At 45.3% G+C, this 57,671-nt stretch carries 48 protein-coding genes (2 of these 48 cut by a window edge); 22 read left to right on the top strand and 26 right to left on the bottom strand.

The features are described from left to right. Positions 1 to 1,460, top strand: partial view of a molecular chaperone HtpG gene (gene htpG, locus F891_RS01175; protein ID WP_004647318.1) — the 3' portion only. 460 nt of this gene lie to the left of the window's left edge; only the last 1,460 of its 1,920 coding nucleotides appear in the window; the start codon falls outside the window, past its left edge; it ends in the stop codon at positions 1,458 to 1,460. A gap of 194 nt (positions 1,461 to 1,654) precedes the next feature. Next, positions 1,655 to 1,918, top strand: a complete 264-nt coding sequence (locus tag F891_RS01180; RefSeq protein ID WP_004278599.1) for a hypothetical protein — start codon at positions 1,655 to 1,657, stop codon at positions 1,916 to 1,918. A gap of 82 nt (positions 1,919 to 2,000) precedes the next feature. Here the strand turns inward: F891_RS01180 and F891_RS01185 are convergent, their stop codons facing one another. The 4 genes from F891_RS01185 to F891_RS17990 all read right to left on the bottom strand — a co-directional run bounded on the left by F891_RS01185 (position 2,001) and on the right by F891_RS17990 (position 5,210). Beyond that, positions 2,001 to 3,110, bottom strand: a complete 1,110-nt coding sequence (locus F891_RS01185; protein WP_004647319.1) for a hypothetical protein — start codon at positions 3,108 to 3,110, stop codon at positions 2,001 to 2,003. Positions 3,111 to 3,202: 92 nt separating this feature from the next. After that, a complete protein-coding gene (locus F891_RS01190; RefSeq protein WP_004647320.1) occupies positions 3,203 to 4,600 on the bottom strand; it encodes a hypothetical protein in 1,398 nt (465 codons plus the stop codon). A gap of 10 nt (positions 4,601 to 4,610) precedes the next feature. Then, complete coding sequence (locus F891_RS01195) at positions 4,611 to 4,790, bottom strand: hypothetical protein (protein WP_004647321.1); 180 nt, start codon at positions 4,788 to 4,790, stop codon at positions 4,611 to 4,613. Between the two features lie 252 nt (positions 4,791 to 5,042). After that, positions 5,043 to 5,210 (bottom strand): hypothetical protein, encoded by a 168-nt coding sequence (locus F891_RS17990; RefSeq protein WP_004647322.1) that lies wholly within the window; start codon positions 5,208 to 5,210, stop codon positions 5,043 to 5,045. Positions 5,211 to 5,620: 410 nt separating this feature from the next. Here F891_RS17990 and F891_RS01200 point away from each other — a divergent pair, with 410 nt between their 5' ends. Next, positions 5,621 to 5,821 carry a dodecin family protein gene (locus F891_RS01200; protein WP_004278594.1) on the top strand — a complete coding sequence of 67 codons (201 nt, stop codon included), beginning with the start codon at positions 5,621 to 5,623 and terminating at the stop codon, positions 5,819 to 5,821. A 68-nt stretch (positions 5,822 to 5,889) separates the two neighbouring features. On the opposite strand, the gene F891_RS01205 is transcribed toward F891_RS01200, so the two are convergent. From F891_RS01205 to ompR, 4 genes are all read right to left on the bottom strand, one after another. Continuing rightward, positions 5,890 to 6,582 (bottom strand): DsbA family oxidoreductase, encoded by a 693-nt coding sequence (locus F891_RS01205; RefSeq protein WP_004647323.1) that lies wholly within the window; start codon positions 6,580 to 6,582, stop codon positions 5,890 to 5,892. A gap of 232 nt (positions 6,583 to 6,814) precedes the next feature. Then, entirely contained in the window at positions 6,815 to 8,332 is a 1,518-nt protein-coding gene (locus tag F891_RS01210) for an acetyl-CoA hydrolase/transferase family protein (RefSeq protein WP_004647324.1), read from the bottom strand. 205 nt (positions 8,333 to 8,537) lie between these two features. Then, complete coding sequence (locus F891_RS01215) at positions 8,538 to 9,998, bottom strand: ATP-binding protein (RefSeq protein WP_026055758.1); 1,461 nt, start codon at positions 9,996 to 9,998, stop codon at positions 8,538 to 8,540. A gap of 248 nt (positions 9,999 to 10,246) precedes the next feature. Continuing rightward, positions 10,247 to 11,011, bottom strand: a complete 765-nt coding sequence (gene ompR, locus F891_RS01220) for an osmolarity response regulator transcription factor OmpR (RefSeq protein ID WP_004278590.1) — start codon at positions 11,009 to 11,011, stop codon at positions 10,247 to 10,249. Positions 11,012 to 11,346: 335 nt separating this feature from the next. Here ompR and F891_RS01225 point away from each other — a divergent pair, with 335 nt between their 5' ends. Beyond that, positions 11,347 to 13,701 carry a Tex family protein gene (locus tag F891_RS01225; RefSeq protein ID WP_004647327.1) on the top strand — a complete coding sequence of 785 codons (2,355 nt, stop codon included), beginning with the start codon at positions 11,347 to 11,349 and terminating at the stop codon, positions 13,699 to 13,701. A 58-nt stretch (positions 13,702 to 13,759) separates the two neighbouring features. On the opposite strand, the gene F891_RS01230 is transcribed toward F891_RS01225, so the two are convergent. The 6 genes from F891_RS01230 to F891_RS01255 form a co-directional block, all read right to left on the bottom strand. After that, on the bottom strand, positions 13,760 to 14,077 hold the full coding sequence (locus tag F891_RS01230) for a hypothetical protein (protein ID WP_004647328.1): 318 nt from the start codon (positions 14,075 to 14,077) through the stop codon (positions 13,760 to 13,762). A gap of 60 nt (positions 14,078 to 14,137) precedes the next feature. Beyond that, positions 14,138 to 15,217, bottom strand: coding sequence for a patatin-like phospholipase family protein (locus F891_RS01235; RefSeq protein WP_004647329.1), 1,080 nt, complete (start codon positions 15,215 to 15,217; stop codon positions 14,138 to 14,140). A 153-nt stretch (positions 15,218 to 15,370) separates the two neighbouring features. Further along, on the bottom strand, positions 15,371 to 16,990 hold the full coding sequence (locus F891_RS01240) for an ABC1 kinase family protein (protein ID WP_004647330.1): 1,620 nt from the start codon (positions 16,988 to 16,990) through the stop codon (positions 15,371 to 15,373). 12 nt (positions 16,991 to 17,002) lie between these two features. Next, the gene (locus F891_RS01245; protein ID WP_004647331.1) at positions 17,003 to 17,680 is read right to left on the bottom strand and encodes a ubiquinone biosynthesis accessory factor UbiJ; all 678 of its coding nucleotides are present in this window, start codon (positions 17,678 to 17,680) and stop codon (positions 17,003 to 17,005) included. Positions 17,681 to 17,692: 12 nt separating this feature from the next. Continuing rightward, the gene (ubiE, locus tag F891_RS01250) at positions 17,693 to 18,637 is read right to left on the bottom strand and encodes a bifunctional demethylmenaquinone methyltransferase/2-methoxy-6-polyprenyl-1,4-benzoquinol methylase UbiE (protein ID WP_004647333.1); all 945 of its coding nucleotides are present in this window, start codon (positions 18,635 to 18,637) and stop codon (positions 17,693 to 17,695) included. A 146-nt stretch (positions 18,638 to 18,783) separates the two neighbouring features. Next, positions 18,784 to 19,488 carry a DUF8198 family protein gene (locus F891_RS01255; RefSeq protein WP_004647334.1) on the bottom strand — a complete coding sequence of 235 codons (705 nt, stop codon included), beginning with the start codon at positions 19,486 to 19,488 and terminating at the stop codon, positions 18,784 to 18,786. A gap of 205 nt (positions 19,489 to 19,693) precedes the next feature. On the opposite strand from F891_RS01255, the gene F891_RS01260 reads away from it, so the two are divergent. Further along, a complete protein-coding gene (locus F891_RS01260; RefSeq protein WP_005261620.1) occupies positions 19,694 to 21,112 on the top strand; it encodes a polyphosphate:AMP phosphotransferase in 1,419 nt (472 codons plus the stop codon). A 54-nt stretch (positions 21,113 to 21,166) separates the two neighbouring features. Here the strand turns inward: F891_RS01260 and F891_RS01265 are convergent, their stop codons facing one another. Further along, positions 21,167 to 21,667 (bottom strand): hypothetical protein, encoded by a 501-nt coding sequence (locus F891_RS01265; protein WP_004278581.1) that lies wholly within the window; start codon positions 21,665 to 21,667, stop codon positions 21,167 to 21,169. Between the two features lie 177 nt (positions 21,668 to 21,844). On the opposite strand from F891_RS01265, the gene F891_RS01270 reads away from it, so the two are divergent. From F891_RS01270 to F891_RS01305, 7 genes are all read left to right on the top strand, one after another. Then, on the top strand, positions 21,845 to 25,555 hold the full coding sequence (locus F891_RS01270; RefSeq protein ID WP_005261622.1) for an exodeoxyribonuclease V subunit gamma: 3,711 nt from the start codon (positions 21,845 to 21,847) through the stop codon (positions 25,553 to 25,555). A 4-nt stretch (positions 25,556 to 25,559) separates the two neighbouring features. Then, on the top strand, positions 25,560 to 29,684 hold the full coding sequence (locus tag F891_RS01275) for a UvrD-helicase domain-containing protein (protein ID WP_005261624.1): 4,125 nt from the start codon (positions 25,560 to 25,562) through the stop codon (positions 29,682 to 29,684). Positions 29,685 to 29,778: 94 nt separating this feature from the next. Further along, a protein-coding gene (locus tag F891_RS17120) for an IS4-like element ISAba1 family transposase (RefSeq protein ID WP_085940413.1) occupies positions 29,779 to 30,869 on the top strand; the annotation gives its coding sequence in 2 pieces (ribosomal slippage) (positions 29,779 to 30,319 and positions 30,319 to 30,869; 1,092 coding nt in all). A gap of 75 nt (positions 30,870 to 30,944) precedes the next feature. Next, positions 30,945 to 32,726 carry an exodeoxyribonuclease V subunit alpha gene (gene recD / locus F891_RS01290; protein WP_005261626.1) on the top strand — a complete coding sequence of 594 codons (1,782 nt, stop codon included), beginning with the start codon at positions 30,945 to 30,947 and terminating at the stop codon, positions 32,724 to 32,726. A gap of 894 nt (positions 32,727 to 33,620) precedes the next feature. Next, positions 33,621 to 33,890, top strand: coding sequence for a 30S ribosomal protein S15 (rpsO, locus tag F891_RS01295; RefSeq protein WP_004278577.1), 270 nt, complete (start codon positions 33,621 to 33,623; stop codon positions 33,888 to 33,890). 260 nt (positions 33,891 to 34,150) lie between these two features. Beyond that, positions 34,151 to 36,238 (top strand): polyribonucleotide nucleotidyltransferase, encoded by a 2,088-nt coding sequence (gene pnp, locus F891_RS01300; RefSeq protein ID WP_171066330.1) that lies wholly within the window; start codon positions 34,151 to 34,153, stop codon positions 36,236 to 36,238. 249 nt (positions 36,239 to 36,487) lie between these two features. Continuing rightward, the gene (locus tag F891_RS01305; RefSeq protein ID WP_004647341.1) at positions 36,488 to 37,723 is read left to right on the top strand and encodes a magnesium transporter CorA family protein; all 1,236 of its coding nucleotides are present in this window, start codon (positions 36,488 to 36,490) and stop codon (positions 37,721 to 37,723) included. Between the two features lie 114 nt (positions 37,724 to 37,837). Here F891_RS01305 and F891_RS01310 read toward each other — a convergent pair whose 3' ends face one another. The 6 genes from F891_RS01310 to F891_RS01335 form a co-directional block, all read right to left on the bottom strand. Further along, complete coding sequence (locus F891_RS01310) at positions 37,838 to 38,095, bottom strand: HP1242/YdcH family protein (RefSeq protein ID WP_005261630.1); 258 nt, start codon at positions 38,093 to 38,095, stop codon at positions 37,838 to 37,840. A gap of 89 nt (positions 38,096 to 38,184) precedes the next feature. Next, positions 38,185 to 38,514, bottom strand: a complete 330-nt coding sequence (locus F891_RS01315) for a chaperone modulator CbpM (protein ID WP_004278573.1) — start codon at positions 38,512 to 38,514, stop codon at positions 38,185 to 38,187. A gap of 484 nt (positions 38,515 to 38,998) precedes the next feature. After that, a complete protein-coding gene (locus tag F891_RS01320) occupies positions 38,999 to 39,460 on the bottom strand; it encodes a DUF2147 domain-containing protein (protein WP_004647343.1) in 462 nt (153 codons plus the stop codon). Positions 39,461 to 39,781: 321 nt separating this feature from the next. Continuing rightward, positions 39,782 to 40,657: an Hsp33 family molecular chaperone HslO gene (locus F891_RS01325; RefSeq protein ID WP_004278571.1), complete on the bottom strand. Its 876-nt coding sequence runs from the start codon at positions 40,655 to 40,657 to the stop codon at positions 39,782 to 39,784. Between the two features lie 50 nt (positions 40,658 to 40,707). Continuing rightward, entirely contained in the window at positions 40,708 to 42,561 is a 1,854-nt protein-coding gene (locus F891_RS01330) for a cation:proton antiporter domain-containing protein (RefSeq protein ID WP_005261632.1), read from the bottom strand. 75 nt (positions 42,562 to 42,636) lie between these two features. Continuing rightward, positions 42,637 to 44,859 (bottom strand): primosomal protein N', encoded by a 2,223-nt coding sequence (locus tag F891_RS01335; protein ID WP_005261634.1) that lies wholly within the window; start codon positions 44,857 to 44,859, stop codon positions 42,637 to 42,639. 150 nt (positions 44,860 to 45,009) lie between these two features. Here F891_RS01335 and gspF point away from each other — a divergent pair, with 150 nt between their 5' ends. The 3 genes from gspF to F891_RS01350 all read left to right on the top strand — a co-directional run bounded on the left by gspF (position 45,010) and on the right by F891_RS01350 (position 47,349). Then, on the top strand, positions 45,010 to 46,215 hold the full coding sequence (gene gspF, locus F891_RS01340) for a type II secretion system inner membrane protein GspF (protein ID WP_005261636.1): 1,206 nt from the start codon (positions 45,010 to 45,012) through the stop codon (positions 46,213 to 46,215). Positions 46,216 to 46,294: 79 nt separating this feature from the next. Further along, on the top strand, positions 46,295 to 46,729 hold the full coding sequence (gene gspG / locus F891_RS01345; protein ID WP_004278567.1) for a type II secretion system major pseudopilin GspG: 435 nt from the start codon (positions 46,295 to 46,297) through the stop codon (positions 46,727 to 46,729). Between the two features lie 284 nt (positions 46,730 to 47,013). Further along, positions 47,014 to 47,349: a hypothetical protein gene (locus tag F891_RS01350; protein WP_004278566.1), complete on the top strand. Its 336-nt coding sequence runs from the start codon at positions 47,014 to 47,016 to the stop codon at positions 47,347 to 47,349. Positions 47,350 to 47,502: 153 nt separating this feature from the next. Here the strand turns inward: F891_RS01350 and lnt are convergent, their stop codons facing one another. Together lnt and F891_RS01360 are read right to left on the bottom strand one after the other, a co-directional pair. Next, positions 47,503 to 49,062, bottom strand: coding sequence for an apolipoprotein N-acyltransferase (gene lnt / locus F891_RS01355; protein WP_005261637.1), 1,560 nt, complete (start codon positions 49,060 to 49,062; stop codon positions 47,503 to 47,505). Then, a complete protein-coding gene (locus F891_RS01360) occupies positions 49,059 to 49,898 on the bottom strand; it encodes an HlyC/CorC family transporter (protein ID WP_005261638.1) in 840 nt (279 codons plus the stop codon). Before F891_RS01360 ends, lnt begins: the two co-directional genes overlap by 4 nt. A 201-nt stretch (positions 49,899 to 50,099) precedes the next feature. Between F891_RS01360 and tusA the strand changes: the two genes are divergently transcribed. Further along, complete coding sequence (gene tusA, locus F891_RS01365) at positions 50,100 to 50,360, top strand: sulfurtransferase TusA (protein ID WP_004729361.1); 261 nt, start codon at positions 50,100 to 50,102, stop codon at positions 50,358 to 50,360. Positions 50,361 to 50,563: 203 nt separating this feature from the next. On the opposite strand, the gene F891_RS01370 is transcribed toward tusA, so the two are convergent. Beyond that, positions 50,564 to 52,276, bottom strand: a complete 1,713-nt coding sequence (locus F891_RS01370; protein ID WP_005261639.1) for an electron transfer flavoprotein-ubiquinone oxidoreductase — start codon at positions 52,274 to 52,276, stop codon at positions 50,564 to 50,566. A gap of 186 nt (positions 52,277 to 52,462) precedes the next feature. On the opposite strand from F891_RS01370, the gene F891_RS01375 reads away from it, so the two are divergent. The 5 genes from F891_RS01375 to F891_RS01395 all read left to right on the top strand — a co-directional run bounded on the left by F891_RS01375 (position 52,463) and on the right by F891_RS01395 (position 56,885). Further along, complete coding sequence (locus F891_RS01375; protein ID WP_005261640.1) at positions 52,463 to 53,074, top strand: DUF1285 domain-containing protein; 612 nt, start codon at positions 52,463 to 52,465, stop codon at positions 53,072 to 53,074. Positions 53,075 to 53,122: 48 nt separating this feature from the next. Next, entirely contained in the window at positions 53,123 to 53,995 is an 873-nt protein-coding gene (gene murI, locus F891_RS01380; protein WP_004729363.1) for a glutamate racemase, read from the top strand. A gap of 115 nt (positions 53,996 to 54,110) precedes the next feature. Beyond that, positions 54,111 to 55,139, top strand: coding sequence for a DUF4062 domain-containing protein (locus F891_RS01385; protein WP_005261641.1), 1,029 nt, complete (start codon positions 54,111 to 54,113; stop codon positions 55,137 to 55,139). Between the two features lie 65 nt (positions 55,140 to 55,204). Next, positions 55,205 to 56,218, top strand: a complete 1,014-nt coding sequence (gene hemH / locus F891_RS01390; protein ID WP_005261642.1) for a ferrochelatase — start codon at positions 55,205 to 55,207, stop codon at positions 56,216 to 56,218. A 22-nt stretch (positions 56,219 to 56,240) separates the two neighbouring features. Next, the gene (locus tag F891_RS01395) at positions 56,241 to 56,885 is read left to right on the top strand and encodes an MBL fold metallo-hydrolase (RefSeq protein WP_005245863.1); all 645 of its coding nucleotides are present in this window, start codon (positions 56,241 to 56,243) and stop codon (positions 56,883 to 56,885) included. A gap of 40 nt (positions 56,886 to 56,925) precedes the next feature. On the opposite strand, the gene F891_RS01400 is transcribed toward F891_RS01395, so the two are convergent. Both F891_RS01400 and F891_RS01405 read right to left on the bottom strand, forming a co-directional pair. Further along, complete coding sequence (locus F891_RS01400; protein ID WP_004278555.1) at positions 56,926 to 57,108, bottom strand: hypothetical protein; 183 nt, start codon at positions 57,106 to 57,108, stop codon at positions 56,926 to 56,928. Positions 57,109 to 57,283: 175 nt separating this feature from the next. After that, complete coding sequence (locus F891_RS01405) at positions 57,284 to 57,457, bottom strand: DNA gyrase inhibitor YacG (RefSeq protein ID WP_004278554.1); 174 nt, start codon at positions 57,455 to 57,457, stop codon at positions 57,284 to 57,286. An 84-nt stretch (positions 57,458 to 57,541) separates the two neighbouring features. Here F891_RS01405 and F891_RS01410 point away from each other — a divergent pair, with 84 nt between their 5' ends. Then, on the top strand, positions 57,542 to 57,671 hold the start of the coding sequence (locus F891_RS01410; RefSeq protein ID WP_171066332.1) for a class I SAM-dependent methyltransferase. Its footprint extends 515 nt past the window's final position; 130 of the gene's 645 nt are visible here — the first part of the coding sequence; it begins with the start codon at positions 57,542 to 57,544; its stop codon lies beyond the right edge, outside the window.

Here is a 57,671-nt window from a genome sequence, read left to right on the forward strand (position 1 = left end):
TGCGCTGGATCAGTGGCGGAACCGGTGAGTTCGAAGTTGAACAGATCACGAAACAAGGACGTGGTACCGATATTATTCTGCACTTACGTGACGATGCGCTGGATTATCTGCAAAGCTATAAAGTGAAGCAGATTATCAATAAATATTCAGACCACATCAGCCTGCCAATCCAGATGCAAAAAGAAGTCTGGCAGGAAGAAGAAGCGGCTGAAGGTGAAACATCTAAAGGTGGCCAGTATGTCAAAACCGATGAGTGGGAAGCCATTAACTCGGCCAGCGCATTATGGACTCGTAACAAGTCTGAAATCACTGAAGAGCAGTATGTCGAGTTCTACAAGAACTTAAGCCATGATTTCGCAGCGCCATTGGCCTGGGCGCATAACCGGGTTGAGGGCAGCACTGAATATACCCAGTTGTTATATATTCCAAGCAAAGCGCCACATGATATTTTCACCCGTGAATCCAAAGCGGGTATCAAACTGTATGTGAAACGTGTGTTCATTATGGATGATGCAGATAACCTGATTCCAAACTACCTGCGCTTTGTGCAAGGTGTGGTGGACAGTGCCGATCTGCCATTGAACGTCAGTCGCGAGTTATTACAAGAAAGCCGTGATGTAAAAACCATCCGTGAAGGCAATACCCGCCGTATCCTGACCATTTTGGATAATCTGGCTAAATCTGAAGATGAAAAAGATCAGGCAAACTTCAAAACCTTCTATCAGGAATTTGCTTCAGTATTGAAAGAAGGTCTGGGTGAAGATTTCAGTAACCGTGAACGTATCTTGAAACTGCTGCGTTATGCAACATCAAACAATGACGAGGTCAGCACGTCATTGGCAGACTATAAAGCACGCATGAAAGACGGCCAGAAAGCCATTTATTATGTGACTGCAGATAGTCTGAATGCTGCGAAAAATTCACCGCAACTGGAACTGTTCAAGAAAAAAGGCATTGAAGTTCTGTTGATGACTGAACGCGTGGATGAATGGGCGATGAACTTCGTGAATGAGTTCGATGGTACGCCTTTGCAAAACGTGTCTAAGGGTGCAGTTGACTTAGGTGACCTTCAGGATGCCGAAGAGAAGAAAGCCCTTGAAGAAGCCGCAGCCCAGTTTAAACCGGTGGTGGATAAGCTGACGGATTCATTAAAAGACAAAACCAAAGAAGTGCGGGTGACGACGCGTCTGGTCGATTCTCCGGCTTGTCTGGTAACTGGAGAAGGTGAGTTGTCTCCACAACTGATTCGTATGCTGAAAGATGCAGGTCAGCCTGTGCCGGATATCAAGCCGATTCTGGAAATTAACCCAGAACATCCGTTGGTGAAAAAACTGGATGGCTCGGCGCAGTTTGATGATCTGGCCAATGTGATCTTCGACCAAGCGGTGATTGCAGAAGGTGGATTACCAGAAAATCCTGCTGAATATGTCAAGCGAATTAATAGCTTGTTGCTTGCTTAACTGCTGATGTGTTGAATGAGAAAATCCCTCTTCGGAGGGATTTTTTATGCCTGCTTCATTTTTCATTTCTAGAAATGATCTGGAAAAACGATAGAGAGAATAAAAAAATACCTTCGAATCATAAATCTATATTTTAGATTATTAATTAATTTTTAATTTATAATTGCGATCATTAAGCAAAGAGAGAGAATGTTATGAAATCTAAGCTGATGATCAGTATGGGCGCTGTAATCCTGATGTCTATGAGCCAGTTTAGTCTAGCGGCACCTGCTGCAGAAAAAGTGGTACGCACAGATCGCATCAGTTTTTATAAAGTTGCGAAAGTAGAGGCAGCAAAACCACAACGTGTGCAACGTAGCGATCGTATTCGCTTCAATATGCCAGTGATGGAGCAACCCTCATTGCAGCAAAAACGTGTGCTACGCAGTGATCGTATTATCCTGAATAAAACCAGCTAATACTTACCGCGCTGATTGCCTCAGTAATATTGAAAAAAGCCCATGAATGATGGGCTTTTATTATTTTCTAGTATCAGTCAGTTTAAAACAACGCTTCTAAACGTACCAAAGCCCCGACATAGTGGTCACGATCCTCGCGATGATCATTCAGATAGTTCAGGTCGGTCTGGACAAAAAACCATTCACGTAAAAAAGGTTGTCTCCACGACACATAGGGGCCCCAGCGGTTGAGACGCAGATCCTTGTCATTTAGATAACCACCGGTATAAATGCCGTAACTGAAACGGTTGTCCTGAAAAAACTGATGTTGCCTGAAGGTGTAGTTGTCCCAGGTCAGATCATCGTCTTGATCATCTGCATAAGTCAGACTAAGCTGATTGGAGAAAAAGGCCTGATTGGGACGGGCATGGATTAGCTCCAGATTGGTCCGTAAATAGTTTTCGCTTTGAATGCCGTAGCGATAAATCTGTTCGGCATGAAAAGAGTAGTCATTTTCCAGCGTCCAATCTTTACTGGCTTTGACACGCAGGTAAATATCATCTCCAGAACGCAAGCCCAGATCCAGATCGGTTTCGAAAGGAATGCGATCTGACCATTCAGACCAACGTAAGGCAAAAGAGCTGTTATCTTCACGTGCACGTTTAGTATCCAGACGTTTATCTCCGGAAGTGGCAGGATTTTCATTGGTAATCGCGACATTACTGTCTAATTCATTGTCCAGACTGTCATCACCAAAAACCACACTCAGCTTTTGTTCCAAGGTCGGAAGCTTGATCTTGCCGCGGATTCGGGGCTTAATCTCATAGCCTTCATATTCATCCCAGCGATTATCTAGAATGATCCGTAATGTGGCTGCAGCTGGCTGATCCGGATCGGTTTCACCAAACCAGTTATCAATTTTATGTGCAGTACGATCAGCCCATTCGCGGATGCCTTTCTGTTTTTGATCCGCCCATGAATAATTTTCTGTCTCTAGCGTGGATGGAACGATGGCGACACTTGATTGCTCTGGCAGAACCGTTGGTGTTGCATCGATCAAACGTGGAATCTGATCCAGTAAGCCTGATCGGCTGGGCTCTGTATTTGTTGAACTGGCAGGAGCAGCTGTGACTGAATTTGCCCAGGACATGCTACCGCTCATTCCTAGGCCCAGAGAGAGCAGTAAAGTTTGAGTAATCCTGTTTATTTGCATGAGATATTTGTTGCTCTTGTATGCTTATATTTAGCTGTAGTTTTCTAAAAAATCGCCTTAAAAAGCAAGTTAAAGCTACAAAATAACAGCAATTATTCAGTCATTTGAGCCTGAATTTCCCGATAAAGTTCCAGCACATGAATCGGTTGCGGCATTGTTAAAATAATATTGTGAATATTCTGCCAATTTAGCCGTTTGTCGCGTTGCAGCAAGATGTGTGGATAGGCCAGCTCCTTCTCTGCCATAGACATGCGTTTTTCACCATGAATCACTCGGATTTTTTGATGTTCCTGCAGTAAGAGTACAGGAGTAGAAAAATTCGCAGCAGCTTCTTGAAACGAGATAAATTTTTGCTTCTGAATAAACTGGGCGGGTATAAAAGGATGGTAATCTGGCTTTGTCCAGACTGTTTCAGCCTGCTGCAAGTAAGCCGTTGAAAAAAGCTCGAGTTGCATGAACCTGATGCTTATAACAGACCAGGCCAGTGATTTAATCGCAGCAGCCTGGCGTTGATGGTGGGTAAGCCAATGTTGAATACAATAGTGAGCCTGCAACTGACTCGGTACCCCTAAGAGCATCAGATATTTAACAAACTGGCCTTGCAGATTCAGTTGTTCAACCAAATAAACCTGACGTGCCTGCCAATTATCTTCTGCTGCATAATACAGTGCGATATCCAAATAGGCAGGATGTTCGATCTTCTCAGTCATTTCTAAAGCACAGAGCCGCTGGATATTGGTTTCTTCTAAGCCTAAAGGGTGTACATGGGCGTTTAGTTCGCCTAGTTGAATCTGTGCAGGGAATTGAATCAATTCGGAGGCTGTGATCTGTTCTTGCGGAATGGTCGTTTCAGTTTTTAACTGAGGATTTAACGCCTCGCGTTCAATTTGTATCTGATTGGTTGACTCATCTGAGCGATTTAATTCTAGTGCATGAATTCTTACGCGCGGCCGTCCCCGATGATATTTGGTTGTTTCCATAGAATTGCAGCTGGTTTCAGCTTCGTGTAAGGATAAGGCTGGAACGATCAAGGGTGGATCCTGTTTCAGGCAAGAAAATCGTTGCTGTTGTTGCAACAGCCAGATATAGCAGTGTTGCAATTCAGCCCATTGGCTGTGCAGGGCAGGAGATTGGGGAGCCGGAATCAGCCAAATTTGCCAGCCACGTTCAGGATGATGTAAAACTGCCCAGCCTGAATCCGGATGGGCAGACAGTGCTTGTTCCAGTGCTAAGATTTCGGTGAAATAGCCACGAAAGCTTAGATGATAAGACGTATTAGCAGAAAATTGGTAAGCAACAAGTTCAGGTTGAGTGCGGGCCTTAAATGCTGAAATCTGGGTCTTGAAAATAGGCTCATCACACAGATTAAAAATATCGCGTATCCTTTTTTTAGAACGGGCAATTTCATAGAAAGGCAGGACTTTATGCTCCAGTTGCTGCGCCAGTCCATGTAGTTCTTTAATTAAGTGTGCTTTTTCTAAAGCATTCATTTTTTGATCTCTAGAGATGTTTCAGTGCTTTATCCAGGGTTTGTGCCAGTACAATGTTAACCGCCAGCTCGACCAGTCTGTATTCAGCAGAATTCGAGTCTGTATAGCTTTCTGCCATTTCAATTAAATAATCAATAGAAACTGACTGAGGCGGAATTTTGCCCTGTACCAATGCCTGAAGTTCATGCATAAAAAATTTTCTTATCATTAATCTATTTATATTGCTGCAATTATAAGCAGAGATCACATAAAATAGTGATCTATTTTGAGTGTTTTATAAACAAATTTTTTAATTAAAAGTGATAAAAATCAATAGAAAAAATGAGAGTAGGAAATAGTCGATATTTTTGAGAGTTGTGCATCTTTTACACAGAATGTGTTCAATATGATAAAAAAAGCAGGCTGAATCAATCAGCCTGTTTTAATGCAAAACAGTTTTGCATTAAGCCGTTTTTTCAGTTGCTACAGTCGCAGCATCTGTATTTACTGTTTCAGCAGGTGCTTTAGTCGCTGGAAAGTCTGGCAGATGAACCACTTGCGCCATTTGTGCAGACGCTTGAACGGAAAAAGCCATAACGGTTGCAGCGAAAGCAAATTTAAGAGCATTCATAGGATGACCTTTAATATCAGAGTGTTCAATGACTTGAACAGAGGAGAATATTTAAACTTAATTCGGGTGAAATAATAGCAAATAAGACTTAATATAAAATGATAGATTCGGCAAATTCAGGCAGTAAATTTTAGATAAATTACTCTATAAAACAATAAATTAGTGTATTTACTCTAGTTTGATTTTTATGATTTTACAGGACTTTATGCTTTGTTTTGGCGATGAGAATCTGGACTTGATCGAGTGCCAAAACAAACGGCGATGTGTTTTTGATCTGCCAATTTAAGATTGAATTTCGAGCTTTGTTCAATCCATGTAAGTTTTTGCTATCGCTTGTTTACGGGCTGCTGCAATCTTCTGAGAATGGACTAAGATGGAATTCCATTCATTTTCATGCTGAGAGTTTTATTATGGCAATTGCAAAAGTGGTAGAAGTCAATTCAAGCAGCAATAAAAGCTTTGAAGATGCGATTCAAACGGGCATTCAAAAAGTCACAGAAACGGTCAAAAATGTACAAGGTGCTTGGATCAATGAACAGAAGGTTGTCATTAAAGAAAATAAAATCACGGAATATCGTGTCAATTTAAAAATTAGTTTTCTGGTTGATTAAGCGAATGCCATTCAATAACAAATAAAAAAAACCCCATTTAAAATGGGGTTTTTTTATTGAACGTTGTTTTATTTAGCTTGGTCTGGCGTGTCACACGTTTCTGGTGAGCACTGTGCTGCCTGACTGTTGGTTGATGTATCGAGCGCTTTTTCAAATACTTGCAGGAAAACTTCTTTAGGCTGCGCGCCTGCCAATGCCACACGTTGATCAAAAACAAAGAAAGGTACACCGGTCACTTTGAGTTGTTCATGTGCGACTTCCTGATCGAATTTGACAAAATCAGCATATTCTTCCGAATCCAACAGGTCATCGACTTCGACCGGATTCAGGCCAATACGCGCTGCGACATCTTCCAGTGTTTCACGTTCTCCAATCGCCAGACCTTGGGTCATATAGCTATAGAAGAACGCTTCCTGTGCTTCATTGCCCAAACCTTTGCTTTGCGCCAGGTGAATCAGGCGATGCGCATTAAAGGTATTGCCTGAATTGGCACCTTCCCAGTTAAATTCAATACCTTCGGCTTTGGCCATTTCAGCAATATTGCGCTGCATCTCTTCGACTTCTGCCACGGTGCGGCCATATTTTTGCGCCAGACGCTCAGAGTTGGAGACTTCCTGACGTACCGGTGCTTCAGGATCGAGCTGGAAACTGTGCCAATGTACTTCTAGCTCAATACCTGCTTCTTGTGCAGCAGCTTCTAAACGTTTTTTACCAATATAGCAGAAGGGGCAAACCACATCTGACCAGATATCTACGCGCATGTCATGTCTCTAATTTTGCTCTTGTGTTCAAGTATGAGGGTGAAGAATCAGAATTTAAAGCCCTTGAGCATCAGAAGTGTATTTCTACAGCAGATCGGCAGGATAAATAAAAGAAGAAAGAGTAGGTGATAGCCAGATGGCTTCCTTAATATAATCAGGTTCTGACTATTCAAAAAAAATATAAAAATGCCATAAAAAAACGCCCCGTAGGGCGTTTTGTGAATGCAGTCAATTATGCAGTTTTTACTGCAGCTTCAACAGCAAGCATGTGACCATTTTCTTCGAAGTTTGAGTGCCAAGAAAGCGCTTCACGAAGAAGATGAGGGGTATGGCCGCCTTTTGCACATGCACGGTCAAAGTAATCATTCAACGCATCGCGGTACATTGGGTGCGCACAGTTATCAATTACTGCACGTGCACGCTCACGCGGAGCCAAACCACGAAGATCCGCAAGACCTTGTTCAGTCACTAGGATATCAACATCATGTTCTGCGTGGTCGATATGTGAAGCAAATGGCACTACAGAAGAGATGTCTCCACCTTTCGCGATTGATTTGGTTACGAAGATCGCCAAGTGGGCATTACGTGCGAAGTCACCTGAGCCACCAATACCGTTCATCATCTTGGTACCACATACGTGAGTTGAGTTCACGTTACCGTAAATATCAAACTCAAGTGCAGTGTTGATGCCGATAATACCTAAACGACGTACCAGTTCAGGATGGTTTGAAATTTCCTGTGGACGTAATACCAGTTTGTCTTTGTATTGTTCTAGGTTGTTAAATACTTTCTCGCCGTACTTAGCAGAAAGCGTAATAGAAGAACCTGAAGCAAACTTCATTTTACCGGCATCGATCAATTCAAACGTACAGTCTTGTAGTACTTCTGAGTACATGATCAAGTCTTCGAAGTTTGAATCTTTCAGACCCGTCAATACGGCGTTTGCAATTGAACCGATCCCTGCTTGAAGAGGTCCGAGGTTTTTCGGTAGACGGTCTTCAGCTACTTCTTTTTCAAAGAAAGCGATCAAATGGTTGGCAATGCTTTGAGTCTCATCATCTGGTGCGGTTACAGTAGATGGAGAGTCGTGCAATTCGCTGTTAAATACGATACCAACAATTTTAGATGGATCGATATTGATCGCATGCGTACCAATACGCTCATCAACTTGAGTCAATGGAATCGCTTGACGCGTTGGACGATACGTCGGGATGTAGATATCGTGCAAGCCTTCAAATGCCGGGCTTAAATTCGTATTGATTTCTACAATCACTTTTTCAGCAAAAATCGCAAAGCTTGCAGAGTTACCAACAGATGTTGTTGGAATGATGCCGCCATCTTCAGTAATTGCTACGGCTTCGATGATCGCAACGTCTGGTTTTTTCAACTGCAGGTTACGCATTTGCTCAACAGTTTCAGACAAGTGCTGGTCAATGAACATCACTTCGCCGTTGTTGATCGCTTTACGTAAAGTATTGTCTACCTGGAACGGTAAACGACGTGCCAATACACCAGCTTCAGTCAGTTGTTTGTCTAGATCGTTCCCTAGTGATGCACCAGTAATTAACGTGATCTTTAATGGATTTGCTTTTGCCTGTTGAACCAAAGCTAAAGGAACCGCCTTCGCTTCACCAGCGCGAGTAAAGCCACTCATACCCACAGTCATGCCATCTTGGATGAATTCAGCCGCTTGTTCAGGGCTGATGACTTTGTTGTGTAGGGAGGCTAAACGGATACGATCTAAAGACATTTTAACTCTCATTAATTCTTAAACTATGATACGGATTGTACCGCTCAAAAAATGTATTGTGCATAGGTGTTAGGCTAAGGTCTAATTTTTTAGCTAAATGTAAGTATAATAAAAAATGATGATTTTTAAATGATTGAATTCGTGAACTATAAAATGAATTGTATAGAAAAACTAAAAAGTCATTTGTTGAATTAATGATCACTTATTAAAAGTGATCAGTCAAAGTTTGGCGAATTTTATCGAGTGTAGTGGCTGGGGGAAGTGTCTCTGGGTTCTCTTGATTCACGGGTAGTGAAATGATAGCTTCAAGCCCACCTTCAGGACGATTATGGATACGCAATTGACCATGGTGAATATCGACAATCCGTTTCACAATGGCCAGTCCTAAGCCGCTGCCTTGTACCGTTCTTGCCGAATTGCCCCGAACAAAAGGCTGCATCAAGGCTTCGATCTGATCTTCCGGGATGCCTTCGCCATGGTCTGCCACACAAATCAACAGTTGATCTTCTTCAACATGGGCAGAAAGCTCAATTGGTTCGGAACCATAACGTTTCGAGTTATTGATCAGATTACCAATCAGTCTTTTCAGCGACATGCTGCGCGCCTGAATGGTCGGTATTTCTTGCGGAGTGAAACGGATATCTAGCGGTTTAAACTGCTTGACCAGTTCCTGTAATAGCACATTGACATTGGTGTCCTGCGGTTCTTCATCGGAACCGTCGCGCATATAGGAAATGAACTGATCCAGAATCGCGTCCATATCTTCGACATCATAAATCAGACCTTCTTTGAGAAAATCTTCATCTGGCATCATTTCGGCACTGAGGCGGATTCGGGTTAAGGGCGTGCGCAAGTCATGTGAAATGCCGGCCAGCATGATTCGGCGTTCCCGCTCGGTCTGGTCCAGCGTATAAATCATCTGATTAAAGGCATGATTGACCTGACGGATTTCCAGTGGACCATGATTGGTATCTAGATAGGGTGCTGAGCCGATTCGGCTATAACTGTTGGCGGCATTCTGCAAACGGCGTAAAGGACGGTTGAGCTGACGCACCAAGGTCAAAATAATGATGCCGACAATAATCGGCGTGCCAAGCAACCAGCCCAAAATCAGTTCATTGCTATAATTGGCATAAGTCTTTAAAGGTTCCTGTACCCAGTGACCATTCATTTCAGGAGTCTGGATCCAGATACGTGGACTCGGCTTAAACTGGAAATAGACTGTGGCTTGTTCGATGCGTAACTCTTTGGCGAGTTTGGTTTCGATCTGTCGGGTAAAAAATTCGGCAATCAGCTTTTCACGGACAGTGGGATATTCTGCCGGATTAGTAACGTATTCAATGCCGACCCGGTTTTTTAGCCAGTCATCGATATCGACTTCCTGCTGTTTATGATACAGGCGCAGATCGGGATTATTAAGAATTTCCAGTTCCATGGCCAGATAACGCGCATGTTGCTGGATTTCAGGTAAAAACAGGGTACGCCAAAAGAACCACAAGGACATGAACAGGCTAAAACAGACCACAAAAACCACCAGTACCGTGGTACGCATGGCAGCAGAACGCGGCTTGATCTTGTCGAGAAAGCGTTCCCCGCGGGTACGCTTTTTTTCCGAGTAGCTGACAAAATCGGTAAATTTTTGTGGATCGATGGGGTCGAGTTTCACACCAGCTCCCTGTTGGCATTTTCCAAATTGAGCAGTAATAATAATTTGTAATGGAATCTTACTGCTTGAACCTTCGATGGAAGGAGCTTGTTGTGTTACTTTTTTTGAAAAAGTAACCAAAAAACTTTGCCATTCGCTGAACTCGCGCATTTGTATACGAGCCTTTAAAGAAGGGGAGGCTCAGACAGCAGCGAATGGCTTTTAGGGACAATAAATTGGGGTAATCTTTTATCCTAATAAGTTTTTCTTTATTCAGCACCATCTGGAACAAAGACATAACCCACACCCCATACAGTCTGGATATAACGTGCACGCGCTGGGTTTTCTTCCACTAAACGGCGTAAACGTGACACCTGAACATCAATTGAACGTTCCATGGCACCCCATTCACGGCCACGCGCCAGATTCATCAGCTTGTCGCGGGTTAATGGTTCGCGTGGATGTTGAACCAGTGCTTTCAGTACCGCAAACTCACCAGTAGTGAGCGTTACCACTTGGCCTTCACGGGTCAGAGTGCGGGTAGAGAGATCTAGCGACCATGGGCCAAAAGAAACCACTTCCATCTGTTGGCTTGGTGCACCCGGCACTTCACGTACCTGACGGCGCAATACCGCACGAATACGTGCCAGCAGCTCATTCGGGTTAAACGGTTTAGGCAAGTAATCATCGGCACCTGCTTCTAAACCGGCAATACGATCCGAGTCGCTACCACGAGCGGTGAGCATAATGATAGGCGTATCGATATTGGATTGGCGTAAACGACGACAGATACTCAAGCCATCTTCGACCGGAAGCATAAAGTCGAGCACGATCAGAGAAAACAGTTCCCGCTGTAAAAGTCGATCCATCTGCGTGGCATCATGTGCAGTTTTAACCACAAAGCCTTTATCTTCGAGAAAACGCTGTAATAAGGTACGCAGACGAACATCATCATCAACCACCAGGATCCGTTCGACCCGGTCCGTTTCGGTATGTACGGCATCGGCTTTTTCAGCAGGTACAACTAAACTCATGAGATGCTCCTTTATTCTTTATTGTCGTCATAAACAAAAATCAAATAGGCTTTGAGTATACGATTCATTGATATTAATTGACTATGCTCTAAAGCACCAAATATTGCAGTTAAAATCAAGACATAGATACTAAATATATACATCTAAATGAGCAAAAAATACGATTTTAAGCTGGATAAAAAGCAAAGTTCATACAAACTTTATCGGGAAAAGCTGAAAACTGTGGCACTTCATAATATAAAGATGAGGTAAATTAATAAAAACAATGGTGGATTTTATAGACCCGGTCTTTATAATCATGCCATTTAGTACTTATCCTTGTGGGATCAAACACGATGACTGACTTAGTTCAGCAGTTGGCAAAAGAACTTGCCGTACGTCCAAATCAAGTTGAGGCTGCCATCAAGCTTATTGATGAAGGTGCCAGTGTTCCTTTTATTGCACGTTACCGTAAAGAAGTAACGCAAGGCTTAGACGATACGCAACTACGTCAACTCGATACGCGTTTATCATACTTGCGTGATTTGTATGAGCGCCGTGAAAAGGTGATTGAATCACTCAAAGAACAAGATAAATTATCTGATGATTTATTGGCGCGTGTGAATGCGGCCGAAACCAAAAATGCATTAGAAGAAATTTACGCGCCGTACCGCCCAAAACGTACCAGTAAATCATTCAAGGCCAAAGAAGCCGGTTTAGGCCCGATTGCCGAAAAAATCTTTAATGAAGCCGTTGATCCAGCTGAAGCTTTGGCGGGCTTTAGCCATGAAGATTATCCAGATACTGAAAGCCAGCTTGATGCGATCCAGCACATCCTGATTGATGACTGGGCACAAAATATCGCACTGACCACTGAACTTAAAGCGACATTTGCAAAAACTGCCGTGCTGAAAAGTTTAGTTGCAAGTGATGAGAAAAAAGAAGTCGGTAAAAAATTCCGTGATTATTTCGATTTCTCTGAAAACTTGAATAAAGTGCCTTCACATCGTTTATTGGCGATGCTGCGTGGCCGTCAGGAAAACGTTTTAGGCCTGAAAGTTGATGGCGAAGATGATGCTCCATTGGCGCGTATTGAAACTGAATACAATCTTGAAACTGTTCAGCCACAAGCTCGTCAGGATTTCTTGAAGCAAACTGCAAAATTGTTCTGGCTCGGTAAAGTTCGTCCAACGATTGAACATTCATTGCTGACTGAAAAACGTCTGGCTGCTGAAACAGAAGCGATGAACGTCTTTGCTGAAAACCTGCGTCATTTACTGCTGTCTGCACCTGCAGGCGCACGTACCACTTTGGGCGTGGACCCAGGTATCCGTACTGGTGTGAAACTGGCGGTGGTGAACGAGTCTGGTGATGTACTGGCACATAGTACGATTTATCCATTTGCGCCAAAAGATGATAAAGATGGTTCATTAACTGAACTTGCACGTTTATGCCGCGAGTTCAATGTTGACCTGATCGCGATTGGTAATGGTACTGCAAGCCGTGAAACTGAAGCTTTAGTTGCTGAAATGATGGCTGCGAACAGTGATCTGAAAATGACGCGTGTTTCTGTATCTGAAGGAGGTGCATCGGTGTATTCAGCATCTGAACTAGCTTCACAGGAACTGCCTGAACTAGATGTATCTATTCGTGGTGCGGTATCGATTGCACGCCGTTTACAAGATCCACTAGCAGAACTGGTGAAAATCGATCCGAAATCGATTGGTGTGGGTCAGTATCAACATGACGTGAACCAGACCGGTCTGGCGAAAACCTTGGAAGCGGTCGTTGAAGACTGTGTGAACTCAGTGGGTGTGGATGTAAATACTGCATCAGCAGCAATTCTGGGTTATATCGCGGGTCTGAATAAATCGATCGCACAGCAAATTGTGGAATTCCGTAAGGAAAATGGTCGTTTTGACAATCGTCAGTCTTTGAAAAAAGTACCACGTTTAGGCGAGCGTACTTTTGAGCAGGCTGCGGGCTTCTTGCGTATTCAAGATGGTACAGAACCACTGGATGCGTCTGCAGTTCACCCTGAGTCATATGCTTTGGTGAGCAAAATTGTTGAAGCAAAAGCAACGACTGTAAAAGACATCATTGGCAATACTGAAATCATTCGCCAAGTGAATGCAGAAGAATTTGCAGACGAGAAATTTGGTCTGCCGACGATTCAAGACGTATTGGCTGAACTGGAAAAACCGGGCCGTGACCCGCGTCCAGAATTCCGCACTGCTAAATTCCGTGATGACATTACTGAAGTTGCGCAATTGTCTGAAGGCATGCAGCTGGAAGGTGTAGTCACTAACGTGACTAACTTCGGTGCATTTGTCGATGTGGGTGTGCATCAAGACGGTTTGGTACATATTTCTGAACTTGCCAATGAATTTGTCGCTGATCCGCATAAAGTGGTGAAACCGGGTCAAATCGTACAAGTCCGTGTTTTGAATGTGGATGCTGAACGTAACCGCGTGAATCTGTCGATGCGTCCTGAAGGTTCTGAAGCGCCGGCGAAAGCACCACGTCAGCCACGTCGCGAGAACAATGAGCCACGTGGTGAACGTAAGCCTCAGGGTAAACGTCCACAGCAAGGACGTCCGCAAGGTGATCGCCCTGAGGGTAAGAAACCTCAAGCGGCTAAACCACAAGAGCAAAAAATTGGTGGTTTGGGTGCATTGCTATTGCAAGCAGGGATTAAAGGTTCTAAATAATTTTTAGATATCTTTAATTTAAAAAAACCTCCCGATCGGGAGGTTTTTTATTGGATCATTATGAGTTAATCATCGGAACAATCCAGCTAGTAACAATTAATAAAATACCGAGATGCCCCAGTTTTCGTGTCACATAGACCAGCTTAGACGGTGGCTGTTCCAGTCTTTTTGCATATTCTTCCATGCTAATGCCGGGCTTGCCTTTACTGGTAAATAAAAACACCGCCAGGTCGATACAGATCAGAATCGTACCGATATCAGCGACCAGTTCCATCAGGACAAAATCCTGGCTATACAGCGACATGCTGACGCTATAAATCAGATAAATGGCAAAGGCCAGACACAGGTATTGCAGGACAACTAAAAACTTCTGCATAAATCTCAACAGTTCACAAAATTAAAGCAATTATACAAATAATCGGGCAGCTACGGCCAATTACAAGGTCTGCATTACCTCAGCAAAATTCTGCTTCTCGACCAGTTCCAGAAATTCATCGCCCAGACGCTGACTTTCCGCAATACATTGCTTCCAGAGCTGAATGCGTTGGGCCTGGTCCAAACCTTTTAAGTTAAAGTCTTTACGGTCAGGCAAACGACCCAAAGGCAAACTTTGCAGATATTGCTGCGAGGGAGAAAGCAGCAAAGTTCGTGCCTGATTTTCCGGATTTGAGGTACGTTTAAATAACTTGTCAAACCAGCCGGGGGTAATGCTATCGGTAAAATGTGGATACAGCACAATACCTTTGCTCTGAAAGGGCAGGTCAATGTGATAGTCAATCAGGCCACCATCGCGATAATAACCCTGCGGCGCATCCGGAATATTGTTCACCGCTGCCATCACCCCGGGAATAGACGCTGAAGCCATCAACCAGGACAACACACTCTGTTCGGTTAGTGCATGATAATGCGTGGTAAATCCATCTTCAGCGATTTTAAACTGTTCACCGATATTGGGCTGGCTGATCACACGTTGCATGAAATAACGGCTGTGCCGGCGCGCGACTGCGGTCGTTCCAAGAATTCCAGCCACAGAAGCCAGCAACGGCAATGCCTTGTCACTCTGGAAAATATGTTGGGCTTTAATTGAAATGACTGCGAGATGATAATCTGGATGATTGACTAGATCGTTTTCTTTGCCTTGTACCAGATCCAGCAGCATGCCACGGCAAACTTCGCTGACATCCTGACGGGTCATTTTTTTATGAAAATAGAGGTTGGTATAGAGTTCAGCCAAGCGTTCGGTTCCCTGTTGAGCACCATGTGCAGCCATACTGGCAAAGCGCCAACTACCAATCGAAGAACCCACCAAAGTTCTACGCTGAGGTGCACGTGGAAAAAACTCACCAAAAATCGCCTGATCCAGTCCCTGGATACCGATACCTTTGGGGCCACCTGCAGCACCAGGTACAATATCGACTTGTTCGGGTTGCAAACCTTGTTGCAGAATCAGCTCACGTGCCAGATGGCCGGCACGAATCGTCAGAGCAGGCGCACGTTTTTGTAAAATCTGTACCATGGTTGAACCTATACTAGCCAAATGTGTGCTTATTTTAAGCGATAGGTCTTAGGACCCAATGGCAAGATATGTCCTAAGGTGACTTTGGAGTCATGCGATGCCCAGAAAATAAAAAACCTGAACAGTGTCAGGTTTTTTTAAAAGCTCATTTAGTTATTTCGCAATCCGCCAGACGGCCAGTACACTCGCCAGTACAATCAGAATCACCGACACAAACCACGGTGAAATAATCGCAATTGCCAGCAGAATGGCCATGACGCTGCCAAACATCCAGCTACGCTTCTGTTGATGTTCCATTTGCAGGCGCATGCTTTGTAATTCATTGAGCTGTTTGGCATGCCAGGCCGACTGATTTTTTAAACCGTTTAAGCTGTCGATCATCAGGGTCGGTAAATCCTGTGCCCCTAAAAGTAGATCCGGGATTTTCTGTCCTAGTTCTTTCAGGTTCTTTTGCGGATTCATCTGGGCCTTGATCCAGTCCGTCAGAATTGGTTTGGCCAGACTCCAGATATCCAGTTCCGGATAAAGATCGGTTCCCAGACCTTCGACATGGACTAATGTTTTTAGTAACAACATTAATTGAGGTGGAATTTCCAGATGGAAACGACGCGCGATATCCATGACTTCAATCAGAATGCCGGCAAAGTCCAGTTCATGCATCGGTTTTGAGACCATTGGCCCCACACTGCGGCGCATTTCACGAGCCAACGCATCCTGATCAGTTCCCGGTGGAATCCAGCCGGCCTGATGCACCACCTGAATCAGCTGCATAAAGTCGCTGTTCATGACCGCCAGTAGCATGCGTGCTACGGTCATCTGGTCATGCTTGGACAGCTCGCCCATAATCGCGCAGTCCAGCGCAATAAAACGCGGATTGGCCGGATTGATGGTTTCTACAAAGACGTTGCCCGGATGCATATCGGCATGGAAAAAATTATCGCGGAACACTTGAGTAAAGAAGATGGTCAGGCCTTTACGCGCCAGATCGGCACGATCCATGCCCAACCGGTCAAAGGTCGCGATATCTGAAATTGGTACCCCGGTAATACGCTCGGCCACCAGAACATCTTTGCTGTCCATGTAAATTTCCGGCACATACATCATGCTCGAGCCGGTAAAATGATGGCGCATGCGGCGGGTATTATCGGCTTCCAGCGTCAGATCCAGCTCATTCAGAATGATCTGTCGATAATCCTGAATGATTTCCGATAAATGTAGGGCACGTGCTGCTTCCAGACGTTTTTCCAGAAATTGACCGAGCCATTCCAGAATTTCAAAATCCTGCAAAATCTGCTGGCGAATATTCGGACGGGTGACTTTGACCACGACTTCACGGCCATCATGCAGGGCAGCCGTATGTACCTGTGCAATCGAAGCCGCTGCCAGTGGCTGGGTATCGAAACGCGCGAACAGGGTATTTACATCAGCTTTCAGGGATTCCTGAATGCGCATCTTGGCCACGTCATTATCAAATGGCTTGACCTGGTCTTGCAGCAACACCAGTTGCTGTAAAACTTCAGGTGGAATCAGGTCACGACGGGTCGAGAGTAGCTGGCCAAGCTTGATCGCTAACGGCCCCATTTCTTCTAAAGCCAGTTTCAGCTTGAGCGGATTTTTACGTTCACGACTGGACCAGGCGGCCGGATGCATCCGGATGAGGGACAGCACATGCCGGGATTTTTCTGGTAATTCTTCCGCAGGAAACAACGTGTCGAGTCGATAGTGCGCGGCGATGCGCCAAAGTTCGAGTAAACGTGAAACATGCGGAATCATAAAGTTGTGTACCTAGTCTTGAGTAGAATTGTTTGAGGCATCGATTTGAGCCTGAAGCTGCTGGATTTTTGCTTCAACCCGATCTAAATTTTGATTCAGGATACGGGTGTCCTGATTCAGGTCATCCATTTGCCAGCGGGGGGCAAACAGACCGCTGTCTTCTTTTAAGGCATCTTCGGCAAAAAATAATTGACTTTGCAGGGTGCGTTTTAGCTGCTTGGGCAGCAGTTGCAATTTACCAATTTCATGCGCCAGTGTCGGGCCAACCCAGGGGCTTAAATGCGCCGCCAGATCCAGTTCCGCCTGTTGCATGATGCGCTGGATTTCCTGCAATAATTTGTAGTCGCCTTGCAATGGAATATTGCCGACTTCATCGGAAAGCAGCAGCTTGAGTAATTCCACCACATTGCTGACCTGCAAGGTTGCTGTCGCTTCGGTGATTGTCGCGGAACTTGCGTCAAATGGACGTTGTTCAAAGACCGAAGGTGTTTCGGTATGACCGGTTGCCGTTGGTTCCAGACGAACTTTGCCTTCATCAAAAAACACATCAACCGAAAGCTGCGGCGAGGCAATCACCACCCGCAGCATTTTACCGGACAGGGCATTCAGCTGGATGCGAGTAATGGCGTCCAGATCAAGAACATGATGAATCACGCGTTCAACAGCACCGAGTGCCAGAATTGACCACATAGGCAAGGAACCTTAAAGTTTGAAACCGCGGTGAACCGCAACAATCCCGCCAGTCAGGTTGTGATAGTCACAATTCTGGAAGCCGGCATTTTCCATCATGCCTTTCAGGGTGCGCTGATCTGGATGCATACGGATCGATTCAGCTAGGTATTTATAGCTTTCTGCATCATTGGCAATGATTTTACCCATGATTGGCAATGCCGTGAACGAATAAAGGTCATACAGCTTGGAGAATGGCTCAAACACTGGTTTAGAGAATTCCAGAACCAATAAACGGCCACCTGGCTTAAGGACACGATACATTGCAGCAAGTGCAGCATCTTTATCGGTCACGTTACGTAGACCAAAAGAAATCGTTAAAAGATCGAAGCTGTTGTCTGCAAATGGTTCTAAGGTTTCGGCATTGGCCAGAACGAAATCGACATTGGTACAGCCCGCATCAATCAGACGGTCACGACCGACATTCAGCATCGATTCGTTAATATCAGACAGTACCACATGACCTGTCGGACCAACTTCACGGCTAAAGACTTTAGCCAAGTCGCCAGTACCACCCGCGATATCCAGCACATGCTGGCCACGGCGTACACCTGACATATTGATTGCAAAACGCTTCCACAGGCGATGAATACCAAAAGACATCAAGTCATTCATGATGTCGTATTTGCTCGCTACAGAGTGGAACACTTCTGCGACTTTCTGGGCTTTTTCTTCGCTGTTTACAGTTTGATAGCCGAAGTGCGTGGTTGAGCCGACGTTACCCGTATTGGCACCGCGTGGCAGATTATATTTGGGCACAGTACCCGTCACAGGCGTGTCAGTCAGACGTTGTTCTAAAGATTGTTGCTGACCTTGCGGGGTGCCTTGTGGAAGGGGTTCAGTTAAGAATGGGCTCACTTTGTCTGTCTGTTGTGCCGACTCGGGGGTAGGGGTAGGCGTTGTATTTTCATTCGACATTGGAGTCACTCCTAACATATCAATCGGGTTAATCTTGCATTGTCTGCATCATGACAGATTCTAAAGGCTTATTCAGCAATCATGATGCAATTGTTATGAATAATATACAGAAAAATTCACGCTTGGCAGAAATACTCATCGGGTATTTACTGAAACGGTAGCGGATCGCCAGAATGTACTTTCTCGATAATCTGGCGTTCGGTGGCAGTGAACGTGCGTACAAATTTTTCTGCCGATTTGAGTGGCTTCATGGCCAGAAAACCATCCTGCATAAATTCATACATTACCTGAAAGTTATATTTATTCGCCGCGCCCTTACACATTTTAAAGGCGGTATAGACCACAAATGAACGCATGTATTTATCCAGACTCATACCGAGCTGATCCAGCAGAGCCAACTGTTTCAGGCGTGCTTCACCCTGATCCAGCTTCAAATAGGTCAGGCGCATCATCTCGTCAGTCAGCGGTTCATGTGGATGATAATCCTGTAATAACTGAATTGCGACCTGTTCATCGAGCTGTACCGCCAGAATAGCCAGCTCTACACCTGAGGTGCCGGTTTTAATGGCATTTTCCGGAATAACTTTTTCTGCTTTATGCGCATATTTCATCAGCCGGGCAATCTGTTCTGCCAGCGCATCAAAGTCAGCGCCGCCGTAGAGACGGTTCAGGAAATACTCCGACATCAACAGGTTTTGTTTTTCAGCAAAATGGGCGCGATGGGTGCGCTGCATGCGGACTTTCTGCCAGGCCTGCACATCCTGTAAACGGCTTAAAATGTCAGGCCGGGTGTGATAAGCCAGTTGATAATAATGCGCTAACAGATCATCGAGTACGGCAAGTTTGGACATGAGGCTTCAATTATCATTGGAGGATGCAAGAATCTTAGAGGCTGCCGGACAATCCTGCTATGACAAATTGAACAGAGATCGGGCATTTGTATGTCAATCTGTTGTTTAAATAGCCAATTTAATCGTGTGAAAAACGTTGCCAGAGCTATTTTTGCGCTGAAACTCCTCGCTATACTGCAAACAGAATAAAAGATCAGGGTTGAAGATGCGTATGGAACAACCACAATTTCAGTTAATGGATGAAGATCAGCTGTCTGTCGAGCTGATTGATGCCCAATATAATTTAAAAAAGACCCGGGGCCAGAAAAATGCCAAAAGTCTGGTGATTCTGGTGAATGGCATTGAACTGGCCGGCAAGGGTGAAGCGGTTAAACAGTTACGTGAATGGGTCGATCCGCGCTATTTGCGTGTGAAAGCCGATAAGCCTCAGCTAGCCGGCCCGAAGCAGACCTTGTGGCAACCTTATGCACGTTTTATTCCTGCCGAAGGCCAGATCATGGTGCTGTTTGGCAACTGGTACAGCGATCTTCTCGGCAGTGCCATGCAAGCTGAAAGCCCGCTGAGTGATGCACAGTTTGATGAATATCTGCAAGAGATGCAGGCCTTTGAACAGGACCTGAAAAATAACCATGTCGATGTGATCAAGGTCTGGTTTGACCTGTCCTGGAAAGTCTTGCAAAAACGTCTGGATGCCATGGATCCGAGTGAAACTCACTGGCATCAACTGCATGGTCTGGACTGGCGCAATCGCAAAGAATATGACACCTTGCAGCGCCTGCGTCAGCGCTTTACCGAGGACTGGTTCATTATTGATGGCGAAGATGAGCAGCAGCGCGACCAGCAATTTGCCCAGTATATCCTGAGTGCCTTGAAACATTGTCCGGATCATCCTGCCAGAGCCAAGGGAAGATGGAAACAGGCCAAGATTCCCGAGCAGTTAAAACATCCTTCCAAGACTCAAGCCCAGCCAGAAGATTACAAACCGGAACTAAAAAAATTAACCGCGAAGGTCGCCAAAGCCATGCGTTCCGATTCGCGTAATGTGGTGATTCTGTTTGAAGGTATGGATGCTGCCGGCAAGGGCGGCGCGATCAAGCGGATTGTCAAAAAACTTGATCCACGTGAATATGAAATTCATACCATTGCTGCACCAGAAAGATTTGAGCTGAGCCGTCCCTATTTATGGCGCTTCTGGACCAAGCTGCAAACCGATGATGATATCTGTATTTTTGACCGTTCCTGGTATGGGCGGGTATTGGTAGAACGGGTAGAAGAGTTTTCCAGTCCGGCCGCATGGCAGCGAGCTTATGCGGAAATTAACCGTTTTGAACAGAGCCTGGTCAAGCATCAAACGGTGATTGTGAAAATCTGGCTGGCCATTTCTAAAGAGGAACAGGCAGCACGGTTCAAGGCGCGTGAAGATACACCACATAAGCGTTTTAAAATTACTGAAGAAGACTGGCGTAACCGGGAACGCTGGGATGATTATCTGAAAGCGGCAGCCGATATGTTTGAACATACTTCGACTGAGGAAGCGCCTTGGCACATTATCGCGTCTGATGATAAACATACCGCACGGGTCGAAGTATTAAAGGCTATTTTAAAACAGCTTCAGGCAGAATAATCTGCCTGAAGTAAGAGTGTCTAGAGGGCTGCAAAAATTCAGCTCACCCGGATTTTAACCTTGCGCCACCTGTTTTTGCTGGATATTTTTAGCTGCACGGTAGCATTCCTCTACATGTGCTTCAGCAATCTTTTTCATGACAAAATAGCCCAGACTTGCCGCCACCAGTTGGCCGCCCAGCGGAATGAATTTTGTGACTTGCTTTGTGATCACTTTCGCTGCAACATTGTTCAAAGATTTTTTAACTGCCGTACGTGCGACCACCAGACCAGAAAATTCTACGCCGCGTTTACGCAACTCATTCCAGTGCACCTGACGGGTTTTTGGATCATAGACACTGATCTGGTCAGGCGCCAGGCCGAAGCGGGCATTGATCTCGGGAATCAATTGCGACAAGATACCGATATCAATGACCACGTCCATAAACGGCACTGGAATAACCGCAGCACCGGCAGAATAATAGGCGCGTTTTTTGGTGAGTTCCAGGCACTCGGCGCGGATTTGTTCTAAATCTAGGCTCGGATCGAGACGTTCAGGAATTTTATCTAATTTCATGGGCACTACCTAAGCTCTATGTTGTTTTTTTCTATTCAAGCATCTTTAAGATGCTTTTTTCAAAGAAATTTTTCGACTGAAGTGTGGTTTTAAAGTGTCATAGAGCGCTCGGGATGTATAGTAAATAATCTTTATCGTTTTGTAGTAAAAACCACATTCAGCAGTTCAGGGGAACCAATGGCCATCCATGTTATTCAGAGTCAACGTATTGATGTGCTTTTGGATAGTATGCTGCGTATTGTCAACCAAACTGCCCGGAATCCATTTGAGGTGTTACAAACCCGGCATTTTATTGTGCCATCTCCGGCTGTAGAAACTTGGCTGACCCAGAAAATTGCCGAGAAAAAAGGCATTAGCGCCAATACCCAGTTTCATCACCGGATTCGCGCCTTTCAATGGACCTCTTATCAGTGGGTATTGAATGCTCCCAAAGAAGTGGAGCAGGTCCGTGAAGCCAATATTCCGCGTATTATCATCAAATGGCGCGTGTTTCAGGCGCTACGAAAATGCATTCTGCCTGAACAGATTCCTTTAGACGTCGATCATCCGCTGTATTCTATTGTGAAGCGGATTTATGACAGTGCTGACCGGCTGGAGCAGGGTACAGAGAAGCAGCTGAAAAAACAGAGCATGCTGTACTGGGTAGCCGAGCAGGTGTCGCGTTTGTTTAGCCATTATATGGATTATCGCGGTTATTGCGCGCGTAACTGTCCTCCAAACAACTGTGGTTGTCCGAGTAACTGGTTAGAGTCCTGGGGGCAGGATATTGCGCTCGATATCGAGCAAATGATCTATAGCCCCAAAGATGAAAATGGTCATGAGATGCAGGTGGCGGATTTTGTCAAGATTCAGGCGCGTGAACTGGAAGCTTGGCAACGCTGGTTGTGGCAGCATGTATTTCAGGATGATTATGCCAAAATCCTGGAGATTGAACGCCTGTATTGGGAGCGGCTGGAGAATGCAGAAACCCGCGCTCAGGCTCTAAAACGACTGCCGGCCCAGATTGTGGTATTTAGCCTGCTGGAACTGCCACCCAGCCAGCTGGATTTTTTACGCCGTTTGGGGCAATACATTGATATCTATATTTTTCACTTCAACCCTTCGCAGGAATACTGGGCGGACAGTGTCGATCCTGACTGGAAAGCCAGATTTGATTTGCAGCGGGAAGAGCGCTTTATTCAGCGTTTTGAAAAAACCCGTCAACGTAAACCGAATGATGCGGAAATAAAAGACTTCAGGATCAAGCAGCTGAACTTTAATGCCGAAGACCGGGAATCGCGGCATCCGCTTCTGACCCGATTCGGCAAGCAGGCACGGGATCATTTTTCTCTACTCTCTAAACTGTCTTCGGGGGAAGAGGGTCTCTGGGCTGATGTCTTTGTCGATGAATATCAGGACAGGCTGCTGGCCAAAATCCAGTCGGATATCCTGTATTTACTCGAGCCTGAACAGCATCAATATGCTTTAAGCCCTGATGATGATTCGGTACAGATTCATGTCTGTCATTCTTCATTACGTCAGCTAGAAGTCCTCAAAGAACAGCTGATTCACTGGCTGGCTCAAGATACTCATGACGCGCCGCGTCAGCCGAGTGATATTCTGGTGTTGACGCCAAGTTTGAAAGAACTGGAACCGGCAATTCGCAGTGTCTTTGCGCCGCCACCACGTGAGCATGAGACTGGCAGCAAACGCCTGCAGAAAGATAACCTGTATTTACCGATCCAGATTGCCGGGGTGTCGCGTCTGGATGTCAGCAACGCCTGGCGCGCGGTACTGGGCCGGATTCAGTGGGTACGGCGCCGTTTCAGTATTGAGGACTTTGCCGACTGGCTTAGCCTGAATGCGACCCAACAGTATTATGGTCTGGACTATAGTCAGGTAGAGCGGATGTTGCAGTTGCTGACAGATGCTGGCTTTAAGCGTGGACTGGACCAGCAGCATTTACAGCAAAGCCTCAGCGCAGGCGATGAGGATTACCGGTTTAGCTTTAAATTCGCGCTGGACCGTCTGGCGTTGGGTCTGGCGATTCCTGAACATACCCTATTTCAGGATACCTTGAGTTATGCCAAGGTTCTGACCAGTGATTTTCCGTTGATATCGACCCTGATCCGGATTTATCAGGATCTGGTACAGCGCCGTGACTGGCTGACTTTACATGAAACCGGACAACGCACGCCAGTCAAAACTTGGCTGGAATATCTGCGCACCGACCTGAACGAGTTCCGTGATGCCGGGGTAGAATCACTCAAAACTGTTGCCGAGATTATCGACAAGCAAATGCGGATGCTGACCTTGGCCGATTATCATGACCAGGATGATCCGCATGCCAGTCAGGAACTGGTGGCACTCAGTCTGCCTCTGCCTTATGTGCTGGAAGAAATTCAGAATACCCTGGAGATGCAGCTGGATCAGGCCGAACCGACCGGACAGATTACTTTTAGCCAGATTGGTCAGATCCGGCCATTGCCTTATAAACTGGTGGTGATGCTGAATCTGGATAGCGGTAAATTTCCGAGCCGTAATCAACAGGTTCCGTTTGACCTGATGCGCAGCCTGAAGCCGCAACTCGGTGACCGTTCCCGTCTGGATGACGAGCAGGGCGCCTTTCTGGATGCCTTGCTGCTGGCACAGGAAAATCTATGGCTGTTCTATAATGGCTTTGATCTGGAGGATGGTGAGGCTCGCGATCCATCCACTGCCTTGCAGGAACTGGTTCAACATATCGCGCTGATCTGCCAGTCTGAACAGCCGGATGTCGAAGTCGATCCGATGGTGGATATTCATGGTCTATCGGTCGCTCAACATATCCAGCAGCTTTATCATGTACATCCCTTGCAGCCTTTTGATCCAGCCGGATTCGCAGATATGCAGACACCACGTTATCAGGATCAGTGGTTTGCAGTGGCAGAATATATCCGCAGCGCCGAAGGCAAACGCAGCAGCTGGATTAATGCACATTATCCGGCACTAGAACAAAAAGAAATCCGGGTACTCAAAGGTGATGAATGGATCCGCGATATGATTTTCCCGGCACGTCTATTCCTGAAAAGTGTCGGGGTTTCCACGATTCGCTATGCCGATTTGCCGAGTTCCCGGGAACCCTTATTATTGAACAAGCTGGAACAGTATCAGGTGCGGGATTTCCTGTTACAACAAGAGCAGGAGATTGAGCCAAACCTGATGCTAGACCGTTTGCCGGTGGGCAAAACCCAGCAAGCCACCTGGCTGGGCAGCCAGCAGGAACAGCAGTTATTGCAAGAACGTTTGCTACAGTTGGGCAAAGAACTGACGCCAGTCACCCAACAATCCCTGCAGTTCAGTCCTGAACTGATCATTCATATAAACGTGCCTCAGGTTCCACACAGCAGCTACTGGCTGAGTATGCAATCCTCTTCGGCCTCGGAAAAACGCCGTGCCCAGATCTGGCTGGAGTATCTGCTATGGCTGGCTTACTTGAATGACGATGCACGCTCACCAGAACTGGAGCGCATTGTCATTTTCAGTAATAAAACCCTGAAGTTTTCTGGCTTGAGTTCGAGCAAGGCACATGAGTATTTGCAGCTCTGGTTAAAGGCGTGGGAAATTGGTCAACAGCAGCCGCTGGTCTTGCCGGCAGAATTACTGATGAAAAAAGAGTGGCAGTGGGCCGAGAATGAACAGGGTAAAATGACCATTGTGGAAATGCAGGAATTGTTGGAAGCCTGGAACAACAGTTATAGTCCTAAAACAGCTAAGCCATTGACTTCGAATGAATCTAGTGTCTTGCATCAGGATTGGCAATTTATTTTGCAAGATCAGGATCCGGATCTGGCCTTGCAAAACTGCTGTCATGATTTTGCCCATGGCCTGTATGCACCAATTCATCAACATCTGGAATGGGTGAAATAGCCGTATGACTTTCTTAAAGCAGCAGACGCAAACAGCCATTTCTACCAATCCGATTCAGGACATGAAGTTTCGGGGCCTACACTGGATTGAAGCCTCGGCAGGCACCGGCAAGACCTATACGCTATCCAGTCTGATGGTGCGGATTTTTCTGGACCAGTATTATCCGCATCAGGTGATTGCGACGACATTTACCCGTAAGGCCACGGCTGAACTGAAAAACCGGGTACGGCTTCGGGTCGAGGAAACGCTGGCTTATATCCAGCGTCATCAGCAGCTCAATTCAGTTGAAATTACAGCAAAAATCCAGAATGAAACCGATCCTTTATTTCAGCAGGTACTGAAAGATTATGGTTCACGACTGGATTATGCCCGTCGCCGTTTACGTCTGGTGTTGAACCAGCTGGATGAACTGTTTGTCGGCACCCTGGACAGCTTTAGCCAGAAACTGTTACGTGAATTTGCCTTTGAAAGTGGCAAGATTGAACGTGCAGAACTGACCGAAGATCAAGATCTGTATATCCAGCAGCTGATTCATGATGTGCTGCGTGACTGGATCCAGCAGCAGCCGCAATATATGGTCAATCATCTGTATGTCCAGAATCTGCTGAAACCGGTGGAGCATTATACCGGGCTGGTGCGTGATGCCCTGAATTTCAGCAAGCAGCATTTTCGGAAGATCGAACCGGCTGAATGTGACCTGAACAAATTGGAAGCCTGCATCAGTCAATTAGTGAATATTCAGGAGCATGATCTTGCCGTCATGCGGCGTTATTGTCAGGAAAGTCCGAAGTATTTTCACAAGAGTTTTTTGACCAAGTTAACCGAAATTTGTGAAAACTTTATGACCTGGAGCGCAGCCCTGAAAACTCAAGGAACAATGAGTTTCTTTGATGCTGAATTGCAGCCGATTTTACTGAATCTGTGCCATTTGCGCCGCAAGAAAACCGATTTCCAGCCGACCACTCAGGTCTTTAACAAAAGCTGTCCGGATGCAGAGCAGCAGCTGATTTTGCAACATAGTCTGATCGTGGCAATTGATGCGCTGTGTGAGGTCAAACAGTATCTGGATGAGCAGCTGCAACAGCTTACGACCTATCTGGAATTTCATATTATTCAAAGTGTGCAGACCCGTTTGCCACAAACCTTGCAACAGCAGGGTGAAACCACTTTTTCCCAGCAAATCCGTACATTGGCGGAAGCATTGCAAGGCCAGCAGGGACAGCGTTTTGCCCAGTTTGTACAGGCACGTTATCCGCTGATTCTGGTCGATGAATTTCAGGACACCAATCAGGATCAGGATGATCTGCTGGCCAAGATCTGGCGTGATGCCAACCGGGTGCAGTCCGGCTGCATGATTATGGTCGGTGATCCGAAACAGGCAATTTACGGTTTCCGTGGCGGCGATATGCTCACCTATAACAAGGCACATGCCGATGTGCTGCATAAACAGGGCCGCGAATATACCCTGATGCAGAACCATCGGTCAGTCAAACCACTCGTAGAAGTGGTTGATGCGCTGTTCCAGCGGCAAATGGATTTTGGCGAACAGGTGCAGTACACCTTGATTCAGGCCGGTAGCCGGCCACATCCGGATTTAATCGACAGTGGTGCCTGCAATCCACAGCCGCTACGATGGATTCAGCTAGGTGAAGCCGATGTAGAAGCCGATCAGGTGGCCTGGAAAATCCGTGCATTGCTGAATCAGTCCGCCCAGCAACAATTGTACTTTCAGCAGCAGGAGCATCAGCAAAACCTGAGTGCAGATGATATTGCGGTGTTGGGATTTGGGCATTTTGCTCTGGAACAGGTGAAGCAGCGTCTGCAGCGTATGGGCATTCCCTCCTATAAAGAATCCAAACAGAGCGTGTTTGCCAGTCCCATCGCTCAGGATGTCGCGGCCGTATTGACGGCGATTATGGATCCTTTCAATGAGGCCAAGGTCAAGCGGGCTTTACTAACCCGTCTGCTGGGCTTCAATCTGAAAAAACTGATTGATTTGCAAAGCCAGAGTGAAGGCCTCAGTCGCTATATTGCGGATCTGGATATAATTCGGGAAATGTGGTTTGAGAAAGGCTTTTTGACCGCCTGGAATTATGCACTGAACCTGTTTCAGGTCTGGACCAATCTGGTGGCCAGTCAAAGTCTGGACAATGAGCGGGTGGTGGTCAATCTGCGCCATCTGACCGAGATGCTGAGCCAGCAGAGTGAATATTATCAGGGGGCGCAAAAACTCTATCACTGGTATTTGCGCCAGCTTCAGTCACCTTCAGGCAAGGACAGCGAAAAAGAACGCAAGCTGTCTGGGGATCATGGGGTGCAGCTGATGACCATTCATGCCTCCAAAGGGCTGGAATTTAAAGTGGTGTTTTTATTGGGAGCAGATGCTGCTTTTGATGTGAATAAAGGCAATCTGAATTTTTCCCTGTCTGCGCCTGAACAGGACAACATCCTGGAACAATCCCGGGTGATTGCAGTCAATCACAAGAATTTGCATGAGCAGGCGATTCTGCAAAATGCAGCGCGTAATGCTGCCGAAAACCACCGGCTCTGGTATGTGGCGCTGACCCGTGCCAGTCACCGAGTATATGCCATGCTGCAGGATCAAAACGCACAGTCCGATTCGGGGCTGGCCTTCTGGCGTGGTCAGGGAGATCAACTGTTTCAACATGCTTTAAGTCTGGTCGAGCCGCCTCTGTCTCAGGAGCCACCGCGCCTGGTCGAGCAGTCGAACCATCATCAGGTCGACATGCGGGCGCAACCTTTGCCAGAGCGGCAGTTTTATCCGCGAACCAAAACCAGTTTTACGGCTTTGTCACAGCATCAGCTACATGGACATATCTTGCAGGACGATCTGGTCACGGCTTATGAACAGCCCGACAGTGCTGCCGATGAAATTCATTTTACCGGTCTGGAAGAACAGCCAGCAGCTGTGCCCCTAGACTGGATTAGGCTGAATTTTCCTAAAGGCACCGTAGCCGGAACATTCTTGCACAGCATTTTTGAACATATTGATTTTCAGGACAGCAGTTACTGGAATCTGGAAATCCGGCGCCGTTTTAAAAATACCGCACCGCAAATCTGGCAGGAACTGAAAGAAAAATTTGAACAGGCTTTTCATATACGTAGTGTACTAGAACAGGCTTTTTCCCTGCATTATCAGGCCGCTGTGGTGAATCTGCGAACCCTGTTTCAGGCCACAGCTCAGGCAGATTTCAAAGCCGAGGAATTGCGTCATAGTATGCAGCGCGTATTGTCCAGCCTGAACTATAAGTTATTGACCGGAATTCGCCTGCATGACCAAAGCAAAGCTTATCGCCAGCAATGGCAGCAGCTGTTTCACTCGGCACAACAGCTCGATCGTTCGGGTCTGCTGGAATTTTTAGATCAGTTTCGAGTGTATTTCGATGGGCTGGAGGATGACTCCTTTATCCAGTTTTTTGAACAGGAAGTGGCCCAGCTCACACGCCCTGCAAGTACTGAATCACTGAATGTGGACAATATTTTCCAGACTGCATTTGATGGCTTGCTGGACGAGATCACAGAAGATATTTTGCTGAACCTGGTGCATGACTGGGTACATGACATTCTGGCCACTCCGATTCAGGCAGATTTTGCCTTGGCACAGCTGGAGGCTAAACAGTATCTGTCAGAATTTCCTTTTTATCTTTCCTTGATCGATGCCCCTTTGCAGATTCGGCAAATCCATCAGCTTTTTCTCGAACATGACATTGTCATGAGCGATTTTAATGAAGCTAAGTCGGCACGTTATCTGACCGGTTCCATCGATCTGGTGTATTTCGATGGCCAGCGCTACCATATTGCCGATTATAAAAGTAACTTCCTCGGACCTGATCAGCAGCACTATAGTGCTGAGGCGATTCAGCAGAATATGAGCCAGTCCAGTTACTGGTTGCAGGCCGCTTTGTATCTGGTGGCGCTGCATCGTTATCTGAGTGCCAATATGGAGGGTTATTCGATTCAGCAGCACTTGGGCGGCGCGACCTATCTGTATTTGCGCGGGGTGAATGGACAGGCGCAGCAAGGAGCTTATCATTGGCAACCCGATATCGAATTTATAGAAAAACTGGATCGAATATTGGGCTATTTTGAGCAGAAAAAATCAGCTTGACTTTGCAGTTTTATAAAATATATCTCTGTACACGACAAAAATAGATAACTCATTGAAATAATGTCATAATAATTGTTTTCTAACGACGAATACTATGACACATCTCAATGAGTTATATCTTATCTTAAACAAATATCTAAAATGGAACAAGTCACATTTAAAGTGCTTTGCGCTCATCATGCTTGTGATTATTTTAAAGCAAACATGTAATCTTTCTTCTGCATCTAAAGCCTTGCCCATCAAGTGCTTACCACAATCATTTTATCGACGTATGCAGCGCTTCTTTGCAGGTCAGTATTTTGATTATCGTCAAATTTCTCAGTTGATTTTCAATATGTTTTCATTCGACCAAGTGCAACTGACTTTAGATAGAACCAATTGGAAATGGGGAAAACGAAATATTAATATCCTGATGCTCGCAATCGTTTATCGTGGAATAGCGATACCTATCCTTTGGACATTGCTTAATAAACGTGGAAATTCAGATACGAAAGAGCGTATTGCTTTGATTCAACGCTTTATAGCCATTTTTGGTAAAGACCGTATTGTGAATGTGTTCGCAGACAGAGAGTTTATCGGTGAGCAGTGGTTTACATGGTTAATTGAACAAGACATCAACTTCTGCATTCGTGTTAAAAAAACTTCATTGTCACCAATCATTTAGGAAAGAATCATAAAATTAGTGATTTATTTCGCCATCTTAAAGTTGGTCAAATTGAATGTCGTAAACGACGGATTTTGGTTGGTCGGGTGAAACTATATATAAGTGCACTACAGTTAGAAAATGGAGAGCTTTTACTCGTCGTTTCTCCTCAGTTTAATGCCAATGCTATTCAGGATTATGCATTACGCTGGGAAATTGAAACCTTATTCAGTTGTCTCAAAGGACGCGGGTTTAATCTTGAAAATACGCGCTTGACAGACCCTAGACGAGTGAAAAAATTGATTGCGGTGTTAGCTATAAGCTTCTGTTGGTGTTACTTAACGGGTGAATGGCAACATGATCAAAAAAAAGCGATAAAAATAAAGAAGCATGGACGACTCTCAATGAGTTTATTTCGCTATGGTTTAGACTATGTTCAAATGGCGATTCAGCGTTTAATTGGTTTTGGGAAAAAAGAAGAGTTTAAGGAAATTTTGGCAATTTTAAGAAGGCAGAACCCTGATAGGATAAGGGTTCTGTGAAATTTGTCGTGTACAGAGAAAATATATAGAGATTAAACAGAAAATTATCCTGTGGATAACTTTGAGGATAACTGTGTGGAAAATGAGCAGAATCACGTGTCACAGCAAGACTCCAATTTAATGGCTTGGATTGACTATCTGTGTCAGCCGCCGTTTAGTACGGCTACATTTGATCCGGCAGCAAAAATCTTGATCGAGCAATTGCTTGAAGCGATGCAGGCGGGGGATAGCTGTATCGAAGTTGATCCTCGGCAGGTTGTCTTATTACACAATCTGGTTCTAGACCGCCGTCAGCAAAGTACAGGAATTGCGCCGTTTATTTTTGCAGATCAGCATTTATATTTGTACCGCTACTGGCAGCTAGAGCAGGAGGTAGCCGCACATATTGCACGAATTAAAACCCAGCCGGTTGCCGCCATTCATTTATCTGAACGTGATCGCAGCCTATTGTCAGATCCACAGCAGCAAAAAGCCCTGCATATGGTGGCGCAGCAAGCCTTAAGCATTATTACCGGCGGTCCGGGGACTGGTAAAACCTATACGCTGGCACATATGATTGCGGTGCTATATGAAGCCTTGCCGCATATACGGATCGCTATGGCAGCGCCTACGGGAAAGGCTGCACAGCGAATGAAAGAAGCACTGCAAAAAGCCTTGCACAGTGAAGCGTTACAACAGTTTGAGCTAGAAGCATTAAAACAGTTGCAACCGGTGACCCTGCATCGCTTACTAGGTTTGGGTACTCGCGGACAGCCACGCTTTCATGCCAAACAGCCTTTGCCCTATGATGTGATTGTGGTCGATGAAGCCTCGATGCTGGATTTGAATCTGTCACAGATGTTGCTGGCCGCCGTACCGTCTCATGCACGGCTGATTTTACTCGGTGATGCAGACCAGCTGGCTTCTGTGGATGTCGGAACGGTACTGGCAGATTTACAGCAAGTAGTGACTCTGGAAGATAACCGAGTCAATTTAATCACCACGCGACGTTTTGCGCCAGGGGCCAAGATTGGCGCAATAGCGGAGTTTATCCAGCAGAATCATGAGCCTTCTCACGTCTTGCAAAAATTTGAGCAGCAAATCGTGGCAGCCAGTGAGTTACAGGCGATCGATTTGGATCAGGTGAAGATCGACCAGTTGCAGTTACAATACCTGCTCGCTGGTGCCGAACAGACCGCGCATAATTTGAATCAGTATTATGACCAGCTGATGTATGGTTATCAGGCTTATGTACAGGCCATAAAAACAGAACGAAACTCAGCTGATTTTGAACACTATGTGCAACAGGTGGTCAAAACTTTTGATGATTACCGTATTTTAACGGCAATCCGTTCTGGTGATCTGGGGCTGCTCAAGATCAATCTACAGATTGAACAACGTTTTTTAGCAGCCCAAGGTCAGTTGAAACAGGGCGACTGGTATGTCGGACGACCCGTCATGATGAGCTATAACGACTATCAGTTGGGCCTGTCCAATGGTGATATTGGTATCTGTTTTTTACGTGAGCAATCTGGTCAACGTCAGTTTGAAGTGTATTTCCCGAGTCTGGAAAAATGGGTATTAGCCACCCGTTTACCTAAAAGTATTGAAACCGCTTTTGCGCTGACCATTCATAAATCTCAAGGTTCAGAATTTTCCCATACGGCAGTGGTGCTGGATCAATATGCAAAAAATTTATTGAGCAAAGAGTTGATTTATACTGCAATTACTCGAGCCAAAAAAGTGGTCAGTTTATTGGTAGATTATGATGCTTTTACACAAGCACTTTGTGTTAAAACTACCCGGAAAAGTGGTTTGAGCCAAAAAATCATTGAACAATCTAGTAATTTAATTGGCAAAAATAATCAAATCTTGTAGGTAAAAGCTTACAAGGATTCAGGAAATTGACGCATAGAGCTTTTGCTCGGTTTTTGAGAAGATTGGTTCTACAAAATAACTCAACACGGAAAGTTGAGCATAATCGCATAATGATAATAATAATGTCGGTAGACAGCGAACTTACAGTGAAGTAAGTGAAAGAGGAAACTTACAGCCGCTAAGCCTTGTAGTTTTGGGAGAGACTACAAGGCTTTTTTATATCCTGATTTTTTTATAGGAAGCTTGCTGGATTTTTACCCTAATTTCTTAGCAAAAATTTTCAGCTCTAGCCAGTAAACTTAAGTAAATAGCGTTAAATAAAACAGGAGCTGTGTAACATTATGCAAATTTTCACTTGGTGATGTACGAAATGGCTTACAGCAAAATGAGGCAAATACCTCTAGTTGTCTGGTGGGAATATGGCAAAATCTACCACACAAGGAAGATGATTTTTCAACAGGATGTTTGAAAATAATAATAAGCGTAAAACGCCATAATAATAAAATAAATAATAATGATAAGAGAAAGAACTACAGCGCCAAAAAGCCCGAGTTTACTCGGGCTTTTTTTTATCCATTTTCTATGGGGAGTAGCTGAAGATTCAAGCGAGCTAAAGGGTTTGCGGGCTTTTCAAAGGAGTTTCTATATTTAATTTATTCTGGATTTATTTCATTAAAATAATGCAAAACCTGAATCTTTAAGGAACAAGAGTCATCGGATCTGAGCTGTATCAATGAGCAACCAAAACCATGCAAAAATCTGGATCTATTTTTGCAATTTGATGCGTTTTCCCTTAAAATATGCAACTTGCTGTAGTGATGCACGGCAGTCAAGGTTTTGAATTCTCATCACTTTGATTTTTATCAAAATATACAAGCATCTCGGAGAAATCGAATGGCTTTAACTAACGCAGATCGCGCAGAGATCATGGCTAAATTCGCTCGCGCTGAAAACGACACTGGTTCACCAGAAGTTCAAGTAGCTCTTTTAACTGCTCAAATCAATGACTTACAAGGTCACTTCAAAGAGCACAAACACGACCACCATAGCCGTCGCGGTCTAATCCGTATGGTTAACCAACGTCGTAAACTACTTGACTACCTTAACGGTAAAGACCACGGTCGTTATGTAGCATTGATCGGTGCTTTAGGTTTACGTCGTTAATTCGATTTAAACTTTATTTTCGGGTGTATTGCATGCTTTGTGCTGTATTACTGAAAACTAAAGTCGGCTTAGCTTTGCGCTGAGCCAGTGGAAGGGGCGAATGTTTCGCTCCTTCTTTGTGTTTAAAAATAGTATTTAATCTGGTGAGGTCGGCTTCTAAGCTTTGTCATTTACTCGTCCATATGGTCATGAATGCCAAACCTTAGGGGTCTCCACTAGAATAATTGTTCACAAGAACTAGGAAAAAATAAAACATGTCAATGTTTAATATTATTCGTAAAGAATTCCAATTCGGTCAGCACAACGTTATCTTGGAAACAGGTCGTGTTGCCCGTCAGGCAAACACTGTTGTGATCACCATGGGCGGCGTACAAGTACTTGTTGCTGTTGTGGCACAGCCTAAAGCAAAAGCAGGTCAAGACTTCTTCCCATTGACTGTAAACTATCAAGAAAAGCAATATGCTGCTGGTCGTATCCCGGGTGGTTATGGCAAGCGTGAAGGCCGTCAGTCTGAAGCTGAAACTTTGATTTCACGTCTGATTGACCGTCCAATTCGTCCATTGTTCCCAGAAGGTTACTTCAACGAAATTCAAGTAACAGCCACTGTTATTTCTTCTGACAAAACGATGGATGCTGACATTGCTGCAATGTTAGGTACATCTGCTGCATTGTCTATCGCTGGTACACCTTTCCGTGGTCCAATTGGTGGCGCACGTGTGGGTTTAATCAACGGTGAATACATCCTGAACCCGAACCTTGAACAACTTAAAGAGTCTGATCTTGATCTTGTCGTTGCAGGTACGGAATCTGCAGTACTGATGGTTGAATCTGAAGCGAAAGAGCTTTCAGAAGACCAAATGCTGGGCGCTGTATTGTTCGGTCATGACGAAATGCAAATTGCGATCCAGGCGATCAAAGAATTTGCTGCAGCTGCAGGCGCGGTTGAGTCAACTTGGGTTGCTCCAGTTAAAAACGAAGAACTTCTTGGTAAATTGAAAGAAGCATTCGAAGCGAAAATCTCTGAAGCTTACACGATTGCAGTGAAACAAGACCGTTATGCGGCACTTGACGCGCTTTATGCAGAAGCAGTGGCACAGTTCGTTCCTGAAAATGACGAAACGGGCATTGCAGAAGAAGTAAATGAGCTGTTCGAAGACCTTAAATACCGTACTGTACGTGACAACATCCTGTCTGGTAAGCCACGTATCGATGGTCGTGATACCAAAACTGTTCGTGCAATCGACGTACAAGTAGGCGTATTGGATCGTGCTCACGGTTCTGCATTGTTCACACGTGGTGAAACTCAGGCCTTGGTCACAACGACTTTGGGTAATACACGTGATGCCTTGATGGTTGATACCCTTGCTGGTACCAAAACTGACAACTTCATGTTGCACTATAACTTCCCTGCATACTCTGTAGGTGAAACAGGTCGTGAATCTGGTCCTAAGCGTCGTGAGATTGGTCATGGTCGTCTGGCACGTCGTGGTGTTCAAGCTGTACTTCCTGCGGCTGACCGCTTCCCGTATGTGATCCGTATCGTATCTGACATCACTGAATCTAACGGTTCGTCTTCAATGGCATCTGTATGTGGTGCATCACTTTCTCTTATGGATGCCGGTGTTCCACTTAAAGCACCAGTTGCAGGTATTGCGATGGGTCTAGTGAAAGAAGGCGAGCGTTTCGCAGTTCTTTCTGACATCTTGGGTGATGAAGATCACTTGGGCGACATGGACTTTAAAGTAGCGGGTTCTGCAAACGGTATTACTGCGCTACAAATGGACATCAAGATCGAAGGCATCACTGAAGAGATCATGGAATCTGCATTGAACCAGGCTTATGCGGGTCGTATGCACATCTTGAATGAGATGAACCAGGTGATTTCACGTGCGCGTCCTGAAATTTCGATGCACGCACCGACATTCCAGGTGATCAACATCAACCCGGATAAAATCCGTGATGTGATCGGTAAAGGCGGCGCGACCATTCGTGCGATCACTGAAGAAACTAAAGCAGCGATCGATATCGAAGATAACGGTACAGTTCGCGTATTTGGTGAAACTAAAGCGGCTGCGCAAGCTGCAGTTGCCAAGATCCAGGCACTTACTGCTGAAATCGAGCCAGGTACAATTTACGTGGGTAAAGTAATTCGTATCGTTGAATTCGGTGCGTTCGTAAATATTCTTCCAGGTACTGATGGCTTGCTTCACATCTCTCAAATCTCAAACGAACGCATTGCGAACGTGGCAGATGTATTGAAAGAAGGTCAGGAAGTGAAAGTACAGGTTGCGGATGTTGATAACCGTGGTCGTATCAAATTGACGATGAAAGACATCGAACAAGTTTAATTCTTAAACTATTCACATGGGAAAACTCATGTGAATAACAATAAAAAAGCCCTGAGATTGGTCAAAGTGTTTACTTTGGCTGGCTCAGGGCTTTTTTATGCCTTCAATAAGATTCTGCTACGCAAATAAAGACTGATTGGATTGCTTAAGTCTTCGGCTCGGCTCATAATTTTAAGACGGATAGATGGGGAAGGCCTAGCTCTATCCTGCAACAACAAAAAGCAGAATTGTGAATAGAGAATTGTCTTAATGCAGGTTTATTATTTTTACCAACATCCGACCGAACATCATATTTTTGTACAAAAAGAGCCTATTGCTCAAGCCGAACCTGAATTTATCTGGATCGACTATACCCGGGCAGATGTGGTTAATCGGGCTGAGACTTGGCAAAAAGAAATAGAACAGCAGACCCATTTATACCTAAACGAATTGCATGTAAACGATATTCTTAATTTAGAACATCCTTGTGTATTTGATAGCATGGATGACTATGAGTTGCTTATTTTTCGCAAGCTGATTACCCCGGATGATGACATCGAGAGCGGTGAGCAGGCGCTGGAACAGCATGAAAAAGTATTTGGTCTGGCGACTACTCCGATTAGTTTTATCATGACTCCTCAAGTGCTGATTACAGTACGTGAGCAAGGCAATAAAGCAATAAAAAATTATATTTCCCGTATTGAAACCCATGTGATCCGTTCCACTCAGGAACAAAATAAGTCACGAAAACTCCCGATGACCCCGCTGGATTTATCGTTACGTTTGCTGAATAGCATGGTGGATGGTTATTTGGATTTACGTGTGCCTTTAACCCGACGGGTTGAATTCTGGCAACAGGAGTTATTACAGGGGCATCGCCGCTTTACTAAATGGAACCAGTTATTGCAAGAAAGCATATCTTTTCAACAAGTGGAAAATCTCTGTGAAGAGCAAATTGATACCTTGCAAGAACTGCGAGATGAAATTATCGATAATTATCCACACCTGAAAGGTAAGAAGAAGTCGGAACGGCAGGATATTATGCTGGTCCGAATGAATGACCTGGTCAGCCATGTAGAGCGCATCCAAAAACACACTGTTCGTTTGCGTGCCTCGATTCAGGCGGCTATCGACCTGCATTTTTCAGCCATTGCCAATCAGACCAATGAAAATATGCGCATCTTGGCGATAATTACCGCTATTTTTGCACCGCTGACCTTATTGACCGGGATTTACGGGATGAACTTTGAATTTATTCCGGGGGCGAAATCTCCTGTCGGGTTCTGGAGTATGTTAATGATCATGTTCATTAGCACGGTATTGCTGGTGTATTATTTCTATCGCAGACATCTGGTCGGCCGAGGGGAGCGCAGTGTGATTGATCTACTGGCACAACAGCATAAGAATCAACACGTGAATCTGTTCTGGTTCCTGGACTATGAGCCGATTAAGCAATCAGTGAAAGAGACCATGAAAGAAGTTGAAAAGCTGACCAAATTAAAATAGAGCTACCTTTATCAATCGATATTTATAAAAGTTGTCCTATTTTTCAAGCACACGTAGATCAGTGGACTTCAATTTTAGATTAGCTCTGTAGAAATCAACACTCTGTTCTGCTGATCACTCAACTTGAGCTGTTCGAGTCAGTATTTTATAGATTTCATCTTTTAATTTCAGTTTTTTACGCTTGATCGCCTCAATATCATTGTTGATATGATTGACTGGATCAAGTTCAAGCTGGCTGATTTCTTTGTCCAGCTCATTATGTTCCTCGAATAATTTGGCAAAATAGGGATTTTTCTCGCGAAGTTGCACAATCAAGTCGCGGTATTCGGGAAACATGTATTTGATTTTCTTATTGCAATCTTTGGTTTTCATAGGGATTCTTATACTCTAATCATAAAATTAAATATAAATATGTTCTGATCTGCACTTGAAAATGCAGATCGAAAGAACATGAAAATGATTTACTTGAAGTGCAAGTGTTTGACCTCACGGCGTAACTCCTGCACTTCATCAATGAGGTCCAGCATCATGGCAACAGCGCTAAATGAGGCATCAAAATCGCGTTGCAGGCGATAGGCGCGTTGTGCACGCGAGATATCTTCACCGAGGAAAGTGCTGGTCGGGGTTGTAGAACGATTGGGTAAAATTCCATGTTCAATTAACTGCATGACCCATTCCGGGCTTTGTCCACACGCTTCTGCAAAGTGGATCAAGTCAAATGAACGATCGTCCATAATTTCTGAGGGGGTATAACCGTGGGAAAAACTTTCTTGGTACTGAATCGTAGTCATGGGTCTACTCCTTAAACAGCCAAGTGTGCAAAATCCGGAGAAAGGGAAGGTGCTAAAATAGAACGCTTTCCAATCCTTGGACATGCAGACTCAGAGTGATGACTCAAATGATCATGAGTGAAGAGTCGGGATGTGCTGGTAGTCGATGAATCAGTCGGTCTGACCGGATCTTTATCAGCAGCATGCGAGGCAAAGAAGGTTAAAGCTGAAATGGTTTTTATAATTTTATGTGTTATCGACAAAGCGTATTCAATCACTTTCCTGTGTTGAATAGAGGGCGCCATATCAGGGCTGCAAAGCAGACCAAAGGGCAAAATTGAACGAGGCTGAAGATTGATCATCATAAATGGATAAAAAATAACCGTCTTCGATCCATTATTATGACTTTGCCTGCTCCAAAACAGTTTTTATTTGTACCTTATTGTTTCGAATCATGACAAAGAAAAAAGCCCCTGATATAGGGGCTTTGAAAATCTTTCTGAAATTAATATTTTACCCAAGTAACACTGCGACCAATTACTGATACCCCGACATAACCACGCAAGGTCAGACGTTTGCCATTAGCACTTAAGCGTGCTTTGCCCTTATAAACTTTGCCACTGATCGGATCAAGTACTTTGCCATCATGGTATTCACGCGGCTTTTTCGGATCTGCCTTAAAATCCCAGATAAATGGCAGGCCTAGAAAAGGCTTGTTCTTGAGCTGACCTGGACATTTATGACAGATCCCCATTTTTTCTGCGCCAGGCAAGCTGCGTGTTTCGACAATTACCCCTTCATAACTGCCATCTGCTTTCTTGCGAATTTCCACATCCGCACGAGAATAACCAGACTGATCATCGATGGTTTTCCATTTACCCAATAACGGATCTTCATAGGCAAAGGCCAAACTAGAAACTGCGGCTAAACTCATCCCCATTACTAGAGTATTCAATAATTTTCTCATAACATACCTGTTAAATTGATGATGTATTCATTTTAGAATTATTGCTCTAATTTATTTTAAAAGCATAATTAAATCAAGAGTATGAACTGTGAAGCCTTTCTCATAATTTTTTTAAAATGATGAATATTTATGTTTTGTTAATGTGAATAATATTATAATTTAACTGGAATTTTTGGATTGGATTTACAGGAGAGTTTGATTCAGGGAGTAGACGAGTTTTCTACTGTAAGAGAATATGCTCTATTGAGCTCAGTCATATAGGTTTTAAAATATAAAAAAAGCATTCCGGGGAATGCTTTTAAACTTAAGGATTCGAACTGCTTAGCTTAGGTGTTTACCAAATAGGCCCAAGGCTTCTTCAGCGGTAAAGGTATATTGGCTATTACAGAACTGGCAGTCCATCTCGATCGGATTCTGGAATTCCAGTGTTTCACGGATCGACTCTATGCCGATTTGCTGTAAAGCGACTGCACAACGCTCTTTAGAGCAGGTACAACCGAACTTCAACACTTCCGTATCTGGCAGACGCACTTCTTCTTCATTATATAAACGGTACAGAATATCAGTGGCTTGCAAACCGACTAACTCTTCAGTTTTTAGGGTCTCTGTGAGCATGGTCAGACGTGGCCATAGGTCTTCATCTACCCGGCGTTGTTCTTCTTCACTATTACGTGGTAATAACTGAATCAGTAAACCACCTGCACGCTGATGGTCACTTGCCAGTACAATACGCGTCGGAATCTGTGCAGACAGGTCATAATACTGCATCAGACAGCCCGCCAGATTTTCTTTATCAAGGGGTACAATCCCCTGATAACGCTCACCAAATTCTGGTTCGATATTGATGAATAGAACCGGAGAGGTGAGTGATTTCAACACTGTACTACTGTCTTCACCGACCAGAAAGTGCGGATCTTCTTCATAGTCAGCCAGAGCGCGAACTTCACCCAAATGGTTACATTCAGCCATAGCCCATTTAAATGTGCCCGATGCCTGAATTTGCAGGCTGATACGCCCTTTAATCTTCAATGTGCTGGCCAGCAGTGCAGTGGCACTAAGCATTTCACCTAGCAGGATTTTAACTGCAGGCGCATAGTCACGTTGCGCTAAAATGGTTTGTAAAGCTTCTTCAAGATGCACCACTTCACCACGAACAGGGCTATCTTCAATAAAAAAGCGTTGGCGTAAATCAGACATAAAATTCTCCATAACCCTGCTTTAATGGTGTCATTATTGTAAAACACAAGTTAGGACAGTTCATCTCTTAACGTATCAATTCCTGCGCCGTTTGTATCCTGTTGCTGCGGTGTAGCCTGTTTTTGCACTTTATGGCGTTGATCCTGGGTAAACAGATGCTCCAGTTCAGCCAAACTGCTGCGCTGATTTTCATAATTTGGATGTTCATCCGGATCCAGATGATATTGACTATTGAGCAACTTTTCATCCTGTTCACGGAAGTTTTGAATCTGTTGCAGGCTTTCTTCCGGGTCAGGATTGAGCTGGGTTAATAAGGCTTGACTGAGTTCCAAGGCGGAAAGATAAGTTTCACGCCAGATATGTTTCACGCCCAAATCCTGCAATAAATGCACATGATGTCGATCACGGGCGCGGACCCATAAACAGGTTTCAGGATAATTCAGCCGCAGATGCCGCACGATCAGCATTGAGTCTTCAATATCGTCAATCGCCACAATCACCTGTTGTACTGTGGCAATACCGGTCTGTATCAAGGCTTCGGGTTCTGTTGCATCCGCCTGATAGAAAGGGATATCGTACTGCGCCAGAAGTTCAGTGGCTGGCACATTGCTGTCCATGACACTAAAGGCATGTTGCTGCTGCAGTAAAATCCGGGCGATAATTTGCCCGAAGCGGCCAAAGCCAATCAGCAGAATCGGTGTACTGGTTTGAGGATTGAGATCAGTTTCGAAGGTCGCTGCCAGATGATTGTGACGATCCAGATGCGGTAGGATCTGACTGTGCAATAACCAATAAAATGCTGGCGTCAGCAGCAAGGAAAAACTCACCATCCACAGCAAGGGAGAGAGTAGATCGGCCGTAATAATCTGGTCGGATACCGCAATCACCAGTGCGAGTAAGGCAAATTCGCCACCTTGTGCCAGACTGGCTGCTAGCAAGGTACTATTGCGCCAGCTATTTTGATGATAACGCGCCAATGCTAGACTGATTGCAAACTTGCCCAAGATTAAAGTGAGGGTGCCGCCCAGAATCATCCAGGGAAAATTTAGCAGATCAGCTAAGTGCAGTGACATGCCTAGACTGATAAATGCCAAGCCCATCAACAGGCCCTGAAAAGGCCGAATCGTACTTTCTACCGCAGGCCTGAAATCTGAATCTGCCAATAAAATGCCGGCAAATAAGGCACCGAGAAATAGATTCAGTCCGAGGGTATTCATCAGCACCAATAATGCCAAGGTCACCGCAATCGCTACAATCGCATGCAGTTCGTGACTGCCACTTTTAGCAATCCAGCGATACAACGGCTGCATCAGGTAACGATTACACAGGAACAGACCGCTCAACGTCGCGATGAGGGCAGCAAAGTAGGCCACCCCATGTTCAGTCGAGCGAATCCCGGCAAATAGGGGAATAGCTGCAATCACCAGAATGGCCAACAGGGAATGAACCAGCAGGATCGAATAGGCTTGCTGACCATAGCTGGTGGCGAACTGTTCCTGATGATTGAGATGTTGAATCACCAGAGTCATGGCGGACAAACTGCCGGCGAGTCCAATTACAATGCTGGCGAGTAGGCTTTGCTGAAGGAAAACCCAGGCCATGAGCGTGAAAATCAGGGTGCTGATTAGTACCTGTAAAGCAGCCATCATCCACAGGGAGGGATTAATCTGCACAATGCGTTGTGGTCTGAGTTGCAGGCCGATCCAGAACATCAGTGCCATCAGGCTGACTTGCATGAAACTACTCATGACTTCGGGTGTCTGAATCAGGTGCAAAAGGCTTGGACTTAAGATGATCCCTGTTAACAGATAGCCCAGCACACTTGGCAATCTGAGCCTTTTACTCAGTGGCACTATCAACAGTGCAATGACCAGAACCAGTGTTATTTGTAACAGTATCGACATTTTCCTGCCCTAAATTTATTCTTGATCCAGACTGGGAGTCTTGTATTCCAGACCGATCCTCAGGCGCAATATCTTTTAGCTCAGTTCCTGAGGGTCGATGTCCAGCGTGAGCTTCATGCTAGAAGGTTTGTCATGCAACATGTTTTGCCACCAGCTACGCACATAGTAATGCAAACGTGGACGATCCGCTGCCAATAGCACCATATGCGACTGATAGCGTCCGGCCTTACGTTCCATTGGCGCAGGAATTGGTCCCCAGATGTCCAGCGCCAGATCAGGATATTGCCTGAGGAGTGCTGCATGTTTCTGTAAGAATTCGGTATTTTGTGCATGATCCTTGGATTCACAGCGAATCAGGATGGCATAACGGTAGGGCGGCATTCTGGCCATCTGTCGTTCTTTTAAGGTCTGCTGGGCAAATACGCGATAATTTTCATTCACTAAGGTGTTCAGCAGGGCATGATCAGGTCTGAGGGTCTGCAGATAAACATCGCCTTTATGTTCACCACGTCCGGCACGGCCAGCCACTTGCACGATCAGTTGCGCAGTCCGTTCAGTAGCACGGAAGTCCACACTCAGCAGACCGGAGTCGATATCCAGAATCGCCACCAGCGTCACATAAGGAAAATGATGGCCTTTGGCCAGCATCTGGGTGCCGAGTAGAATCGCCGGTTCGCTTTTCTGAATCTTGTCATAGATTTTCTGCCAGCTCCCGACCCGACTGGTGGAATCGCGATCGACCCGAATCACCTCAAAATCCGGAAAGAGTTCATTCAGATGCTCTTCGACTTTGCCGGTGCCCATGCCCAGCGTAACCAGTTCCTGATGCTGACATTGCGGGCAGTGTTCTGGCATGCGGTGAATAGTGCCGCAGTGATGGCAATGCAGATGCTGATAAGGCTGACGGTGTACAGTGAAGTTGGCATCACAGTGCGGACATTGCGCCTGCCAACCACAGCTGCCACACAGCAGGACGGGAGCATAGCCACGGCGGTTTAAAAAAATCAGCACCTGTTCTTTTTTCTCCAGGCGCTTTTTGATGTCCTGAATCAGTTGAAGGCTAATCCCATGCTTTTTTTGCGCAACTTTTAAATCCAGAATATGGATTTTGGGCATCAAGGCCGTGCCGGCACGTTGATTCAGCTCCAGCACCTGCATCTTGCCATGTTCAACCAGTGCATAACTGTCAATGCTTGGCGTCGCTGATCCCAGCAGTACTGGACATTGCTGTAAATGGCCGCGGTACAGGGCGACATCGCGGGCATGATAGCGGAAGCCTTCCTGCTGTTTAAAGGACAGGTCATGTTCTTCATCCAGAATGATCAGGCCCAGATTCGGCATCGGGGTATAAATGGCAGAACGTGTACCGAGTACGATTGAGGCTTTGCCGGTTTCCGCCGACTGCCAGGCTTGTAGCCGTTTGGAATCATTCAGCCCGGAATGCAGCAACGCAATATGGCAATGAAAACGGGACTGAAAACGGCTGATGGTTTGCGGCGTCAGGCCGATTTCCGGCACCAGCACCAGCACCTGTTTGCCCTGTTTCAGTACCTGTTCCATGATCTGCAAATACACTTCAGTTTTACCGCTGCCGGTCAGACCATCCAGTAAAAAAGCTTGATATTGATTGCGATATTTTAATACCTGTTCGACTGCATGTTTTTGTTCAGGATTGGCAGTAAGCGGCATTTGTGCCAGCTGCATCGGCTGCGGATTGAAATCTTGTGGCTCCAGCACACAGGCGCAAATCTCTTTTTTCTCCAGCGCTTTTAAGGTCGCGGTTTCAATCCCGGCCATGTTCAGCACATTTTCAGTGGTCCCGACCGGATGCAGTTTTAAAATCCGGTAAGCTTCCTGCTGCTTGTCCGAACGGCGTACTTTGGCCTCGGCATCAGGGTCCAGTAATTTCCAGGTACGGGCCAGCAGGTTATAAGGCTTACCCTGACGCAACAGAGTCGGCAGGGCACTGTGGACGACTTCACCGATCGGAAACTGGTAATACTGCGCTGACCATGTCAACAAACTTAAAACTTTGGCATCTATAATGGCGCGTTCATCGAGCAGTTCGGTTACTGCCTTAAGCTTAAAGCGTGGGTCGAGAGGAGTGTCTGCAGGCAGTTTTTCGATAATCACCCCGACCAGATTCTGCCGACCAAACGATACCAGTACACGTGCGCCAATCTGCGCCTGTTCAAATTGTTCTGCACTCATTGTGTAATCAAAACAATCAAATACATGTACAGGTACAGCAACGCGTACGCGATAAAGTAGACTGGAATCGGTGTGAGAATTTTGCATATCTTGGGGTGGAGATCCTGAAGAAATTTCGTCGTGCTTAAAGTTCGATTATGTTAGAGTGAGCAGATAATTTATATCAAAGAATATGAATGATTTCGGTGGTCTGACGCAACAGCGTTAAGCAAAATTTTGGAAAATTAGAGCATTACAATGCCTGCATATCAGTTTATTGCGCTTGATGCTTCAGGAAAGCAGCAAAAAGGCGTGCTGGAGGGGGATTCTGCACGTCAGATCCGGCAACAATTACGGGATAAAGCACTTATTCCGGTCTCTGTTGATCCTGTCGAAAAAAAAGATCAACATCATCATCGAAAATGGTTTGAAAAAAGCATCACCGCCTATGATCTGGCTCTGATGACCCGGCAATTATCCGTGCTGGTCGCTGCTGCGATTCCACTGGAAGAAGCGATTCGTGCCGTCGGCAAGCAAAGCGAAAAAGTGCATGTACAAAACCTGCTGATGTCGGTTCGCTCCAAGGTACTAGAAGGGCATAGTCTGGCGCAGGGTTTGCAGCAATCCGGACGTTTTCCTGAACTGTATATTGCTACGATTGCGGCCGGTGAGCGTTCCGGACATCTGGACCTGATTCTGGATCAGTTGGCTGACTATACCGAAAACCGGTTTGCCATGCAGAAAAAAATTCAGGGTGCAATGGTCTATCCGATTATCCTGATGCTGATGTCCTTTGCGATCGTGATGGGGCTGATGACCTATGTGGTGCCGGATATCGTCAAGACTTTTGATCAGAGTAAAGACGCCTTACCGTGGATTACCGTGGCCTTGATGAAAGCCAGTGATTTTATCCGCATTTCTTGGCCATTTTTATTGATTGGTGGTGCTTTGGGGATTTTCCTGTTGGTCCGGTTTTTAAGAACCACCGCCGGGCATTATGCCTTTGACCGTCTGACCTTAAAATTACCTTTATTCGGCAAATTGTCACGCGGGATTAATGCCGCACGTTTTGCCAGTACCTTATCCATTTTGACCCAGTCTGGCGTGCCGCTGGTCGATGCACTGCGCATTGGTGCTGCAGTCAGTAACAACTGGGTGATCCGTGATGCTGTCAATCTGGCAGCGGAAAAAGTCACTGAAGGTGGCAACCTGGCGACCCAACTGGAACGCAGTGGTTATTTCCCGCCGATGATGGTACAAATGATCAAAAGTGGTGAAGCGTCTGGTGAACTGGACCGCATGTTGGAACGTGCTTCACAGATGCAGGATCGCGAAGTGACCACCCTGATTTCAACTTTACTGGCCTTGCTGGAACCTTTAATGCTGGTATTGATGGCCAGTATTGTTTTGGTGATTGTGATTGCAGTGATGCTGCCAATTGTGAATATGAATAATATGATTTAAACAGAAGCCAGTTAGAATTTTGCTGTGATCAAGATTCAAGTGGAAATTCTGAATGATGCAAATAAATGAGAGAGATTGAATGAAAAGGAATCAATTAAATAAACAGACGGGCTTTACCTTAATCGAAGTCATGGTGGTGATTGTTATTCTCGGTGTGCTTGCTGCGCTGATTGTTCCGAATGTGATGGGACGCGGTGAAAAAGCCAAAGTAGATACCACCGTGATCAAGTTGCAGAGCATTGCAGGTTCACTGGATCAATACAAGCTGGACAATGGCAAGTATCCAAGTATGCAGGAAGGCGGTCTGGATGCACTGGTGAATCAGCCAGCGACTGCAAAAAACTGGGTGCCAGGCGGTTATGTCAAGGGCGGTTTTCCAAAAGACAGCTGGGATAATGAACTGCAATATGTGATTCCGGGCACCGATGGCCGCAGCTTCGATCTATATTCATTTGGTGCAGATGGTCAATCGGGTGGTGAAGGAACAGATGCCGATATTTATTATCAGCCTTAATTGAGAATCGTTATAAATTTTCGATAGATAGAATATATCACTTCACTGAATAGGCTATTTCAATACGAAGTGAAGTGATAATAACTATTAATTATTAAATATAATGTAAGTTAATGATATTTATAATAATGAAATAATAAAAACGATATGCGAGTTATAATAAGAATTATTCCCATATTTATCTATTACAATTCTCGTAAAATATGAATAAACATACACTTTCTATTTATTTAAAAAAGCTCATAATGATCTGAATGGTACTTGACTCGCCAACGGAGAAGCACATGAAAGCATTAATCTTAGGGGATGAAATCAATCAATTTCATTGGTCGATGCTGAAATCTGTTCTTCTGGTTTTAAGCATGCTGCCGATCAGTCAGGGAATCGTCCATTTATGGCAAAGCACCGAAGGCAGCAGCCAGATTATGGTGGCTTTCTTTGCTATCAGTTTGATGAGCAGTTTATTGGCCCTGTGTTTCTGGTCAGCATTAAATGCGAGTGTAATCCGCATTCAAGCCGAACAAGGTTCAGCATTTGAGCAGACATTGGTTAACCTGTATCGTCATGTGCCGATGTTGTCTCTTGCCAGTATGGTGTGTTATCTGGCTATACAGTTTTAAGTTTTAAAGAGATAGAAAACCGAGGCTGTGACCTCGGTTTTTTATTGCCTTGAGTGTTCTTCGCTTTCATAAAGGGAGCTTAGGAGGGATTGATAAGGTGCTATATTCAGGAATCCCCTAAATCCCTCTTTGTAAAAGAGGGACTTGAAGAAATTATCTTCTTGACTTAAAGCTGACATCCACTTTACGTGGACGGAAGCGCCATCCAATAAGCAAAAGCAGAACTGAGAAGATCATCACTGGCCAATCACTGAGTTTCATATACAGCGTTTCGCCCTGCATGGCTGGAAGTTCACCACGTAATACCGCTTCCTGATCCACCGGGGCTTTTTTTACGATGTGGCCATTGTGGTCAATAAAGGCGGTTACACCGGTATTGGTGGCGCGAATAAACCAGCGGCCATTTTCTTTAGCACGCATTTGCACCATTTGCAGATGCTGTAATGGTCCTGCCGTGCCGGTAAACCAGGCATCATTAGACACGGTCACCAGAAAATCACTTTGGCTGGCATTGCGACGGGTCAAATTCGGGTAGGCCACTTCATAGCAAATTGCAGAACCCAATGGATGATTTTTCACATTCAATGGTTTTTGATGATCTGCGCCCCGGGTAAAACCACTCATGGAAGGATCATTTTGCAGACCTGGCAAGACCCAGCTCAGCCAGCCTGATAAGGGGATATATTCACCAAAGGGAACCAGTCGTTGCTTCTTGTATAGGCCATCGGATTCATCGCCACTGGCCATAATACTATTGTAATATTTTGGATAGCCCGCAGTCTGCGATTCGGCTAAATCCCAATATGGAATGCCGGTCACCCATGCAGTGCCTGATTTTTCAGCTTGTACTTTCATGGCCTCCAGAAAGGCTTCAATATCAGTCTGGAACATGGGAATCGAAGATTCCGGCCAGACGATCAGATCACGGCCCCATTCGGTTTTACTCAAATTGGCATAAATCAATAAGGTCTTCACCTGATATTCAGTTAGCCATTTCAAGTCTTGCGGAATATTGCCCTGAATCAGGGAAACCGTTAAAGGCTTTTGATTTTTTTGCTCAACAAACGTCAGCTGTGCTGCGCCCCAGGCACCGAGTAATAAAACTGCCGAAGGAATAGCCCAGAACAGGCGTCTATTCAGAATTTCAACCAGTGCACAGGCCAGAATGATCACCACGAAAGACACCCCGAACACCCCGAATAAAGGCGCATAAGCATCCAAGTAGCGTTCGGTAAAGGCATAGCCAGCAAATAGCCACGGGAAACCGGTAAAGACCCAAGTCTTGGACCATTCAAACAGCACCCAGAGCGGGGCAAAGGTTAAAGGGGTTTCTGGGAAAAAGCGGCGGTAGACAAACGTTTGAACGGCACTAAACAGTCCCATCACCAGTGCCATAATCAGGATCATTACAACACTGAGAAATGCGCTGGTATCTCCATAGACATGAATCGAGGTATACAGCCAGAATGCACCGACAAACCACAAGCCAATCCCATAAGCCCAGCCAATGCCAAAAGCCTGTTTTGCGCTACGTCCGCGCAGGCAGGCATAGAGTAATGCCGGAGACAGAATCGCCAGCCACCAGTAATGATAGGGAGCCAGTGCCAAACTAAAAATGGCACCTGCGAATAAGGCAATTAAAACAGGATAGATCAGCGGCAAAGGTTTTTGCTGTTGAGACGAACTCAACAGCTTATCGAAATACGCTCTCATTGGCGCACGGCTCGAATTAGATGAATAGAGCGTGAATCTGCCTCAAGAATGGTAAATTGCCAGTTTTCCAGTTCAATGGTTTGACCTTCAAGGTCACTCACCAGACCAATTTCCTGTAATAACAAGCCACCCATGGTTTCCACTTCATCATCAGGGAAAGTCGCATCCAGCATATTATTGAAATACTCAATCGGGGTCAGCGCTTGTACCACCCAGGTATTGGCCGTAGCCGGATCATTGTCCGGAACGATGTAGTATGCTTCTTCATCAGCATTGTCATGTTCATCTTCAATTTCACCGACAATTTCTTCCAGAATATCTTCCAGTGTTACCAGACCCGAAGTCGTACCGTATTCATCAATCACTACGGCAATATGCGTCTGGGTATTTTTCAGCATGCGCAGCACCTGATCGGAGCGGGCACTTTCCGGAACAAACAAAGGCTGACGCATAAGCGCGCGAATATCGACCTTGGCCGTCGGCTCAGTCAGAAAAGGCAATAGATCCTTGGCCAATAGAATGCCGACTACATTGTCGGTCTGATCGGATGAAAATACCGGAAAACGTGAATGCGCAGATTCGACCAGCACATGCAGGATATCCAGCAGTTGGTCATCTTCCTGTAAGCTGATCATAGACGTGCGAGGCGTCATGACTTCACGAATTTTGGTTGCCGGGAGGTCAAGAACGCCCTCAAGCATGGCAACAGTATCGGGTTCTAAAAATCGACGTGAATCTTGTACTAATTTTAGCAGTTCGTCGCGAGTTTCGGGTGCAGTTCCCAGCCATTTGCGTAAGCCGCGCATACCCCACGACGGGCCTGATTCCTCGTGCATGATTTTTCCTGAAGACTCTTAATATCTAAAAAAACGTGGTTTTATCATACCGCAGAAAATACGCTTGTCTATTGTAAATATGATGCAGAGTCTTGATCGTACGAGTCAGGCCTGATTTTGAAACTGGCCACGTATGCAAAGCAGCAATGTAATCGCAGCTTTATGCTAAAATATGGTGGTCTTTCCATCCTGAGTCTATCGATGTCCCCAACTGAAATTATTCCAAGTCTGCAATTGAATACCCGAGGTTTACGTTGTCCTGAGCCAGTGATGATGTTGCATCAGGCGATCCGTAAATCCAAGGCAGGTGATGTGGTTGAGGTGTTTGCCACGGATAATTCAACGTCGTGGGATATTCCAAAATTCTGTATGCATCTGGGACATGAGTTGCTGTTACAGGAAGAACGACTGGATGAAAATGGCAATAAAGAATTTCATTATTTAGTGAAAAAAGGCGGCTAAAGAGATAAATGACAGATGAGCTCAAACATTTGTCTTATTTAGAAAATAAAATTTCAAAAATCTGCTTAATTAAATAGATGAATGGACAGGAACTGAAATTATTAATCTTTATCCATAAATAAACCCGCTTAAAAGCGGGTTTATTTTTTATCTGATGATCAGATTACATATTCGGGTATAAGCTCGCGTAAGAATTATCCAAATTACATATTCGGGTAATTCGGACCACCACCACCTTCCGGTGTCACCCAGGTGATGTTCTGGGACGGATCCTTGATGTCACAGGTCTTGCAGTGTACACAGTTGGCTGCATTGATCTGGAAACGCTTGGAACCGTCATTATTTTCCATAATTTCATAGACACCCGCCGGGCAGTAGCGCTGTGCAGGCTCGTCCCATTTCGGCAGGTTCACTTCAACCGGAATTGAAGCATCGGTCAGTTTCAAATGCGCTGGCTGGTTCTCTTCATGCACTGTATTCGATACAAACACTGAAGACAGACGGTCAAAGGTCAGCTTGCCATCCGGTTTTGGATAGTTTGGCTTGAAGCTTTCAGCTGCCTGGGTTTTTAGCGCCGCATGGTCTTGAACCAGATCATGCAAGGTGAAAGGTACTTTAAACACGTTCTGGTCGATAAAGTTGAATGCACCCCCGATCCATTGACCGAACTTGTGCATTGCCGGGCCAAAGTTACGCGAGTTGTATAACTCTTCTTTTAGCCAGCTATGGTTGAACTTGTCGGTATAAGCAGTCAGTTCTTTGACAAAGAAATCTTCACCTTCAGCCACACGTGCCACCGTCAGATCACCGCCTTTTTCTACACCGGCCGCAATCGCCTCAAATACCGCTTCACCGCAGAGCATGCCGGATTTCATCGCAGTATGTGAGCCCTTGATCTTGGCAAAGTTCAGGAAGCCGGCATCATCACCAATTAACGAGCCACCCGGGAAGGTGAATTTTGGTAATGAGTTAAAACCACCTTTGGTCACAGCACGCGCACCATAAGAAATACGCTTACCACCTTCCAGATACTGCTTGATCAATGGATGGGTTTTCCAGCGCTGCATTTCCATGAAGGGATACATATGCGGGTTGGTGTAAGACAGATCTACGATCATGCCCAGAGTCACCTGGTTATTCTCAGCATGGTATAACCACCAGCCACCTGAAGAACCAGTTTCATTTAGTGGCCAGCCGGCACCGTGCATCACCAGACCCGGTTTATGCTTGGCAGGATCGATTTCCCAAAGCTCTTTAATGCCGATACCGTAGTGTTGCGGATCAGCGTCCTTGTCCAGGTTGAACTTCTGGATCAGACGTTTACCTAAGTGACCACGACAGCCTTCAGCGAAAATTGTGTATTTGGCATGCAGTTCATAACCCGGGGTAAAGTTATGCGTTGGTTCGCCATCTTTACCAATACCCATATCACCGGTTTGGATGCCTTTGACTGTACCATCGGCATGATACAGAATTTCAGACGCGGCAAAGCCCGGAAAGATCGACACTTCCAGTTCTTCCGCTTTCTGGCCTAACCAGCGCACCACATTGCCCAGTGAAATGACATAGTTGCCATCGTTATGCATGGTTTTAGGCACCATCCAGTGCGGTGCTTCCTGTGATTTTTCATCTGACAGCAGGAAGAAGGTTTTATCTTCAGTCACCGGGACATTCAGCGGGGCACCCTGTTCTTTCCAGTCCGGGAACAGCTCGTTCATGGCACGCGGTTCAAGCACAGCACCAGACAGAATATGCGCACCGACTTCGGAGCCTTTTTCTACGACACAAACGGACAAATCGTTTAAGTTGTTTTCAATTGCAAGTTGACGGATTTTGATCGCAGCAGAAAGACCCGCAGGGCCTGCGCCTACGATGACGACGTCAAACTCCATCGATTCACGTTCGATGTGTTCCATGTAGGACTCCTCATATTACTATTCGGTGGCAACCATAATCATATGATTGGGTGCTGCCATAAGTGTTCTTGGTTCCTAGACACAAAAATGCTGGTGTCTTTGATAATCTGGGCTAGTATAGTTTTAAAGCCGGTTTTAGCCAATTGGCTGAAACATATTATTTTTCCGTCATTAAGGTCTTCTTTTATGGATAAGCCAGTACCCAGCACAAATCCGACGAAAAAAGTAACTTATCCCGATGATAAAAATTTAATGGATATCGCACAATACTTAAAAGATGCACAGGGCAGTCACAAAAGGTCAATACCCCCTTTGGAGCAATGGCAGCCAAAGCATTGTGGCACAATGGATCTCAAGGTTTTAGCCAACGGCCAATGGTGGCACGAAGGTCAATTGATCAAGCGTCAGCCGATGATTGACCTGTTTGCAACGGTGCTCTGGAAAGAAAACGATAAATTCTATCTAAAAACACCAGTAGAAATGATTGAAATCGAAGTTGAAGATGAACCTTTATTTGTCAATCAGGTCGATCAGGTTGAGATCAATGGAGTGACTTATCTGCAACTGGGCACAACCACGCAAGACCTGATTATTGTCGATGCTGAACATCCAATCTTTATGCGTGAATACAAAGGTGAGTTGAGGCCTTATGTGCATGTGCGTTTTGGGATTAATGCACTGATTCAGCGTGCGGCATTTTTACATCTGGTCGAGATGGGAGAGCTTGATGAAAATCCGGCAGGCGAAACCGTTTTAAGTTTGAAAAGTGGTGATTTAGACTTGCATTTGAGCACCTGAGGTTTAAGCTTGATCGCTAGAAATTTCAAACAAGCTACCTGCAACGTTATGAGCGCTATTCAACCAATTTCCCAGTTATTAGACCCGATGCCCAATGCCACGGCAGATGCGCCTATTGGCATTTTTGACTCAGGCGTAGGCGGCTTGTCAGTCGCCCTGGAAATTGCCCGCCATTTGCCTAATGAACGCTTTGTCTATTATGCGGATACTGCGCATGTGCCTTATGGCCCGAGAGATGATCAGGAAATTCGTGCCTTGACGGCTCAGGCGATTGAATGGCTTTATCGTCAAGGTTGTAAAGTTGCGGTGGTGGCTTGTAATACCGCTTCCGCTTTTAGTCTGGATTATTTGCGTGACTATTATGGTGAAAACTTTCCGATTATCGGTTTAGTACCCGCACTTAAACCGGCCGTCCTGAATACCCAGTCGAAAACTGTGGCGGTATTGGCCACGCCTGCAACCTTCCGCGGCCAGCTGATTAAAGATGTCATTTCCCGTTTTGCCGAACCGGCTCAAGTCAAAGTCCTGCCCGTGACCAGTCTGGATCTGGTGCCTTTTGTTGAGGCTGGAGAGCAGATGAGTGCAGCCTGTTTGCAGACATTAAAAGAGATTTTACAACCAGTTGTAGATCAGGGCGCTGATTATTTAGTATTAGGATGTACACATTACCCCTTCCTAAAATCGTCAATTCAGTATATTTTTGGTCAAAAGCTGACATTAATTGACTCAGGATTCGCGGTTGCAAGACAAACGGCCCGAATTTTAATTAAAAATGGGTTATTATTTGAGCATGAGTCTAAAGAAAGCGTGAAAATTGAATTGGTGGTGAGTGGGCAGAATGCTGAACAGCTCCGACCGATTTTGCAGCACCTGATTCCGGCCGATTTAAAATGGCAGGTCAGTAATATGAGTGCAGTTTAAAACTCATTTTTATAATTTAAGAAGAAAGATATTTTGATTTTGGGGTGGCCATATTGGGTAAAGAAGCATGTGATAATGCATTTTTACGCAAATGTACAGGAGAAGAGGATAGCCCATGCTGGATAAACGGTACCAAGTGTTCATCTCAACCTCTGGGGCAGAAATGCAACCGGAGCGTATCATTCTGTCTCAAACACTGGTAGGAATGGGGTTTTTCTCGTGGGGACTGGAACAGCGTACACCGCTGAATACTGCATTTGCACGCCGCCAGATTGATGATTGTGATTATGTCGTCATTCTGCTGGGCAGCCAGTATGGGGAGCAGTCGGTATCGGGTGTCGGCTATATGCATCTCGAATATATTTATGCAGTGACCAAGCAAAAACCGATTATTGTGTTTATGCATGATGATCCGGCATCACGTGAAAGTGCATTACATGATGCCAAACCGGAATTAAAAGAAAAATTTAAGGAATTCCGTCAACTATTACAGCAGGAAGTCGATCAGGTCTTTACTTACCGCAGCCTGCGCGATCTGGAAATGGCAGTGCGTTTTAACATGCCGCAAATGCTGGAGCGCTATCCGGTGACCGGCTGGGTGCGTCCGCAAAATACCCAGGCGCTGCATGACGAGATTGACCAGCTTAAAGCCAAAGTGGCTCAACTGGAACGTGATGGCGGAACTGCAGAAGTTGATCCATTCCTGAGCTTGCCCAAAGTAGCGATGCATGAAATTTTTTCTTTTGAATACCGGATGCATGCTTATCAGGATGGTAACTTCAAGGAAATCAAAGTCCAGAAGAAACTGACTTGGGCGCAATTGTTGACGCTGCTGGGTTCAACTTTTGTCAATCCCACGCCTGAAGAGTTTTTCTCAAAGCGCATGAATGAATATCTGAATGAAACCGGTTTGCAGGATGCACGGGTGCAGATGCCGCGAGCGCATGCTGTCGCGCGTGCCCAGATGAATATCCGTGCCTTGCATAGTTTAAAAATTCAAATGCGCCAGAATGACTGGATTGTACCATCCGGTCGTGATGACCGACAGCGCATGCTGTGGCAGATCACGCCAAAAGCGCAAAAATTGCTAGATAGCAGCTTGCTGGATTTAGATCGCACTTTTCAATATAAGTCAGCGTATTAATCCATAGAGAGAATAAATAAAAAGCTGTTAAAGTACAGGGGTTGATATCCTGACGGACGAACTGAATGTATTCTCCTGCTAAAGCGAAAGTGACGATTGTATTGGCAAACTTGGGCACACCAGATGAGCCTACGATTCCAGCGGTACGCCGTTTCCTCAAGCAGTTTTTATCTGACCAGCGTGTGATTGAAATTCCCAAACCGATCTGGCAAATCATTCTGCGCTTATTCATTTTGCCCTTCCGTCCAAAGCGGGTAGCACAGGCCTATGCGCAAGTATGGGGACAGGATTCGCCGATGCGTGAAATTCTGTTTGAGCAGGTCGCAGCAGTCAAGACGCATCTCACCCAGCTGTATCCGCAGTTTGAGCTGAATGTGGTACCCGCCATGACCTATGGCAATCCCAACATTCAGGATGTCTTGGCACAAGTCTCCGCGCAGCCACAGGAACACGTAATTCTATTTCCCCTGTTTCCCCAATATTCAGCCACGTCGACCGCACCTCTATACGATGCGGTGGCGAAATGGGTGGTTAAACAGCGTAATTTACCCGGTTTGACAGTGATCCGGGATTATTATCAACATCCTTTATTTATCCAGTCGTTGGCTCAAAGTGTACGTGATTATCAGGCAATTCATGGTCAACCAGAGAAATTATTGATGTCTTTCCACGGCATTCCACAGCCTTATGCTGATAAAGGCGATCCTTATGCCGACCGTTGCCGCATCACGGGTAAATTGGTGGCGGAAGCACTAGGTTTAAGCGAAGATCAATATGCGATCAGCTTTCAGTCGCGGTTTGGCAAACAGGAGTGGATCAAGCCCTATACCGATGTTTTGCTCGAAGATTGGGCCAAGCAAGGGGTGAAATCAATTCAGGTGATGAGTCCGGCATTTTCCGCGGACTGTCTGGAAACGCTTGAAGAGCTGGCAATCGAAAATGCCGAGACATTTAAAGCACTCGGCGGTGAAAGCTATCGCTATATTCCTGCTTTAAATAGCCGTGAAGATCATTTGCGATTGCTCAACAGTCTGCTCCAGGCTAATCTGGATGCATTGACACAGACACTTGCCCATTAACTTGCCCGAGGTTTTTCACCCCATGTTACAAGTCAAAATTGTTCCAGTTACTGCATTTCAGCAAAACTGTTCGATCGTTTGGGATGCGGACACTAAAGAAGCCATTTTGATTGATGCGGGGGGCGAACCTGAAAAACTCAAAGCTGAAGTTGAAGCGCTGGGTTTAACGGTTAAAGCCTTGTGGCTCACTCATGGCCATCTGGATCATGCGGGTGCGGTGGGTGCATTAAAAAAGGCCTGGAATGTACCGGTAATCGGACCACATAAGGAAGATGCATTCTGGCTTGACATGATTCAAGAAGTTTCGGCACGTTATGGTTTTCCGATTCCGGAAAAAGTTGAAGTGACCCAGTGGCTGGAAGGTGGTGAAGTGCTCAAACTCGGCAATGAGGAGTTCGAAGTGCGTTTTGCTCCAGGCCATACGCCGGGTCACGTGATGTTCTATAACAAAAATTATGACTTGTTATGGACAGGTGATGTCTTGTTCAAAGGCTCAATTGGCCGGACTGATTTCCCGCGTGGCAATCATCAACAGCTCTTAGATTCAATTCAGCGTGAATGTTTCAGCCTGCCAGATGAAACTCAATTCATTTCAGGACATGGGCCGATCAGCACCATTGGTTTTGAAAAGCAGCATAATCCGTTTGTTGCAGGTAAAGCGGGTTAAAAGCGTAAATAAAAGACCAACATAGTTTGGTCTTTTATCTTTATTCTGAAAAGGGATTATTGCGAAGTTGTCGCGTTTGCATGTGTATGAGCCAAGCGGCAAAAGCAAAAAGCACACCCAATACAATAAATAAACTATCTTGTTGGAAAATGCCGACTCCCAACGAAAGAAGTGCGAGTAGACCAACCCCAATTAATATGACTCTTAAAATAATATAACCCATATTATTGCTCTAAAAATAATGTGAAAATTTAGAGTAGAACAATAATACTAAGGCTTTATGAATGATGTTAATTCGTGTTGCTTTATCTAAGTAATTTTATAAAATTCATATGATTTATTTACTTAATTTCGACAAGATTCTGCTTTCAGACAGAATTTTCGACAAGGAAGACATTTTATTCTTCGCTATTATCGGCTTGTGGTGCATCCTGAGTAGGCAGGCTATATTCTTCATTGGCCCAAGCCCCTAGATCAATCATCTTGCAACGTTCTGAACAAAAAGGACGGAATTCATTATCTTCCCATGTGGTCAGCTTGCCACAGCGCGGACAGTTTAAAGTGGTAGGCATGGGACGACTCCAAAGAAAAATAAAGGTTCGATTAGGCAAATATAGCCGCACTTGTTAGACTTATACGGTTTTTATTAGTTTGATCTGATTATGCCGATTCGTCAATTTCAAGCACAGCGTATGCATGCGCCCCGTGATTTTCAAAGCATTAGTCCTGAACCGGTCTGCGTCGAAGTGGGAGCGGGTAAAGGTAAACATGCCTTGTTATTCAGCA

Source organism: Acinetobacter sp. CIP 101966 (genome assembly GCF_000369725.1).
GTDB lineage: Bacteria > Pseudomonadota > Gammaproteobacteria > Pseudomonadales > Moraxellaceae > Acinetobacter > Acinetobacter lwoffii_Q.

What these genes read in the sequence shown, in the direction of transcription:
- F891_RS17990 (WP_004647322.1), bottom strand. Translation starts at nt 5,210, where the DNA reads ATGAATGCTCTTAAATTTGCTTTCGCTGCAACCGTTATGGCTTTTTCC.
- F891_RS01350 (WP_004278566.1), top strand. Translation starts at nt 47,014, where the DNA reads ATGAAAGCATTAATCTTAGGGGATGAAATCAATCAATTTCATTGGTCG.
- F891_RS01320 (WP_004647343.1), bottom strand. Translation starts at nt 39,460, where the DNA reads ATGAGAAAATTATTGAATACTCTAGTAATGGGGATGAGTTTAGCCGCA.
- ompR (WP_004278590.1), bottom strand. Translation starts at nt 11,011, where the DNA reads ATGAGTTTAGTTGTACCTGCTGAAAAAGCCGATGCCGTACATACCGAA.
- F891_RS01180 (WP_004278599.1), top strand. Translation starts at nt 1,655, where the DNA reads ATGAAATCTAAGCTGATGATCAGTATGGGCGCTGTAATCCTGATGTCT.
- murI (WP_004729363.1), top strand. Translation starts at nt 53,123, where the DNA reads ATGAGCGCTATTCAACCAATTTCCCAGTTATTAGACCCGATGCCCAAT.
- F891_RS01335 (WP_005261634.1), bottom strand. Translation starts at nt 44,859, where the DNA reads ATGCAAAATTCTCACACCGATTCCAGTCTACTTTATCGCGTACGCGTT.
- F891_RS01400 (WP_004278555.1), bottom strand. Translation starts at nt 57,108, where the DNA reads ATGGGTTATATTATTTTAAGAGTCATATTAATTGGGGTTGGTCTACTC.
- lnt (WP_005261637.1), bottom strand. Translation starts at nt 49,062, where the DNA reads ATGAGAGCGTATTTCGATAAGCTGTTGAGTTCGTCTCAACAGCAAAAA.
- F891_RS01190 (WP_004647320.1), bottom strand. Translation starts at nt 4,600, where the DNA reads ATGAATGCTTTAGAAAAAGCACACTTAATTAAAGAACTACATGGACTG.
- F891_RS01205 (WP_004647323.1), bottom strand. Translation starts at nt 6,582, where the DNA reads ATGCGCGTAGATATCTGGTCAGATGTGGTTTGCCCCTTCTGCTATATT.
- F891_RS01210 (WP_004647324.1), bottom strand. Translation starts at nt 8,332, where the DNA reads ATGTCTTTAGATCGTATCCGTTTAGCCTCCCTACACAACAAAGTCATC.
- F891_RS01305 (WP_004647341.1), top strand. Translation starts at nt 36,488, where the DNA reads ATGCAGGTTTATTATTTTTACCAACATCCGACCGAACATCATATTTTT.
- F891_RS01395 (WP_005245863.1), top strand. Translation starts at nt 56,241, where the DNA reads ATGTTACAAGTCAAAATTGTTCCAGTTACTGCATTTCAGCAAAACTGT.
- rpsO (WP_004278577.1), top strand. Translation starts at nt 33,621, where the DNA reads ATGGCTTTAACTAACGCAGATCGCGCAGAGATCATGGCTAAATTCGCT.
- gspG (WP_004278567.1), top strand. Translation starts at nt 46,295, where the DNA reads ATGAAAAGGAATCAATTAAATAAACAGACGGGCTTTACCTTAATCGAA.
- F891_RS01270 (WP_005261622.1), top strand. Translation starts at nt 21,845, where the DNA reads ATGGCCATCCATGTTATTCAGAGTCAACGTATTGATGTGCTTTTGGAT.
- hemH (WP_005261642.1), top strand. Translation starts at nt 55,205, where the DNA reads ATGTATTCTCCTGCTAAAGCGAAAGTGACGATTGTATTGGCAAACTTG.
- F891_RS01230 (WP_004647328.1), bottom strand. Translation starts at nt 14,077, where the DNA reads ATGCAGAAGTTTTTAGTTGTCCTGCAATACCTGTGTCTGGCCTTTGCC.
- F891_RS01375 (WP_005261640.1), top strand. Translation starts at nt 52,463, where the DNA reads ATGGATAAGCCAGTACCCAGCACAAATCCGACGAAAAAAGTAACTTAT.
- tusA (WP_004729361.1), top strand. Translation starts at nt 50,100, where the DNA reads ATGTCCCCAACTGAAATTATTCCAAGTCTGCAATTGAATACCCGAGGT.
- F891_RS01360 (WP_005261638.1), bottom strand. Translation starts at nt 49,898, where the DNA reads ATGCACGAGGAATCAGGCCCGTCGTGGGGTATGCGCGGCTTACGCAAA.
- F891_RS01330 (WP_005261632.1), bottom strand. Translation starts at nt 42,561, where the DNA reads ATGTCGATACTGTTACAAATAACACTGGTTCTGGTCATTGCACTGTTG.
- F891_RS01315 (WP_004278573.1), bottom strand. Translation starts at nt 38,514, where the DNA reads ATGACTACGATTCAGTACCAAGAAAGTTTTTCCCACGGTTATACCCCC.
- F891_RS01225 (WP_004647327.1), top strand. Translation starts at nt 11,347, where the DNA reads ATGACTGACTTAGTTCAGCAGTTGGCAAAAGAACTTGCCGTACGTCCA.
- F891_RS01245 (WP_004647331.1), bottom strand. Translation starts at nt 17,680, where the DNA reads ATGTGGTCAATTCTGGCACTCGGTGCTGTTGAACGCGTGATTCATCAT.
- F891_RS01370 (WP_005261639.1), bottom strand. Translation starts at nt 52,276, where the DNA reads ATGGAACACATCGAACGTGAATCGATGGAGTTTGACGTCGTCATCGTA.
- F891_RS01275 (WP_005261624.1), top strand. Translation starts at nt 25,560, where the DNA reads ATGACTTTCTTAAAGCAGCAGACGCAAACAGCCATTTCTACCAATCCG.
- F891_RS01200 (WP_004278594.1), top strand. Translation starts at nt 5,621, where the DNA reads ATGGCAATTGCAAAAGTGGTAGAAGTCAATTCAAGCAGCAATAAAAGC.
- F891_RS01235 (WP_004647329.1), bottom strand. Translation starts at nt 15,217, where the DNA reads ATGGTACAGATTTTACAAAAACGTGCGCCTGCTCTGACGATTCGTGCC.
- pnp (WP_171066330.1), top strand. Translation starts at nt 34,151, where the DNA reads ATGTTTAATATTATTCGTAAAGAATTCCAATTCGGTCAGCACAACGTT.
- ubiE (WP_004647333.1), bottom strand. Translation starts at nt 18,637, where the DNA reads ATGTCGAATGAAAATACAACGCCTACCCCTACCCCCGAGTCGGCACAA.
- F891_RS01240 (WP_004647330.1), bottom strand. Translation starts at nt 16,990, where the DNA reads ATGATTCCGCATGTTTCACGTTTACTCGAACTTTGGCGCATCGCCGCG.
- F891_RS01195 (WP_004647321.1), bottom strand. Translation starts at nt 4,790, where the DNA reads ATGCATGAACTTCAGGCATTGGTACAGGGCAAAATTCCGCCTCAGTCA.
- F891_RS01325 (WP_004278571.1), bottom strand. Translation starts at nt 40,657, where the DNA reads ATGTCTGATTTACGCCAACGCTTTTTTATTGAAGATAGCCCTGTTCGT.
- F891_RS01185 (WP_004647319.1), bottom strand. Translation starts at nt 3,110, where the DNA reads ATGCAAATAAACAGGATTACTCAAACTTTACTGCTCTCTCTGGGCCTA.
- gspF (WP_005261636.1), top strand. Translation starts at nt 45,010, where the DNA reads ATGCCTGCATATCAGTTTATTGCGCTTGATGCTTCAGGAAAGCAGCAA.
- F891_RS01385 (WP_005261641.1), top strand. Translation starts at nt 54,111, where the DNA reads ATGCTGGATAAACGGTACCAAGTGTTCATCTCAACCTCTGGGGCAGAA.
- F891_RS01255 (WP_004647334.1), bottom strand. Translation starts at nt 19,488, where the DNA reads ATGTCCAAACTTGCCGTACTCGATGATCTGTTAGCGCATTATTATCAA.
- F891_RS01405 (WP_004278554.1), bottom strand. Translation starts at nt 57,457, where the DNA reads ATGCCTACCACTTTAAACTGTCCGCGCTGTGGCAAGCTGACCACATGG.
- F891_RS01260 (WP_005261620.1), top strand. Translation starts at nt 19,694, where the DNA reads ATGCGTATGGAACAACCACAATTTCAGTTAATGGATGAAGATCAGCTG.
- F891_RS01265 (WP_004278581.1), bottom strand. Translation starts at nt 21,667, where the DNA reads ATGAAATTAGATAAAATTCCTGAACGTCTCGATCCGAGCCTAGATTTA.
- F891_RS01310 (WP_005261630.1), bottom strand. Translation starts at nt 38,095, where the DNA reads ATGAAAACCAAAGATTGCAATAAGAAAATCAAATACATGTTTCCCGAA.